The organism is Nocardiopsis sp. NPDC007018 (assembly GCF_040635075.1).
In the GTDB taxonomy this organism is placed as follows: Bacteria; Actinomycetota; Actinomycetes; order Streptosporangiales; family Streptosporangiaceae; genus Nocardiopsis.
Window position 1 is genome coordinate 57,672 of record NZ_JBEYHA010000016.1, and the last position, 56,880, is coordinate 114,551.

The 56,880-nt window shown below is 70.0% G+C and carries 54 protein-coding genes and 1 pseudogene (2 of these 55 running past the window's edge); 34 read left to right on the forward strand and 21 right to left on the reverse strand.

The features are described from left to right. The 11 genes and pseudogenes from ABZ635_RS11540 to ABZ635_RS11590 form a co-directional block, all read left to right on the forward strand. A protein-coding gene (locus ABZ635_RS11540) for a PQQ-binding-like beta-propeller repeat protein (RefSeq protein WP_357762634.1) crosses the window boundary here: on the forward strand, positions 1-854 show its 3' portion. It extends 568 nt beyond the left edge of the window; 854 of the gene's 1,422 nt are visible here — the last part of the coding sequence; the start codon falls outside the window, past its left edge; its stop codon occupies positions 852-854. 122 nt (positions 855-976) lie between these two features. After that, on the forward strand, positions 977-3,025 hold the full coding sequence (locus tag ABZ635_RS11545; RefSeq protein ID WP_357762637.1) for a serine/threonine-protein kinase: 2,049 nt from the start codon (positions 977-979) through the stop codon (positions 3,023-3,025). 7 nt (positions 3,026-3,032) lie between these two features. Continuing rightward, positions 3,033-5,378 (forward strand): serine/threonine-protein kinase, encoded by a 2,346-nt coding sequence (locus ABZ635_RS11550; protein ID WP_357762640.1) that lies wholly within the window; start codon positions 3,033-3,035, stop codon positions 5,376-5,378. A gap of 44 nt (positions 5,379-5,422) precedes the next feature. Then, positions 5,423-7,735, forward strand: coding sequence for a protein kinase family protein (locus ABZ635_RS11555; RefSeq protein WP_357762643.1), 2,313 nt, complete (start codon positions 5,423-5,425; stop codon positions 7,733-7,735). Positions 7,736-8,069: 334 nt separating this feature from the next. Next, on the forward strand, positions 8,070-8,909 hold the full coding sequence (locus ABZ635_RS11560) for a helix-turn-helix transcriptional regulator (protein WP_357762646.1): 840 nt from the start codon (positions 8,070-8,072) through the stop codon (positions 8,907-8,909). Between the two features lie 131 nt (positions 8,910-9,040). Next, positions 9,041-9,160 (forward strand): putative RiPP precursor, encoded by a 120-nt coding sequence (locus ABZ635_RS11565; RefSeq protein WP_357762649.1) that lies wholly within the window; start codon positions 9,041-9,043, stop codon positions 9,158-9,160. Positions 9,161-9,181: 21 nt separating this feature from the next. Beyond that, a pseudogene (locus tag ABZ635_RS11570) lies at positions 9,182-9,385 on the forward strand (lasso peptide biosynthesis B2 protein); the annotation flags it as partial. 22 nt (positions 9,386-9,407) lie between these two features. After that, positions 9,408-10,439 (forward strand): methyltransferase domain-containing protein, encoded by a 1,032-nt coding sequence (locus ABZ635_RS11575; protein ID WP_357762651.1) that lies wholly within the window; start codon positions 9,408-9,410, stop codon positions 10,437-10,439. Positions 10,440-10,593: 154 nt separating this feature from the next. Beyond that, entirely contained in the window at positions 10,594-11,067 is a 474-nt protein-coding gene (locus ABZ635_RS11580) for a spore germination protein GerW family protein (RefSeq protein WP_357762654.1), read from the forward strand. A 99-nt stretch (positions 11,068-11,166) separates the two neighbouring features. Continuing rightward, a complete protein-coding gene (locus ABZ635_RS11585; RefSeq protein ID WP_357762656.1) occupies positions 11,167-12,099 on the forward strand; it encodes an AEC family transporter in 933 nt (310 codons plus the stop codon). Between the two features lie 283 nt (positions 12,100-12,382). Next, on the forward strand, positions 12,383-14,356 hold the full coding sequence (locus tag ABZ635_RS11590; RefSeq protein WP_357762659.1) for a serine hydrolase domain-containing protein: 1,974 nt from the start codon (positions 12,383-12,385) through the stop codon (positions 14,354-14,356). Between the two features lie 288 nt (positions 14,357-14,644). On the opposite strand, the gene ABZ635_RS11595 is transcribed toward ABZ635_RS11590, so the two are convergent. Genes ABZ635_RS11595 through pdhA form a run of 3 tightly spaced genes read right to left on the reverse strand, consistent with a single transcriptional unit; the run spans position 14,645 to position 18,218 of the window. After that, positions 14,645-16,099 (reverse strand): dihydrolipoamide acetyltransferase family protein, encoded by a 1,455-nt coding sequence (locus ABZ635_RS11595; RefSeq protein WP_357762662.1) that lies wholly within the window; start codon positions 16,097-16,099, stop codon positions 14,645-14,647. 19 nt (positions 16,100-16,118) lie between these two features. Continuing rightward, the gene (locus tag ABZ635_RS11600; protein ID WP_357762665.1) at positions 16,119-17,099 is read right to left on the reverse strand and encodes an alpha-ketoacid dehydrogenase subunit beta; all 981 of its coding nucleotides are present in this window, start codon (positions 17,097-17,099) and stop codon (positions 16,119-16,121) included. A 3-nt stretch (positions 17,100-17,102) separates the two neighbouring features. Next, on the reverse strand, positions 17,103-18,218 hold the full coding sequence (gene pdhA, locus ABZ635_RS11605; protein WP_357762668.1) for a pyruvate dehydrogenase (acetyl-transferring) E1 component subunit alpha: 1,116 nt from the start codon (positions 18,216-18,218) through the stop codon (positions 17,103-17,105). Positions 18,219-18,751: 533 nt separating this feature from the next. Here pdhA and ABZ635_RS11610 point away from each other — a divergent pair. From ABZ635_RS11610 to ABZ635_RS11625, 4 genes are all read left to right on the forward strand, one after another. Continuing rightward, positions 18,752-20,266, forward strand: coding sequence for a class I SAM-dependent DNA methyltransferase (locus ABZ635_RS11610; protein WP_357762671.1), 1,515 nt, complete (start codon positions 18,752-18,754; stop codon positions 20,264-20,266). Continuing rightward, positions 20,263-21,510 (forward strand): restriction endonuclease subunit S, encoded by a 1,248-nt coding sequence (locus ABZ635_RS11615; protein WP_357762674.1) that lies wholly within the window; start codon positions 20,263-20,265, stop codon positions 21,508-21,510. Before ABZ635_RS11610 ends, ABZ635_RS11615 begins: the two co-directional genes overlap by 4 nt. A 117-nt stretch (positions 21,511-21,627) precedes the next feature. Further along, positions 21,628-25,107: a DEAD/DEAH box helicase family protein gene (locus ABZ635_RS11620; RefSeq protein ID WP_357762677.1), complete on the forward strand. Its 3,480-nt coding sequence runs from the start codon at positions 21,628-21,630 to the stop codon at positions 25,105-25,107. Between the two features lie 212 nt (positions 25,108-25,319). Next, a complete protein-coding gene (locus tag ABZ635_RS11625) occupies positions 25,320-26,549 on the forward strand; it encodes a type II CAAX endopeptidase family protein (RefSeq protein ID WP_357762680.1) in 1,230 nt (409 codons plus the stop codon). Positions 26,550-26,916: 367 nt separating this feature from the next. Here ABZ635_RS11625 and ABZ635_RS11630 read toward each other — a convergent pair whose 3' ends face one another. Then, complete coding sequence (locus ABZ635_RS11630; RefSeq protein WP_357762683.1) at positions 26,917-27,543, reverse strand: sigma-70 family RNA polymerase sigma factor; 627 nt, start codon at positions 27,541-27,543, stop codon at positions 26,917-26,919. A gap of 277 nt (positions 27,544-27,820) precedes the next feature. Here ABZ635_RS11630 and purS point away from each other — a divergent pair, with 277 nt between their 5' ends. From purS to purL, 5 genes are all read left to right on the forward strand, one after another. Continuing rightward, positions 27,821-28,063, forward strand: coding sequence for a phosphoribosylformylglycinamidine synthase subunit PurS (gene purS, locus ABZ635_RS11635; RefSeq protein WP_357762686.1), 243 nt, complete (start codon positions 27,821-27,823; stop codon positions 28,061-28,063). A 373-nt stretch (positions 28,064-28,436) separates the two neighbouring features. Next, a complete protein-coding gene (locus ABZ635_RS11640) occupies positions 28,437-28,916 on the forward strand; it encodes an ATP-binding protein (protein ID WP_357762689.1) in 480 nt (159 codons plus the stop codon). 309 nt (positions 28,917-29,225) lie between these two features. Then, positions 29,226-29,915, forward strand: coding sequence for a phosphoribosylformylglycinamidine synthase subunit PurQ (gene purQ, locus ABZ635_RS11645; RefSeq protein ID WP_357762692.1), 690 nt, complete (start codon positions 29,226-29,228; stop codon positions 29,913-29,915). 42 nt (positions 29,916-29,957) lie between these two features. Continuing rightward, the gene (locus tag ABZ635_RS11650; RefSeq protein WP_357762695.1) at positions 29,958-30,488 is read left to right on the forward strand and encodes a hypothetical protein; all 531 of its coding nucleotides are present in this window, start codon (positions 29,958-29,960) and stop codon (positions 30,486-30,488) included. Positions 30,489-30,570: 82 nt separating this feature from the next. Continuing rightward, a complete protein-coding gene (gene purL, locus ABZ635_RS11655; RefSeq protein WP_357762698.1) occupies positions 30,571-32,865 on the forward strand; it encodes a phosphoribosylformylglycinamidine synthase subunit PurL in 2,295 nt (764 codons plus the stop codon). A gap of 181 nt (positions 32,866-33,046) precedes the next feature. Here the strand turns inward: purL and ABZ635_RS11660 are convergent, their stop codons facing one another. From ABZ635_RS11660 to ABZ635_RS11680, 5 genes are all read right to left on the reverse strand, one after another. After that, positions 33,047-33,367, reverse strand: coding sequence for a helix-turn-helix transcriptional regulator (locus tag ABZ635_RS11660; protein ID WP_357762701.1), 321 nt, complete (start codon positions 33,365-33,367; stop codon positions 33,047-33,049). Then, positions 33,360-33,515 (reverse strand): hypothetical protein, encoded by a 156-nt coding sequence (locus ABZ635_RS11665; RefSeq protein WP_357762834.1) that lies wholly within the window; start codon positions 33,513-33,515, stop codon positions 33,360-33,362. The genes ABZ635_RS11660 and ABZ635_RS11665 overlap by 8 nt, the downstream gene beginning before the upstream one ends. A 236-nt stretch (positions 33,516-33,751) precedes the next feature. Beyond that, a complete protein-coding gene (locus tag ABZ635_RS11670) occupies positions 33,752-33,946 on the reverse strand; it encodes a DUF397 domain-containing protein (protein ID WP_357762704.1) in 195 nt (64 codons plus the stop codon). 216 nt (positions 33,947-34,162) lie between these two features. Continuing rightward, complete coding sequence (locus tag ABZ635_RS11675; RefSeq protein ID WP_357762707.1) at positions 34,163-34,345, reverse strand: DUF397 domain-containing protein; 183 nt, start codon at positions 34,343-34,345, stop codon at positions 34,163-34,165. After that, entirely contained in the window at positions 34,329-35,207 is an 879-nt protein-coding gene (locus ABZ635_RS11680; protein WP_357762710.1) for a helix-turn-helix transcriptional regulator, read from the reverse strand. Before ABZ635_RS11680 ends, ABZ635_RS11675 begins: the two co-directional genes overlap by 17 nt. A gap of 506 nt (positions 35,208-35,713) precedes the next feature. Between ABZ635_RS11680 and ABZ635_RS11685 the strand changes: the two genes are divergently transcribed. The 8 genes from ABZ635_RS11685 to ABZ635_RS11720 all read left to right on the forward strand — a co-directional run bounded on the left by ABZ635_RS11685 (position 35,714) and on the right by ABZ635_RS11720 (position 39,890). Next, positions 35,714-35,965 carry a hypothetical protein gene (locus ABZ635_RS11685; RefSeq protein WP_357762713.1) on the forward strand — a complete coding sequence of 84 codons (252 nt, stop codon included), beginning with the start codon at positions 35,714-35,716 and terminating at the stop codon, positions 35,963-35,965. Positions 35,966-36,018: 53 nt separating this feature from the next. Continuing rightward, complete coding sequence (locus ABZ635_RS11690; RefSeq protein ID WP_357762716.1) at positions 36,019-36,597, forward strand: ATP-binding protein; 579 nt, start codon at positions 36,019-36,021, stop codon at positions 36,595-36,597. After that, on the forward strand, positions 36,597-36,917 hold the full coding sequence (locus tag ABZ635_RS11695; RefSeq protein WP_357762719.1) for a hypothetical protein: 321 nt from the start codon (positions 36,597-36,599) through the stop codon (positions 36,915-36,917). The genes ABZ635_RS11690 and ABZ635_RS11695 overlap by 1 nt, the downstream gene beginning before the upstream one ends. A 100-nt stretch (positions 36,918-37,017) precedes the next feature. Then, positions 37,018-37,560 carry an ATP-binding protein gene (locus ABZ635_RS11700; protein ID WP_357762721.1) on the forward strand — a complete coding sequence of 181 codons (543 nt, stop codon included), beginning with the start codon at positions 37,018-37,020 and terminating at the stop codon, positions 37,558-37,560. A gap of 152 nt (positions 37,561-37,712) precedes the next feature. Continuing rightward, positions 37,713-38,063, forward strand: coding sequence for a hypothetical protein (locus ABZ635_RS11705; RefSeq protein WP_357762724.1), 351 nt, complete (start codon positions 37,713-37,715; stop codon positions 38,061-38,063). Between the two features lie 862 nt (positions 38,064-38,925). Further along, entirely contained in the window at positions 38,926-39,234 is a 309-nt protein-coding gene (locus ABZ635_RS11710; RefSeq protein WP_357762727.1) for a type II toxin-antitoxin system prevent-host-death family antitoxin, read from the forward strand. Positions 39,235-39,361: 127 nt separating this feature from the next. Further along, positions 39,362-39,499 carry a type II toxin-antitoxin system RelE/ParE family toxin gene (locus tag ABZ635_RS11715; RefSeq protein WP_357762837.1) on the forward strand — a complete coding sequence of 46 codons (138 nt, stop codon included), beginning with the start codon at positions 39,362-39,364 and terminating at the stop codon, positions 39,497-39,499. Positions 39,500-39,641: 142 nt separating this feature from the next. After that, positions 39,642-39,890, forward strand: coding sequence for a hypothetical protein (locus tag ABZ635_RS11720; protein ID WP_357762730.1), 249 nt, complete (start codon positions 39,642-39,644; stop codon positions 39,888-39,890). A gap of 133 nt (positions 39,891-40,023) precedes the next feature. Here the strand turns inward: ABZ635_RS11720 and ABZ635_RS11725 are convergent, their stop codons facing one another. The 8 genes from ABZ635_RS11725 to ABZ635_RS11760 form a co-directional block, all read right to left on the reverse strand. After that, a complete protein-coding gene (locus ABZ635_RS11725) occupies positions 40,024-40,425 on the reverse strand; it encodes a hypothetical protein (RefSeq protein WP_357762733.1) in 402 nt (133 codons plus the stop codon). Then, the gene (locus ABZ635_RS11730; RefSeq protein WP_357762736.1) at positions 40,422-40,739 is read right to left on the reverse strand and encodes a hypothetical protein; all 318 of its coding nucleotides are present in this window, start codon (positions 40,737-40,739) and stop codon (positions 40,422-40,424) included. The genes ABZ635_RS11725 and ABZ635_RS11730 overlap by 4 nt, the downstream gene beginning before the upstream one ends. A gap of 146 nt (positions 40,740-40,885) precedes the next feature. Continuing rightward, positions 40,886-41,857 (reverse strand): glycine betaine ABC transporter substrate-binding protein, encoded by a 972-nt coding sequence (locus ABZ635_RS11735; RefSeq protein WP_357762739.1) that lies wholly within the window; start codon positions 41,855-41,857, stop codon positions 40,886-40,888. Further along, the gene (locus ABZ635_RS11740) at positions 41,850-43,817 is read right to left on the reverse strand and encodes an ABC transporter permease subunit (RefSeq protein WP_357762742.1); all 1,968 of its coding nucleotides are present in this window, start codon (positions 43,815-43,817) and stop codon (positions 41,850-41,852) included. Before ABZ635_RS11740 ends, ABZ635_RS11735 begins: the two co-directional genes overlap by 8 nt. Before the next feature lies 1 nt (position 43,818). Then, positions 43,819-44,985, reverse strand: a complete 1,167-nt coding sequence (locus tag ABZ635_RS11745; protein ID WP_357762745.1) for a glycine betaine/L-proline ABC transporter ATP-binding protein — start codon at positions 44,983-44,985, stop codon at positions 43,819-43,821. Beyond that, on the reverse strand, positions 44,982-46,559 hold the full coding sequence (locus ABZ635_RS11750; protein ID WP_357762748.1) for a GMC oxidoreductase: 1,578 nt from the start codon (positions 46,557-46,559) through the stop codon (positions 44,982-44,984). Before ABZ635_RS11750 ends, ABZ635_RS11745 begins: the two co-directional genes overlap by 4 nt. Positions 46,560-46,840: 281 nt before the next feature. After that, on the reverse strand, positions 46,841-48,367 hold the full coding sequence (locus ABZ635_RS11755; RefSeq protein WP_357762751.1) for an aldehyde dehydrogenase family protein: 1,527 nt from the start codon (positions 48,365-48,367) through the stop codon (positions 46,841-46,843). A 485-nt stretch (positions 48,368-48,852) separates the two neighbouring features. Further along, positions 48,853-49,800, reverse strand: a complete 948-nt coding sequence (locus tag ABZ635_RS11760) for an alpha/beta fold hydrolase (protein ID WP_357762754.1) — start codon at positions 49,798-49,800, stop codon at positions 48,853-48,855. Positions 49,801-49,980: 180 nt separating this feature from the next. On the opposite strand from ABZ635_RS11760, the gene ABZ635_RS11765 reads away from it, so the two are divergent. From ABZ635_RS11765 to ABZ635_RS11785, 5 genes are all read left to right on the forward strand, one after another. Further along, a complete protein-coding gene (locus tag ABZ635_RS11765) occupies positions 49,981-51,120 on the forward strand; it encodes a histidine kinase (protein WP_357762756.1) in 1,140 nt (379 codons plus the stop codon). Continuing rightward, a complete protein-coding gene (locus ABZ635_RS11770) occupies positions 51,117-51,770 on the forward strand; it encodes a response regulator transcription factor (protein ID WP_357762759.1) in 654 nt (217 codons plus the stop codon). The genes ABZ635_RS11765 and ABZ635_RS11770 overlap by 4 nt, the downstream gene beginning before the upstream one ends. Before the next feature lie 117 nt (positions 51,771-51,887). Continuing rightward, positions 51,888-52,553, forward strand: a complete 666-nt coding sequence (locus tag ABZ635_RS11775; protein WP_357762762.1) for a class II aldolase/adducin family protein — start codon at positions 51,888-51,890, stop codon at positions 52,551-52,553. Between the two features lie 164 nt (positions 52,554-52,717). Then, positions 52,718-53,323 carry a hypothetical protein gene (locus tag ABZ635_RS11780; RefSeq protein ID WP_357762765.1) on the forward strand — a complete coding sequence of 202 codons (606 nt, stop codon included), beginning with the start codon at positions 52,718-52,720 and terminating at the stop codon, positions 53,321-53,323. Positions 53,324-53,413: 90 nt separating this feature from the next. Then, entirely contained in the window at positions 53,414-54,019 is a 606-nt protein-coding gene (locus ABZ635_RS11785) for a hypothetical protein (protein ID WP_357762768.1), read from the forward strand. A gap of 58 nt (positions 54,020-54,077) precedes the next feature. Here ABZ635_RS11785 and ABZ635_RS11790 read toward each other — a convergent pair whose 3' ends face one another. From ABZ635_RS11790 to ABZ635_RS11800, 3 genes are read right to left on the reverse strand one after another with little or no spacing between them, the layout of a single operon-like run. Continuing rightward, positions 54,078-54,635 carry a hypothetical protein gene (locus tag ABZ635_RS11790; protein WP_357762771.1) on the reverse strand — a complete coding sequence of 186 codons (558 nt, stop codon included), beginning with the start codon at positions 54,633-54,635 and terminating at the stop codon, positions 54,078-54,080. A gap of 35 nt (positions 54,636-54,670) precedes the next feature. Beyond that, positions 54,671-55,207 carry a hypothetical protein gene (locus tag ABZ635_RS11795; RefSeq protein ID WP_357762775.1) on the reverse strand — a complete coding sequence of 179 codons (537 nt, stop codon included), beginning with the start codon at positions 55,205-55,207 and terminating at the stop codon, positions 54,671-54,673. A 26-nt stretch (positions 55,208-55,233) separates the two neighbouring features. Further along, positions 55,234-55,428, reverse strand: a complete 195-nt coding sequence (locus ABZ635_RS11800; protein ID WP_357762840.1) for a helix-turn-helix transcriptional regulator — start codon at positions 55,426-55,428, stop codon at positions 55,234-55,236. 312 nt (positions 55,429-55,740) lie between these two features. On the opposite strand from ABZ635_RS11800, the gene ABZ635_RS11805 reads away from it, so the two are divergent. Further along, complete coding sequence (locus ABZ635_RS11805) at positions 55,741-56,151, forward strand: VOC family protein (protein ID WP_357762778.1); 411 nt, start codon at positions 55,741-55,743, stop codon at positions 56,149-56,151. A 15-nt stretch (positions 56,152-56,166) separates the two neighbouring features. On the opposite strand, the gene ABZ635_RS11810 is transcribed toward ABZ635_RS11805, so the two are convergent. Next, a protein-coding gene (locus ABZ635_RS11810; protein ID WP_357762781.1) for an alpha/beta fold hydrolase crosses the window boundary here: on the reverse strand, positions 56,167-56,880 show its 3' portion. 54 nt of this gene lie beyond the right edge of the window; only the last 714 of its 768 coding nucleotides appear in the window; the start codon falls outside the window, past its right edge; the stop codon is at positions 56,167-56,169.

Sequence of the window (56,880 nt, forward strand, 5' to 3'; positions counted from 1 at the left end):
TCGGCGACCACGGACGCTTCACCGCCGACGCCGACCACCGGGCCCGCGTCTCCATGACCCCTTGGGGAGAAGGCCGACAGGGGTGGGAGTCGACGATTCCCGCGTGCGAGGAGGGCGAACTGGGAGAGGTCTCCCAAGGAGTCCTCACGGGGGACCAGGTGGTGGTCGAGTTCTCCTGCCCCTTCCGGGAACCGGTCGCGGTGGGCCTGGACCAGACCGACGGAGGGGAACTCTGGCGCCTCGCCCAGGGCACGGACTACAGCCCCGACCCGGACGTCTTCCCCGTACCCAGCCCCTCCGCCGAGGCCGACTTCGGAGTGGTGGGAGATCTTCTCGTCCTCCAGAACATCGCCGAGGAACGGGGGACGGTCGTCATCGACACCGCCTCCGGCCGGGTCCTGGGCGACGACATCCCCAGTACCGTCGAGCATCCGCTCCTCCGGGTCCTGCCCGACGGCTACCTGACCGTCCGAGAGGGAGCCGAAGGGGATTCGGGGGGCCGGGCCCTGACCTACGAGCTGCGGGACTTCGACGGAAGCGTGCGGCACAGGGTCGTGACCAGTACGGAGGTCGCGCGCGGGAGCCTCAACAACTTCCTGGTCCTGGAGAACGCGCTGTTGAAGATCCGCATGGTGGACACCGGTGAGGACCAGGACATGGCCGTCCTCGGCTGGGACACCGACGAGCATCCGCGCGTTCCCCTCCCCGTCGACGTGGACACGACCGGCATACCGAGCATCGCGCGCGCCGACCGCGAGGTGGGGCCCTCCACCTTCCGCGCGGTGCCGGGTGCCGTCGTCCTCCGGGAGTTCCCCGGGGGAGGGAACCCCCACCGCGTCGTCGGACTGCGGTGAGGCCGTCCCGTCGTCGGCTGGCCCCCGTCCCTCCCTCCCCCGGGCGCTGAGAGGAACCTCCGCCAAGCAGGGCACACTGGTAACCGGCCCCGCCCACGCCGCCCCGGAGGAGCTGACCGCCCTTGCGCCCGCTGTCACCCGACGATCCCCGCCTCATCGGCCCGCACCGGGTGCTGGCCCGGGTCGGCTCGGGCGGGATGGGTCAGGTCTACCTGGCCCGCACCCCGGAAGGTCGGCTGGCCGCGCTGAAGGTGGTCCGGGAGGAGCTCGCCGGGGACCCCGAGTTCCGGGCCCGTTTCGCCCGAGAGGTCCGCACCGCACAGCGGGTACGCGGACCGTTCACCCCGGCGGTCGTGGACGCCGACCCCGACGCCGCCGCGCCGTGGATGGCCACCGAGTACGTTCCCGGCCCCACGCTCAGGGAAGCGGTCCGCCGGGACGGCCCGCTGCCCGAGGGCTCCCTGCGGGTCCTCACCCTGGGCCTGGCCACCGCCGTCCGGGCGGTCCACGACGCCGGTCTGATGCACCGCGACCTCAAACCGGGCAACGTGCTGCTGTCGCCGCGCGGCCCACAGGTGATCGACTTCGGTATCGCCCGCGCTGTCGAGGGCACCGTGCTCACCCGTGCCGGGCAGACCTTCGGCACCCCCTCCTACACCTCCCCAGAACAGGTGACGGGCGGCGAGGCCACCCCGGCCAGCGACGTGTTCTCCCTCGCCGGGGTGGTGGTCTTCGCCGCCACGGGCCGGCCCCCGTTCGGCACCGGCCGACCGGCCGACGTCCTGCGCCGCGTGGTGGGCGGCGACCCCGTCCTCGACGGCGTACCGGAAGACCTGCGCCCGCTCCTGGCCCGGTGCCTGACCAAGGACCCCGCCGGGCGCCCCCGCGCCGAGGCCGTCGCGCGCGAGCTCGCCTCGGTCCCCGCCCCCACCGCCGAGCACGGCTGGCTGCCCGCCCCGGTGCACCGGTCCGTCGCCGCCCACGAGGAGGAGGCCGACCAGGTCGTCCGGGACTCCGTGGCCCACTCGGAGCACCCGTCCACCGCACCGCGTCGGCGCCGACGCGCCCCGCTGTTCGCCGGAGCGGTCGCGGCCGCCCTCGTCCTGGCCGCCGGGGCGGGCCTGGCCGCGGCCTCCCCCTGGTCCACCGGCGGGGAGGCCGGTCACGACGACGGGAACGAGCGGCGCTCCGCTCCGGTCCCGGGGAACCCCGACACCTCCGGGACGGCGGACGATCCGGCCGAGGAGTGGGACGGTGAGACCGGGTTCGGCTCCTTTGTCAACGCCATGGCCTTCACCCCGGACGGCTCCGGCGTGTACGTGCACACCACGGACGCGATGACGCTCTGGGACTGGGAGAGCGGCCGGTTCCGGCACCGCTTCGACCCCCAACCGTCCTCCTTCGACGTCGCCGACGACGGCACCGTGGTCGGCACCTACGCGGACACCACGACGGTCTTCGGCCCCGACCACGGCGTCCTCGCTCTGTTCGATCCCGGCGGCGGGGCTCCGGAACCCGAGGAGTACGGCGCGGTCTCCGTGAGCCCGGACGGCTCCCTCGTCGCCATGGTGGCCTCCCACCCCGACGCGCCCCGCCTGTACGTCTGGGACTGGGAGGAGGACGAGGTCGTGTTCACCACCGCGCAGGAGGGCCCGGTGTCCGGCACGCACTTCACGCCGGACGGCCGGTACCTGCTGGTCAGGCACCAGTACGACCAACCCCTGGTGACGATGTACGAGGTGGCGTCGCTGGGCGGGGACCCCAGGGTGCTGGGCGGGCTCGGTGAGCTGGGGGCCGACTGGGGTCCGCACGCCTTCTCCCCCACCGAACCGATCGTGGCCGTGCGGCTGCCGGACGACGACATCGCCCTGTACGACTACGAGTCGGGCGAGACCGTGCGCACGATCGGGACCGAACGCGGCTACCGGGCGACGGCCTTCTCCTCGGACGGGCGCACCCTCTACTCCTCCGGTCTGCGGCTCACCGCGTCGGGCCCGTCGGGGGGCCGTGTCTGGGACGTGGCCACCGGGGAGGAACAGGTCACCGGCGACACCCTGCTGGTCGAGATCCTCGCCGTGCACCCCCGCGACGAGGTGATCGCGACCTTCGCGGGAGACACCCTGCTGCTCCTGGCCCCCGACACCCTCGACGTCGTCAACGAGATCGGCTGAGGCCACCGTGTACACACCCGCATCGGGAGCCCCCGACCGCTTCGGCCCCTACCGGATCGTCTCCCCCCTGGGATCGGGCGGCATGGGTCACGTGTACCTCGCCCTGGACACCGACGACCGGCCCGTGGCCGTCAAGGTGGTGCGGCCGGAGTTCGTGTTCGAGCCCGAGTACCGTGCGCGCTTCGCCCACGAGGTCCGCAGGTCACGGCAGCTCGGCGGGGTGCGTGAGGCTGACGGGGCGCGCGCGAACGGCGGGGCGCAGGAGAGCGACGGGGCGATCGGGGAGCGCGCGAACAGCGGGGCCCTGGACGGCGGGGTCGTGGGCGGCGGGGCGCGCGCGAACGGCGGGGCACGAGAGGCGACCGGGGCCCTGGACGGCGGGGGCGGCTTCCCCCGGGTCCTGGACGCCGACACCCGCGCGCCCGCGCCGTGGTCGGCCACCGAGTTCGTGCCCGGCCCCTCCCTCCGCGAGGTGGTGCGCCGGTCGGGGGCCCTGCCCGAACCCGCCGTGCGACGCCTGGGCAGGGGGATCGCACAGGCCCTCGTCGGACTGCACTCGGCCGGGGTGGTCCACCGCGACCTGAAGCCGGGCAACGTGCTGATCACCGCCGACGGCGCGCGGGTGATCGATCTCGGGATCTCCGGCGCCGTGGCGGCGGCACCCACCGAGAACACCGCCGACGACCCCACCGGCAGTTCCACCAGGAGGACCGGAGCGGTTGGCGGCCCCACGCGGATCGACACCCCCGCGGACGTCGAGGCTACGGGGTTCGCCGGGACCCCCGGTTACGCGGCCCCCGAGACCGCCCGCGGGGAACCGTCCGGACCCGCCGCCGACGTGTTCTCCCTCGGCGCCGTCCTGGTCTTCGCCCTCACCGGGCACGGGCCCTTCGGTGACGGGCACCCGTCCGCGGTGCTCTACCGGGTCGAGCACCGGGGCCCCGACCTGGACGGTGTTCCTCCCTCGCTGATCCGGCAGGTCTCCGCCTGCCTGGACAAGGACCCGGATCGCAGACCCACCGCGCGGGATCTCCTGCGCGCCCTGGGCGACCCGGTTCCGGCCGCCCCCTCGGACGCGTGGCTTCCCCCGGGCGCCGTCGACGTGCTGGACGGGTTCACGCGGCACCACGAGGCCGCCGTGCGCCACTACCTGTCGTCCCACCCCCGCGCCCGCGCGGCCCACCGGGACCGCTCCGGGCCGCGCACCCGCACCCTTCTCGGTGTCTGCGCCGCAGCGTTCGTGCTGCTGGCGGGAACGGGGTTGTGGGCCGTCAGCGACCCCCTCGACAGCGCGGGTCCGGGCCCCCTCACGGCGGAGCGCAGGAACCCGGAGCAGGACGGAGGGAACCCCGACCCGCCGCAGGACTGCGCCCCCACCCTCCACCTGGCCCCCGAGTACACGCGGGCGGCGGCCGACGCACCGGCGGTCCCCTCCGACGCCGCCTCGGTCCGTTTCTCCAGTGACGGGTCGGTACTGGCCGTCCACCTCCAGAACAACGTCGTCCACCTGTGGGACTGGCGGGAGCGGACCGCGCTCGCCGCCGTCGAACTGGACGGCGACGTCCCCTTCCGGGAGATCGAGTTCAGCCCCGACGACTGCTACCTGGCGCACGGCTCGCGCGACGGCGCCCAGGTGTACTCGCTGCGGACCGGAGAGCGCACCGTGCACCTGGCGGGGCGCGACATCCGCTCCGTGGCCTTCTCTCCGGACGGAACGACCCTGGCCATGGCCGACCGCACCACCCGCGACGACAACGGCGGGATCTACACGGCGGACCTGGCCTCCGGGGAGGTCACGCGGTACGAGACCGAGAGCCCGCGCGGCCACGGTGTCGCGTACTCGCCCTCGGGGGCCCGCCTCGCCGCCCAGGACGGGAAGGGCGACCTCCGGGTCTGGGACACCACCAGCGGCGAGGAACTCCGCATGGCCCGGAACCTGCCGTTCCCCCGGTTCCGGGCGCTGGACTTCCTGGACGAGGACGTGGTGTTCACCCTGCACGCGCTGGGTCCGCTCGTGGTCGACGTGGGCGAGGACGAGGGCGGGCTCTACTACGAGCCCGACGAACCGCCTCCCGGCGACACCGCCAAGGTCGCGGTCAACCCCGTGCACCGACTCGCGTACGCCCTCTACATGTCCGACGTCGACGACGAGGGCGGCGCGACCCTGGGGCACCGGGTGCTCGACCTCGACACCGCCGAGGACGTCACGCCGGAGGTGGAGGAGGGAAGCGTCGGCTTCGCGCTCCTGGACGTGCACCCGGACGGGGACGTCATCGCCACCCTCCCGCCGCAGGTGGACGAGGTCCAGATCCGGGACGCGGTCACCCTCGAACTCCTCGACACCTTCACATGAACCCGCACCCGCACCGACACCTACCAGCGAGACGAACGGAGACCATGCTTCCCCTGCGTCCCCACGACCCGCCCGGTGCGGGCCCCCACCGGTTCCTGGCCCGGCTGGGCGAGGACGCCCACACCCGCTCCTACCTGGCTGCGGCACTCGGCGACCCAGCGCACGGCGAGCCCGTCCGGCTCGGACGGCCCGCCCTCCGGATCAGCGTCCTGCGGGCGTCCCGGGCCACCGACCCCGCCGCCCGCGCCGCCTTCGTCCATCGGGTGGAGGCCGCCACCGGGCTGGGAGGTCCGTACGTGGCCGTGGTGCGGGACGCCGACCTGCGCTCCCCCGTACCGTGGGTCGCCGTCGAGCGGCCGCTCGGACCGGACCTCGCGTCCCTGGTGGGTGCGCACGGCCCGCTACCGGTGGCGGCGCTGTCCGCCTTCGCCTCGGCCACGGCCCGTGCGCTGGCCTCGCTGCACGCGGCCGGTCACGCGCACGGTTCCCTCACACCTGCGGGGGTGCTGCTGGCCGGTGACCGGGCCCTGATCGCCGATCCCGGGCTCCTCCCGCCTGGCGAAACGGGCGACGTGGAGACGGAGGCCGAGGGGGAAACGACGCGGCGGGCGTCGCGGGGAGCGGAGCCACCCGGGGCGGCGACTCGCGGCTCCTCGGAAGGGGGCACCGCAGCGAGAAGCGCGGCGGAACGGCGTACGGCGGGGCGAAGCGTGTTCGAACCGGCCGAGGGCGGCGGCACCCCGGCGGGTGACGTCTTCTCCTGGGCCGCCGTGCTGTGCTTCGCGGCCAGCGGGACCGAGGGGCCGGGCGGTCTCGACGGCGTTCCGCCGCAACTGCGCGGCGTGGTGGACGTCTGCCTGCGAGAGGACCCGTCGCTGCGGCCGAGCGCGGTCGACCTCGTCGACATGCTCGGCGGCGGCACGGACCCGGTGGCGCCCTGGCCGCCGGAGCTGGCCGAGGCGATCCGGGCCGAGTCCGGCCCCCTGCGCACGGCCCTGTCGGCCGGGTCCACTCCCCCGGCTGCGGCTTCCGGTTCCACTCCCCCGGCTCCGGTCCGCGTACCTTCCGCTACCTCGGACGCGCTCTCCGGGTCGCCCCCGGCTCCGGCTCCGCAGACTGCTCCCGCGGCTCCTCCCGCCCAGAGGAGGTTCCTCGCGCTGACGGCGGGCGCCCTGGCCCTGACGGCGGTCGCGGCGGCGGGGGGCGCCGGAGCGCTGCGGATGTACGGCCCGCCCTGGCCGCCCGGTTCGACGACCGCCGACGAGGGGGCGCCCGCGCGGACGCCGGGGCTGATCACGGACGCCTCCTGCCTGGACGGTTCCGGGTTCCCCGAACCCGTGGATCTGCCCGACGACCTCGACGTCAGTGAGGCCGTGTTCTCTCCCGACGGCGACGTGCTGGCCCTGGCCGGGGACGGCCACGGGCTGAGCCTGTGGGACTGGCGGACGGGCGAGCCGCTCGCCACCCCCGTCCCCGACCGCGAGCTGGTGCGGGACGTGGCCTTCGCGCCGGTCGGGTGCGCCCTGTCGGTGACCTGGGCGGAGGACGTCGACGGGGCCCGGGAGGAGGAACGGCCGCCGCACCGGGTGGCCAGCACCATCGACGTCCCCAGTGGTGAGGTGCTGGACCACCTCGGGGCCCAACCCGCACCGCGCCCGGACGGGAGCCGACGGCGTACGTCCGTGTCGGCCAACGCGTTCAGCCCGGACGGGCGGTGGCTGGCGCTCGCCTCCTGGACGGGGTACGCGGTCGACCGGGACGACTCCATCGGGGTGGTGGACCTGGAGACCGGGGAGCTGGTGCGGACCTTCAACGACCGGGACAGCACGAGCGACCTCGGTTTCCTCGACGATGACCGGCTCGCGAGTTCCTCGGGTGACACGGTCTTCGTCTGGGACCCGGAGAGCGGTGAACGCGTCGGAGCGGTTCGCAACGTCTCCGTCAGCACCATGGCGACGCTTCCGGGACGGAACCAGGTGCTCTTCGTCCGCGACGACGAGGTGGTGTGGCACGACCTGGGGAACGGAACCGACCTGGGGGCGTTCCGGCTGGACGAGTTCGCGGAACGGCCGTTCGCCGCGCAGGTCAGGGCCCTGACTCCCGATCCGGAACGCGGGTGGGTGCATGTCAGCTGGTACTACTCCACGACGGAGGAGGACCCGGCCGACCGCACCACGATCCACCGCGCCCACCTGTGGGACGTGGAGACCGGCGAGGACCTCCTCACGGGGGACGAGGAGAGCCCCGTGCTCAGGGGGGCGGCCTTCCACCCGGAGGTGATCGCGGGGATCGACGCCGACGGGAACGTGGGGATCATCGACCCCGACACCCTGGAGGTCGTGCGCACCCTCGGGTGAGACCGGGGTTCGGGGGAGACGCTGGACGGCCTGGCCTGGAGCGATGGCGCGCGGTAGGAGGAGCGGTGAGGAGCGGAGGGGTGTGGGTGGCGCCGAGAAGTGCGGGACGGCGGACACAGGGGGCGAGTGGTGGGTTCGGGTAGATGCCCGATTCTCCACACCGCACGAAGACGTCATCCCATGGCCGACAGACGCGCAGATCAGCAAAACTGCTGCCCGCACCTCCAGACGTGCCTGACCCGGAGCACTACCGAGCCCAGCGTGACCTGGCCATGGAACAGGTCGTACCCTTCAACGAGTATTGGAGAGCGCATCCGCAGTATCACCGGGGCTGATGGACACACCTGCATCGTTCGAACGTGACCGCGCGGAGCTGGCCGAAGAGATTCGGCGGCTTCGCGCGGAATCCGGCATGTCCGGGGTGCTCGTCGCCGAGAGGCTCGGGTGGAGCCAGTCCAAGGTCTCCAAGCTCGAGACCGGCAAAGTCACCCCCTCCCTGGAAGACGTGTTACTTCTCCTGGATCTCTATCGTGTGCCCCAGGAGCTGCGGGGAGAGTTGGAGACCCGGGCCGGTGATCTCAACGATCGTTATCGCTCCCTGCGGATGCTGCGTAAGCGAGGGCTTCACCGGGCCCAGGAGGACGTCGGCAGGAAAGCCCGTCGTACGACGCATACCCGGGTCTTCCAGCCCACGATGATTCCAGGACTACTACAGACCGCCGAATACGCGCGTGCGGTCTTCAGTCAGCCGCTGTCCATGGCGGGAACCGATGTCGCACGCGCGGTGAGCGCCCGGTTGGATCGTCAAGCGGTTCTCTTCGACAGCGAACGGCGCTTCGATTTCGTGGTCACCGAGGCGGCCCTGCGGTGGAGCATGGGCGGCTCGGCGACGATGGCCGCCCAGGCGGACCGGTTGGCCAACATCGCGACGCTGACGAACGTGCGGCTCGGCGTGTTGCCGTGGAACGTACCCGTACCGCAAGTCCCCATCAACGCCTTCACCATCCGTGACGAGTACGAGGTGTCCGTGGAGAGCTTCACCACGCACCGGTCGATCACGGAGCCGCGGGACATCGACTTCCACCTGAGGATCTTCCAGCTGTTCGCCGATGCCGCGATCTACGACGACGAGGCGCGCACCTTCCTCGCGGACCTGGTCCGCGAGCACGCCTGACGTTCGTCACCTGAATCCCGCCCCGCCGGTCACGAGAGGACATTTCACTATTCCTTGACCGATGTTGTTTCCGGGAATAGTCTGGCCATGCTCGAAGGCAGACCGTCCTCTCAGACTCTCAGGGAGTGAACATGCAGGAAGAAGAGGCGTACGAGCTCCCGGTGCTGATCGACCTCGACGATGCTCGTGAGGTCATCCTCGGCAACGGGGCGCAGGACACGGCGGACCTCAACACCTCCCGCTACTACTGACCGACACCGTGCCGCGCCGCGCGCTGGTTCCCCGGACGTGCGGCCTGCCTGGAGAACTCCCTCGCGGCCGCGCTCGCCGCGCTGCTGACACGGCGCTCCGTGGACTGGTGCATCGGGGCCCGTCTGATGCCCTACACGGCTCATGCCTGGATCGAGGTGGAAGGGGCTCGCGTCGGTGAGCCCTCCGAGCCCGATCGCCCCTACCTGCTGCTGCAACGGACATGACCACCACTGGTGAAGGGAAACGATGGACAAGACGAACGTGACCGCCGCGCTCGCGGCCGTCGACGAGGACCTCTACACGCTTCGGCCGGACGGGAACCTCGTCACGCAGAGCACCGCTGCCTCGGCCATCGCCGAGCTGTTGGAACGCCTGGAGGTGCGGGCCGGAATGCGAGTGCTGGAGATCGGTACCGGCTCGGGCTTCTCCAGCGCGCTGCTGAGCCACCTCGTGGGACCGGCGGGTTCGGTGGTGTCGGTGGACGTGGTTGCGGAGCTCACCACCAGGGCGCGTGATCTGCACGCATCCCAAGGGCGAACCAACGTCGCGGTCATCACTGGCGACGGCGCACTGGGGGCTCCGGGCTCGGGAGATTTCGATCGGGTCGTGGCCTGGACGACACCGAGCCTCCTTCCCCGGGCCTGGGTGGAGCAAGCGGCGCCGAACGCCGTGATCGTCACTCCCGTCGAACTGGCGCCGAGTGTGCGCAGTGCCGCGATCCTGCGCGCTCGTGTGGACCCCGAACTCGGTCCCGAAGGTGTGGAGCTCTTCGCGGGACGCTATGTGGAGATGCACGACGTGGAGCTGGAGCAGTGGTTGGTCCCACCGCGTGGAGTGGACGCCCTGGTGCGCTCCGAAGACGGCCTGGACCTGTGGATCTCCGCGCCCTGGGCGGGCCGGGACGGCGGAGCCGCACGTGGCCTGCTCAAGGCGTTGGCCGACGAGGGCACTGCGCGGACCGGTGTGTTGGAAACGGGGGAGTCGGCCGTGGATCTGACCGCCTACCTCTACGCCCGCCGCCCCGAGGAGATCAGCGTGGTGGGCCTGGGCGGCCCGCTCTGGGGCGTGGGGTACGCGGACCGCGATGGTGCGGCGGTGTTCACGGCCGCGAACACGGGCAGCGCCCTGCACGGCGGAGCTTCCGGTTCGCTGGAACGTCTGAGTACGTGGGTCGAGGACTGGCGCCGAGAGGGTCGCCCCGGCTACCCCGACCTGAGCCCGGTGCTCACTCGCGAGGATGACGGGTGGCGTGTGCGCGCCGAACTCGCTGGAGGCTGAGGGCACCCGGCACCCCCACTCCCCCGGATATCCCGGGCACCGCTCCCCGCGCGTTCTGGGGCTGACGGACACACCCAGGGGTCGTTCCTCATCGCGTTCTCCGAGAACCCCCTATAGCGTGAAATCCCGCGACCCCACTGAAGGGACACCTCGGATGCCCAGGAACAGGGACCGGCGAGGCACCATGGCCGCACTCACCTCTCTCCTCGACAACACCCGCGCGGTCGCCGGTTCGGCGTCCGCCTTCGGCACCCCGGTCACCTCCGGTGGCACCACGGTGGTCCCGGTCGCCCGGGTCAGCACCCTCAGCACCATGGGCGGGGGCACCGGCAGGCTCCCCTTCCTCGGCGGCGGCGACGGTGCGGGCGGCGCCGGTTACACCCGGGTCCGCCCGTCGGGCTTCCTCGTGGTCAGCACCGACTCCGCGCACTACCGCCCCATCCGCCAGCCCGCCGCGGCCCTGGCGATCCCGCTCGCCCTGATCACCGCGGCCGCCGTCACCCGCATCGTCTCCGTCTCCGTGAAGGAGGCGCGGCGCCGAAGGATGGTCGCCGCCCTCGACCCCCGCCAGGGGTGCTCGCAGGACGACCACGAGGGCTGCCGCGAACAGGACTCCGCCGAGGCCTGACCGGTCACTTTCCGTGGTGTGACGTGGACCGTTTCGCTTCGGCGCCCACTCCGTTAGCCTCTGCGGGTCACGGCCGCACGGTTGTTCGGAGGGCGTTCCTTGTCCGGGGTCATCGTCGGTTTCGGGGTCATCGCCAGCATCGTCGTCATCGGTTACATGCTGGGCCGCATACCCCTACTCGGACCGGGGGCCCGGGAGGTCCTCAGCAAGCTGGCGTTCTTCGTCGCCAGCCCCGCCCTGCTGTTCACCATCCTGGCCCGCACCGACCTGTCCATCCTGGTCTCCGGCCCGGTCCTGGTGAGCGTGCTGGCCGTGGTCATCACCGCCCTCCTCTTCCTGGTGGTGGGCGTCGTCCGGCGCTGGGGCGTGGGCCGCACCACCGTGGGCGTGCTCGGCTCCTCGTACGTGAACGCGGGCAACCTCGGCATCCCGATCTCCGTGTACGTCCTCGGGGACGCCTCGCTGGTCGCCCCGATCCTGCTCTTCCAGCTCCTCGTGCTCGCCCCGGTCTCGCTCACCGTCCTGGACCTGGCCAACGGCACCGTTCGGGGCTTCTGGCCAGTCCTGCGCCGCTCGCTCGGCACCCCCGTGCGCAATCCGGTGGTGATCGCCTCGATCGCCGGTGTCGCGCTGTCCGCCTCCGGCTGGACCCCGCCCGCTCCGCTGATGGAACCGTTCGACCTGATCGGCGGCATGGCCGTCCCGGCGATGCTCCTGGCGTTCGGGATCTCCCTGCACGGCAGTTCCCTGCCCGGCCGCGCGGGTCCGGACCAGGTGCCGGTGCTGCTGGCGGTGGCCCTGAAGTCGGTGGGTCTGCCGGTGATCGCCTGGGCGCTGGGCTCCCTGGTGTTCGGGCTGGAGGGCGCCGCCCTGTTCTCGGTGGTGGTCCTGGCCGCCCTGCCCACGGCGCAGAACGTGTTCAACTACGCCACCCTGTACCGCACCGGTGAGACCCTCACCCGTGAGGTGATCCTGCTGACCACGTTCCTCACGGTCCCGGTGCTGTTCGCCATCACGTTCCTGCTGGGCTGACCGGGGCCCGTCCCGGGCCCGCACCCGGGTGCCCCGGCGGGACACACGCGCGGGGCACCCTCGCATCGCGCATCGCCGACACCGACCCGTCATCGGCCACGTCATCGGGCGGGCGCCGACCCGGCACCCGGTCGGCACGGCGTCGGAGTTCCGCGGATCGGGGTTCCACCACCGGGCGCACTACAGCTGGCCGTACCCGAAGACGGTCGAGGACGCCAGTGCCCGGAAGGGGCCGGATTCCTAGCGTTGGTGGTGACACCGAACAGCCCGCTTGGAGCCCACCGTGCCCGCATCCTCCCTCCGCCTCCTCACCGCGCCGATCGGCCTCGCCCTCGCCGCCGGACTGGCCCTGGCCCCCGCCGCGGCGAGCGCCGCGCCAGCGGAGCCTCCACCTCCCTCTCCCGGACCCACCGAACGGACGGCCCGCGCGTTCGTCGAGGAACGCGTCCCGGAACTGCTGGAACGGCACGGAGCGCCCGGCGTGGTGGTCTCGGTCGTCGGTGACGGGCGCACCCTGGCCACCGCCGCGCACGGCACGGCCGACCTCGCCGCCGGAACCCCCATGGACGCCGGGGCGTACGGCCTGCCCACCGCGTCGGTCTCCAAGTCGTTCACGGCCATGGCCGTCCTCCAGCTCGCCGAACGCGGCGAGGTGGACCTCGACGAGGACGTCAACACCTACCTGCCCGACGACATGCGTCTCCCCGAGGCGTACGAGGACCAGCCCGTCACCCTCCACCACCTGCTCACCCACAGCCCCGGGTTCGAGGAGGTCACCGAGATGGACGACCCCGAGGACCCCGCCGGTCAGCGCGACCTGGAGGAGTTCCTGCGCGAGACCGTCCCCGAACGCGTCTTCCCGCCCGGCCGGTACGCCGCCTATTCCAACTACGGCACCGCCCTGGCCGGATACGTGGTGCAGGAGGTCAGCGGTGAGCCCTTCGAGGAGTACGTACGGCGCCACGTGTTCACGCCGCTGGGCATGGACGGCTCCCGCTTCCAGCAGCTCCACGAGGAGACCGGTCTGGTCACCTCGCACCGGGCGGACGGCACCGTCGCCCCCTACCCGCACATCCCGCTGGTGCCCGCCGGGGCCGCGGTGACCACCGAGGACGACATGGGGAGGTTCATGCTGGCACTGCTCGGAGGCGGCGAGCTGGACGGCGAGCGCGTGCTCGGCACCGAGTGGGCCGAGGCCATGCTCGACCGCCGGTTCGAGGTCCACCCGGGCGCCAACGCCATGGGATACGGCACCTACGAGTTCCGGAGCGACGCTCCCCGGGTCGTCGGCCACGGCGGTGACCTCGACGGTTACCACTCCGGCTACCTGGTCGTGCCGGAGATCGGCGCCGGGGTGTTCGTGTCGGTCAACGGAGACGACTCCGGGCCCGACGCCGGAGCCAACCCGCTCCTGGACCTGCGCTTCGCGGTGCTGAACGCGTTCACCGACACGTTCGCCGCGCCCGAGGCTGGCTCGGACGCAGCCGAAGGTGCCGGCGGCGCGGGTGGCGGCGCCGACGACGCCGGTTCGACGGACGCGGCGGACACCGCGAACACGCAGACGGGCGACCTCGGCGCCTACTCGGGCGACTACGTCACCAACCGCCGCTCCACCTCCGGCATCGGCCAGATCATCACCCTCTTCGACAACGTCACCGTGCGGGACGCGGGGGACGGCTCCCTGCGCGTGCGGGGCGGCATCGTCCCCGAGGAGCGCTGGCTCCCCGAGGGCGACGGCGTGTTCACGGCCCCGGAGAGCGGTGAACGGCTCGCGTTCGTCATGGAGGACGACCGCGCCGTGGCGCTGTACCTGGACGCCAACCCCACCAGCGGCTACGACCGGGTGCCCGCCTGGGGCAGCCCCGGCGCGCACCTGGCCACCGTCGTCGTGTCCCTGCTGATCCTGCTGAGCGGCACGGTGCGGCTGCGCCGACCGCGCGGCGCCGCGCACGTCGCCGCCGCCGTCTTCGCCGGTCTCACCGCACTGGCCTGCCTGGCCGGGGTCGGCCTGGTCGTCTACGCGCTCCTGGACCCGAACCGGCTCCAGGAGTGGGTGCTCGGCGGGTCCGTGATCCTGAGCCTGCCGCTGGGGGCGGCCGTTCCGCTGACCCTGGCCACCGCCGGGTTCGCCGTGACCGCCTGGCTGCGGGACTGGTGGGGCCCGGTGCGCCGGGCGCACTACTCGCTGCTGCCGGTCGCCGGTGCGGCCGTCATCGCGGTGGGAACCCAGTACGGTCTGGTCTGGCCCTTCTCCTAGACCGCCCTTCCCCGCCGGGTTCCGGCCGCCGACCCCTGGTGAGCTGGGATGTCCCCGAGTCCCGACCGGGCGGCGGCGCCGCACGCGAAAAAGCGGGGGGTCAAGGGTTGGTCACACCCCCGGAACGGGAACACCAACGAGTAGGGCCCGCCCCCACCCCCTTGGGGGCGGGCCCGCCACACACGACGCGGCGCCGCCGCACACGAGGGCGCGCGGTGACGCACGAGGGCCGGTGCGGTCGGGACCTCCCCCGACCGCACCGGCCCTCACCGTGTCAGCCCGGCTCGGCTACCCCCAGGCCAGAGCGGTCAGCTCCGGGTCCTCCAGGGCGGTGCCGATGTCCCGCAGCACCTTGGAGCCCAGCTCGCCGTCGACCAGGCGGTGGTCGAACGAGAGCGACAGGGTCGTCACCTTGCGGATCTTCAGCTTGCCCTTGTGTACCCACGGCATGTCGCGGATCTGCCCGAAGGCGAGGATCGCCGCCTCACCGGGGTTGATGATCGGCGTACCTGCGTCCACGCCGAACACACCGACGTTGGTGATGGTGATGGTGCCGCCGGACATGTCGGCCGGGCTGGTCTTGCCCGACCGCGCGGTGTCGGTCAGCGCCTTCAGGGACGCCGCCAGCTCCGGCAGGGTCTGCGCGTCGGCGTCCTTGATGTTGGGCACCACCAGACCGCGCTCGGTGGCCGCCGCGATCCCCAGGTTCACGTAGTCCTTGACCACGATCTCCTGCGCTTCCTCGTCCCACGAGGCGTTCACCTCGGGGTGGCGGCGCACCGCCATGAGCAGGGCCTTGGCCACCAACAGCAGCGGCGACACCCGCACGTCCGCGAAGTCGCGGCGCTCGCGCAGGCGGGCCACCGCCTTCATCGTCCTCGTGACGTCGACCTGGAGGAACTCGGTGACGTGCGGCGCGGTGAACGCGCTGTTCACCATGGCGGCGGCCGTGTGCTTGCGCACGCCCTTGATCGGGACGCGGCGCTCGCGGGCGGCACGGTCCGTCGCCGGAGGCGTCTGCGGGGCGGTGTGCGTCGCGGCGGGCTCCGCAGGAGCCGTCGCGGCGGTGCCCCCGGCGGCGGCGCGCACGTCCTCCCGGGTGACGATCCCGCCCTTGCCGGTGGGCGCGACCGCGCCCAGATCGACCCCGAGGTCCTTGGCCAGCTTGCGGACCGGGGGCTTGGCCAGCGGCCGCCCCGTCACGGGGGCGGGCGCCGCCGCGGCCGGAGCGGGCTCGGGAGCGGCGTCGGAGGACCGGGGCACCGGCGGTGACACCGGACCGGACGGGGTCGGGCGGCGGCGGGCGCGGCGCTGCGTGGCGGCGGCCTTCTCGCCGTAGCCCACGAGGGGCTTCTCCCGGACCTCGGTCTCCTCGGCACCGGCCGCACCGTTCCCGGCACCGTCAGCTCCGGCACCGGTGTCGGCGGTGCCGGTGTCGGTGGTGCCGGTGTCGGTGGCACCAGATCCGCCGGTGCCGTCGTCCACGGTGATGATCACCGAACCGACCTCGACCGTCTCGCCCTCGGCCGCCAGCAGCTCCCGCACCGTCCCGGAGAACGGGCACGGCAGCTCCACGACGGCCTTGGCGGTCTCGATCTCACAGATCATCTGACCGTCGGCGACGGTGTCACCGGGCTTGACGTACCAGGTGAGGAGCTCGGCCTCGACCAGGCCCTCACCAACGTCGGGCAGTTTGAACGCGTGCACGCCGTCGACCGCGGGCGTGCTCTTCTGAATCGCCATGTCTTGCGGTATCCCCGATCTAGTACGCGAACGCCCGGTCGACGCCGTCCAGGACCCGGTCCAGGTCCGGCAGGTAGTGCTCCTCCAGCCGGGACTGCGGGTAGGGGGTGTCGAACGCGGCCACACGGATGACCGGCGACTCCAGGTGGTAGAAGCACTCCTCGGTGACCCGAGCGGCGATCTCCGCGCCGGGACCGCCGGTGAGCGTGGCCTCGTGCGCCACGACCAGACGACCCGTGCGCCTCACCGACGCGGTGATGGTCGCGTAGTCGACCGGCGCGAGCGAGCGCACGTCGATGACCTCGATGGAGTGGTCGGTGTCGGCCTCGGCCGCCTGGAGGGCGGTCTTGACCATCGGGCCGTAGGCCAGCAGCGTGCAGTCCGTGCCGGGGCGGGCGACGCGCGCGGCGCCCATCGGGGTGGCCTCGGCGATGGAGGCCTCGGTGTCGACCTCGGCCTTCTCATAGTAGCGCCGCTTGGGCTCCAGGAAGATCACCGGGTCGTCCGAGCGGATGGCCTGCTGGATCATCCAGTAGGCGTCCTCCGGGTTGGCGACGCTCACCACGCGCAGACCGGCCGTGTGCTGGAAGTACGCCTCGGGGGACTCGCTGTGGTGCTCCACGGCGCCGATGCCGCCGCCGTAAGGGATGCGCATGACCACGGGGACGCTGAGGGTGCCCGCCGAACGCCGGCGCATCTTGGCGAGCTGGGTGAAGGTCTGGTTGGCGGCCGGGAAGAAGAAGCCGTCGAACTGGATCTCCACCACCGGGCGGTAGCCGCGCAGGGCCATGCCGATCGCGGTGCCGACGATGCCGGACTCCGCGAGGGGGGTGTCGATGACGCGGTCGGCCCCGAAGTCCTTGTGCAGACCGTCGGTGACCCGGAAGACGCCGCCGAGACGGCCGACGTCCTCGCCCATGACCAGGACCTTCGGGTCGTGCTCCATGGCGGCGCGCAGGCCCGCGTTGATGGCCTTGCCGATCGTGAGGTTGGTGCCCATGGCCTAACGGCCCCCTTCCGCGCCAGCGCCCTCGAAGGAGGACAGGTAGTCGGCGAACTCGGACCGCTGCTGATCGATGAGGACGTGGGGGTCGGCGTAGACCTCGTGGAAGATGTCCAGCGGCTCGGGGTCGGCCATGGAGCGGCACTGGGTGCGCACCGTCTCGCCGACCCGGTCGGACTCCTCGTCCACGGCGGTGAAGAACGCCTCGTCCGCGAGCTCGTTGAGCTCCAGGTACCGGCGCACGCGCAGGATCGGGTCCTTGGCCTTCCACGCGTCGAGCTCGGCCGTGTCCCGGTAGCGGGTGGGGTCGTCGTTCGTGGTGTGGGCGCCCATCCGGTAGGTGAACGCCTCGACCAGCGTGGGACCCTGGCCGGTGCGCGCGTTGTCGAGGGCGGCGCGGGTGACCGCGAGGCACGCCAGGACGTCGTTGCCGTCCACGCGCACGCCCGGGAAGCCGAAGCCCGCCGCGCGCCGGTAGATCGGCACACGGGACTGCCGCTCCAGCGGCTCGGAGATGGCCCACTGGTTGTTCTGGCAGAAGAAGACCACGGGGGCGTTGTTCACCGACGCGAAGTTGAACGCCTCGTTGGTGTCGCCCTGGCTGGTGGCCCCGTCGCCGAAGTAGGAGATGACGGCGCTGCCGTCCTCGCCGACCGCGCCGTCGCGCTGGACGCCCATGGCGTAGCCGGTCGCGTGCAACGCCTGGCTGCCGATGACGATCGTGTAGAGGTGGAAGCCGTGCTCGTGCGGGTCCCAGCCCCCGTTGGTGACCCCGCGGAACATGCCGAGGAGTTCCTTGGGCTCGATACCGCGGCACCAGGCGACGCCGTGCTCGCGGTAGGAGGGGAAGGCCATGTCGCCGTCGCGGAGCGCGCGGCCGGAGCCGATCTGCGCCGCCTCCTGGCCCAGCAGCGAGGCCCACAGGCCCAGCTCGCCCTGGCGCTGGAGGGAGACGGCCTCACTGTCGACCCGACGGACCAGGACCAGGTCCCGGTAGAGCGCGCGGATCTCCTCCGCGCTGATGTCCAGGGGGTAGTCGGGGTGCTCGGTCAGCTCCCCTTCCGGTGTCAGGAGCTGAATGAGCTCCGGTTCCTCGTGCGCGGCGATGTGCGACACGTCGCTCCTCGGGTTCTCGGGGCCGACTTCGCGTGGGTGAACGCTGGTCGGCCGAATCACGGTCCGTCCACCCGGGGTGTTGGGCGGGTGCGGACAGCCCTCCCCATATCGTGACAGAACTCACTATGGAGAGCGCAAGCCCCCAGCGGCACCTTTTCCCCTGCCCGACCATGATCCCGGACCCTGACGACAGCGCAAGTACCAGGGCTTCCTAGCTTTTACAAGGTCTTCCAACTACTTTGTGGCAACGTGTCCGCGACAGGACCGCCCGCCCGCGCGGACGCGAACGAGCCTCAAGGGACCTGACGGGCGCCGGACGAGGCGGGTGCGGACGGGCGGGGTCGCCAGGGGCTACGGGGAGAAGGCTCCGGTGGCACTCTCCGGGGCGGGCCGCCGCGGCACGACCTGGACACAGCGGCACGAGGCCACGAAGGGAGATGCCTGGTCGGTGAACATCTCTCGGGTGCCAGATCGGCCATACAGCTTCGGCGTCTTGCCTGGTCGCGTCACAGCGCTCCACTACGCTGATCGGCGTGATTACAGGCGAGCTGAAGAGCAAGATCGATCGCCTCTGGGACGCGTTCTGGTCCGGAGGGATCTCCAACCCCCTCGAAGTGATCGAGCAGATCACCTACCTCATGTTCCTCCGCAGGCTGGAAGACATCCAGAAGGCCAAGGAGAAGAAGAGCCAACGCACGGGTAAGCCCGTCGAGAACACCCTCTACACGGCTAACGACCAACCCCTGCGCTGGTCCGAGCTCAAGGAGCTCGCACCGGACACCCTCTACGAGATGATGGACAAGGGAGTCTTCCCCTGGCTGCGTCGGCTCGGCGGCGACGACTCCACCTACGCGCACCACATGCGCGACGCCCGGTTCACCATCCCCAACGCGAACCTGCTCACCAAGGCCTTCGACATGATCGACGGCCTGCCGCTCGGCGACGGCGACGTACAGGGCGACCTGTACGAGTACATGCTGAGCAAGATCGCGACCGCCGGGCACAATGGGCAGTTCCGTACTCCCCGGCACATCATCGAGCTCATCGTGGCGATGATGAACCCCGGCCCGCAGGACGAGATCTGCGACCCGGCCTGTGGCACGGCGGGCTTCCTGGTCGCCGCTTCCGAACACATGCGCGCCGAACACAGCGACGCCCTGCTGGAAGCCGCCAACCAGAGGCACTTCCACAACAGCATGTTCCACGGCTTCGACTTCGACAGCACCATGCTGCGCATCGCCAGCATGAACATGCTGATGCACGGGGTGGAGCAGCCGGACATCCGGTACCGCGACTCGCTCGCCGAAAGCGTCGCGGAGGAGGCTGAACGTTACTCCCTCATTCTCGCGAATCCGCCGTTCGCCGGAAGCCTGGACTACGAGAGCACCGCCAAGGACCTCCAGCAGATCATCAAGACGAAGAAGACGGAACTACTCTTCCTCCCGCTCTTCCTGCGTCTGTTGAAGCCTGGTGGTCGCGCCGCCGTCATCGTGCCGGAAGGCGTGCTGTTCGGCAGCAGCAAGGCGCACAAGGCTATTCGTCAGATTCTCGTGGAAGACCAGAAGCTGGACGCCGTAGTGAAGCTCCCCAGCGGAGTCTTCAAGCCTTACGCAGGCGTGTCTACGGCCATTCTCTTCTTTACCAAAACCAACTCCGGCGGCACGGACAACGTCTGGTTCTACGACGTGACCGCAGATGGTTACAGCCTCGATGACAAGCGGACTCCGCTTCTGCCCGATGAGAAGCTTGGTTCGCAGCGCAGCGGCCTGAACTCAACGGAGCACGAGAAGAACAACCTGCCTGACGTTCTTGTCCGGTGGTCACGTCGCGACGGCAGTGAACAAAATCGGGCTCGCACAGAACAGAGCTTCTGTGTCCCAAAGTCAGACATCTCCTCTCAAGACTACGACCTGAGCCTCAACCGGCATAAGGAAGTCCTCTACGAAGAGGCCGAATACCGGACACCACTAGAGATCATCGATGAAATCGAAACCCTGGACTCCGACATCAAAAAGGGCATCTCGGGAATAAAGGATATGCTGCGTTGAGCGGAATCGAAGTTCTCCAGCTCGGCGACGTTGCCGAGTTCATCAGAGGCGTTACATTCAAACCCGAGGATGTTATCGAAAGCTCCGAAGACACCGTCTGGTGCATGAGGACAAAGAATGTGCAGAAAACCCTGGACACCTCTAGCATCTGGTCTATCGATAGAAAACATATAAAGCGCGATGATCAGTACCTACGCGAAGGCGACATCCTGGTATCTAGCGCGAATAGCTGGAACCTGATCGGCAAATGCAGCTGGGTGCCCAGACTCAGCCAACCTTCCACCTTTGGCGGATTCATCTCCAACCTGCGCGCAGATCGCCGAAATATAGACCCAAGGTACCTATATCACTGGTTTTCCAGCCCGAAAACACAGTTCACCGTCCGCAGCCTTGGTCGACAAACAACCAATATTTCCAATCTCGACATCAAGCGCTGCCTAAAAATGCCAGTCCCAGTCCCAAACCTTGAAACCCAAGAAAGGATAACCGACCTACTCGACAAGCTGAAGGATGTTCGGAATAAGCGCCGCAGGTCAATCGACCTGCTCGACGAGCTAGTGCAGTCCGCATTTCTCCAGACATTCGGCGACCCCGGCGCCAAAGATAGCCCCTGGCCTCGCAAACAATTCGGAGAAATCACCACCGAACTGCGCTACGGGACTTCAAGCAAATCAACAATGAGCGGCTTTCCGACGCTCCGAATTCCGAACGTCGTTTCTGGGACGCTTGATCTCACAGAAATCAAAACAGTTCCCGCCACTGACGCCGAATTTGATCGCCTGCGCCTACAGGACGGTGACCTACTCTTCGTCCGAAGCAACGGGAACCCAGAATACGTGGGCCGGTGCGCACTATTCAACAAGAAATCGATCGAATCGACAGAATACGACTCCAAAGACTTCATTTACGCCTCGTACCTCATCCGGGCGAGGCCAGACCAGTCACTGACAAATCCCGTCTACTTGCGCGAATTCATGCTCAGCCAACATGGACGCACGACACTTCGACTGAAGTGCAAGACCTCCGCGGGTCAGTACAACATAAATGGAAAAAACCTGAGCTCCATCTCCGTTCCCATTCCACCTTTGGCGCTACAAAATCAATTCGCGGAAAGGATTTCTCAAATCTCTTTCCAGAGAGCCCAGCACCAGGCCCACCTCGCACATCTGGACGAACTCTTCGCCTCGGTCCAGCAGCGGGCGTTTGACGGCACCCTGTGGGATGATCGGGACATAACCCCCTAGCTACACAGCGCAACGCCCGCCCCCCAACTATGCCCCACCCCCACCGACAACTTCATAACCCCGCTGCCGCCCCGTCCCGTACCCCATCCCCATCCCTCCCTCCGGGAAAGGTGCCTGGTGAGCAACTTCGACTTCCTCAGAGCCGAGTGGCCCGACCTCCACAACGAGGCGATCCGCGCTGAACGCCTCGCGGTCGCGGACCCACGCGTGTCCTGCTTCTACGCGCGCCGCACACTCGAACTGGCCGTCAATTGGCTCTACGAGGCCGATGACACCCTGCGGATCCCCTACCAGAGCGACCTCGCCGCGCGGATCGCCGAACCCACCATGGTCAACCTGGTCGGTCCGGCGATCCGCACGAAGATGGACCTCATCCGGCGTCAGGGCAACTCCGCCGTGCACCGCCCAGGGCCGGTCTCTCACCAGGACTCCACTCGCACCGCCGTTGAGCTCTTCCACGTCCTGTACTGGCTGGCCCGCAACTACACGCGCGGCACCGTTAGTCCGCCGGCCTCCGGGCTGTCCTTCCAGCGTGACGTCATCCCCACCCCGGTACCCGCCGAGGTCCGCCGCAAGAAGCAGGCCGAAGTCCAGAAGATGGCCGAGGACTTCGCCCGTCAACAAGACGAACTGGCCAAGGCCCAGCGCCGCAACAAGGACCTGGACGCCGAGGTCCTGCGTCTGCGCGCGGAGGTTAAGGAAGCCAAGGCAGTCAACGCCGCCGTCGACGACCAGCACGACTACAACGAGGCCGACACCCGAACGCACATCATCGACCTACTTCTTCGAGAAGCTGGTTGGGCTCTCACCAACCCCGAGGACCGTGAGTACCCGCTCACCGGTCTGCCGACCTCCACCGGGGAGGGCAGGGCCGACTACGTGCTGTGGGACGACAACGGCAGGCCCTTGGCCGTGGTCGAAGCCAAGCGCACCACCAAGGACGCACGGGACGGCCAGCAGCAGGCCAAGGTCTACGCCGACGCCCTCGAAGCCCGGTTCGGGCAGAGACCGGTCATCTTCTGTACCAGCGGCTACCGCACCTTCGTCTGGGACGACCACTTCGGTTACCCGCCGCGCGAAGTTCAGGGTTTCTACACCAAGGACGAGCTACGCACGCTCATCATGCGTAGGGCGGGCCGCCAGGCCCTGGCCGGTGTCGAGATCAACGCCGACATCGCGGGACGCCATTACCAAGCACGCGCCATCCGCCGGATCGCGGAGACCTTCGCCGATGACAAGCAGCGCCAAGCACTGCTAGTGATGGCCACCGGCGCGGGCAAGACCCGAACGGTCATCGCCCTCGTGGACCTGCTCAACCGAGCCGGGTGGATCAAGCGCGTCCTGTTTCTCGCTGACCGCACGGCCCTGGTCAACCAAGCTCTCGGGGCGTTCAAGCAGCACCTGCCCAGCACCCCGGTTGTCAATCTGGTGGAGGAGAAGAACACCGACGCGCGGGTGTACGTCTCCACCTATCCGACGATGATGGGGCTGATCAACGACGCCTCCAACGAGGTGCGCAAGTTCGGACCCGGGTATTTCGACCTGGTCGTCGTCGACGAGGCCCACCGGTCCGTCTACCAGAAGTACGGTGCGATCTTCGAGTACTTCGACGCGCTCCTGGTCGGGCTGACCGCCACTCCCAAAGACGAGATCGACCGCAACACCTACCGGCTGTTCAACCTTGAGGACGGCGTCCCCACCGACGTCTACAGCCTGGACGAGGCTATCCAGGAGAAGTATCTGGTGGGGCCCACCACCATCGACGTGCCATTGAAGTTTCCCCGAGAGGGGATCAAGTACGACGAGCTGTCCGAGGAGGACCAGGAGGCCTGGGACCTCACTGAATGGGATGACGACGAGGGCGCTCCCGACCAGATCGCCGCGGACGAGGTCAACAAGTACCTGTTCAACAAGGACACCATCGACAAGACACTCCAGACAGTCATGACCTACGGTGCGAAGGTCGATGGCGGTGACCGGCTCGGCAAGACGATCGTCTTCGCCCGCAACACCAAGCACGCCCACTTCATCGTGGAGCGCTTCAACGCCCTGTACCCCGACCTCGGCGGTGACTTCGCACAGGTCATCACGCACAACACCAGCTACGCGCAGGCCGCTTTGGACAAGTTCTCCCGCCGTGACTCGCCTCCCCACATCGCGGTGTCGGTGGACATGCTCGACACCGGGGTGGACATCCCCGAAGTCGTCAATCTGGTGTTCGCCAAACTGGTGCGGTCCAAGACCAAGTTCTGGCAGATGATCGGACGCGGAACCAGGCTCTCACCGGACCTGTTCGGCCCCGACGATCACAAATCGGGCTTCCTCGTCTTCGATATGGGCCGCAATGTGGAGTTCTTCAATCAGAACCTGCCCACCGCCGAGGCGCGAACCCAGCCCTCACTGCGGGAGAGGCTCTTCCGCAAGCGTGTGGAGCTGCTGCACGGACTGGATCGCAGTGGACTGGAAGCTCCTGGGACCGGGCGAACCGCTCCCGCTGCCGCCGGCTCCGTTTCAGAGGAACCCGCCGACGAAGCGTCCCTGCGCCACTCCTTGGCAGAACGCCTCCAATCGGAGGTGGCGGGCATGAACCACCGCAACGTCGAGGTCCGACGTCAACTGGAACGGGTGGAGGCCTACCAAGACCCGACGGCGTGGCAGCCGATCACCGTCGACAGGCGTGACGAACTCATCGAGACGCTCGCCCCACTGCCAACCGAGTTCAAGGAGAACGAGAACAGCCAGGAGGCCAAGCGTTTCGATCTGCTCGCGCTACGTCTGCAACTGGGTGTTCTCGAAGCAGATCCCAACTTCGACAAGCTACGCAATCAGGTCCGGGACATCGCCGAGGCTTTGCTCGATCCCACGACGATCAACAACCCCGTGGTGGCCAAGCACCGTGAACTCCTCGCCGATCTGACCACCGACGCCTGGTGGGAGGACGTCACCCTGCCAATGCTGGAGTCCATGCGGCGACGTGTGCGCGGCTTGGTGCGCCTCATCCCGAAGACACGACGCGGGATCGTCTACTCCGATTTCGAGGACGAGCTTGGGGAGCTCACCGAGACCGAGCTCCAGGGCCTGGACATCGGCGGCGGCTGGACCCGGTTCGAGCTCAAGGTCCGCACCTACGTGCACAGCCACGGCGACGACCTGTCCGTGCAAAAGCTCCTGCGCAACAAACAACTCACCAGCGCCGACATCGACCACTTCATCCAAGTGTTCCTGGGCCACGGTTACGGAACCGAGGGGGACATTGAGCGAGCTGAGGAGGAGCACGGTGGCCTCGGCCTATTCCTTCGCTCCCTCACCGGGCTGGAGCGCGACGCGGCCGCAGCCGCCTTCGACAAGTTCCAGGCCGGGCGCACGTTCACCTCAACGGAACTGCGCCTCCTGGACCTCATCATCGACTATGTCGCCAAGAACGGTTTCCTGAACGTCGGAGACCTCTACGAACCACCGTTCACGAGTATCTCGCCGACCGGCCCCGAAGCGGTGTTCGGTGACGCCGGAGTCGACGCGATCGAGGAGATTCTCAACCGGATCAGGACGACCGCCATCCCGCCGGGGGAAACCTCATCGCGGTCCGCCACCGGGTGACACTTCTCGTGACTGAGGGCCCGACCAGAGCGGGCGGGCCCTCCCCCGCGCACCCCAAGGCGGCTCCGGGGCACTCGTCACGCCGGGGGAACACCGGACCGGACGCCCGCCCCCCGATGACACCTGTCATACGGCGGACTATGTGTTTCGCAGTGAAAACGCGTGATGCGCGCGACTGCCGCGCGGACGTCCGCCGGACCTAGATTCGAACCATGCACCGCGACGACGACCACGCACCAGCGCACCCCGCCCACGCACATCCGGCCCCCTCCGCCCCCGGCCCGTTCACCGCCGCGTCCCCGGGGGCGGTCCCCCACGGGACGGCCCCGCCTCCGGGCGCCCCCGCACCGCGCCGACGCGGTCCGCGCCCGGTTCCCCCGGGACGCGAGTACCACCAGGTGCTCGCCACGGACCGGCGGCAGGTGTGGCGCGGGATCGCCGCGCTCGCGCTCCTCATGGGCGGGATGCTGGTCTTCACCTTCGGTTTCGCGTTCGTCGGGCTGTTCGTCGACCTCATGCTGGGCCGCGACACCATCATGCTCGGCGGCGACGAGTACACGCCCGTGCTGCACGCCAGCACCCTGGGCGGCCTCGTCCTGCTCCTGCCGTGGAGCATGCTCATCCAGCGGTGGCTGTACGGGGTGCGCGGCGCCTCACTGCACTCCGTGCTGTCGGCCTTCCGCATGGAGGTCTTCGGCCGCGCGCTCCTGGTGATCCTGCCGATCTGGACGGTCTACATGGCCGTGTTCACCGCGCTCGCCCCGATGCCGGAGGCGGACTGGCCGTTCCGGGACCTCGTCGCGATCTTCGCCCTCACGGTGCTGCTGGCGCCGCTCCAGTCGGCGGGCGAGGAGTACGGGTTCCGGGGTCTGGCGTTCCGAGTGGCCGCGAGCTGGGGCCGGGGGCCGCGCACCGCGCTGGTGCTGGGCGCGGTCGTGTCGAGCCTGCTGTTCATGACGGCGCACCTGGCGCTCGACCCGTGGCTCAACGTCTACTACTTCACGATGGGCGTCACCCTGAGCCTGATCACCTGGCGCACGGGCGGCCTGGAGGTCGCGGTGGTCATCCACGCGGTGAACAACACGATCGCCTTCCTGCTCAGCGTCGTCCTGCGCAGCGACTTCGCGGAGGGCTTCGACCGGTCGGCGGGCGCCGGATCGGTCGCCATGCTGGTGCCGTGCGTGCTGCTCGTCGCCATCACGGCGGTGGTGTGGTTCCGCACCCGGGGGACCGGGCCCGCGCTCACACCGGCGGAGTACGGCGGGTCGACCTCGGGTGCGAAAGCAGGTGCGGAGGCGGGCCACGGTACGCCGGGGGACGGCGTTCAGGCAGCGGGCGCGGGAGGCGGGGCGCCGGGCTCGGGCGCCTGGGGACCGGGCGGACCGGCTCCGTCGGGGAGCGCGGACGGCCGCGGCGGGCGTCTGCCGGACCACGATTCCTGAGTCCGAGAAAGTCCCGTCCGTTCGCGAAGACGGAGAATGCGCCGGCGCCTCCCCAGGGGGTTTCCGGCGCGTTTTCCGTGGCGTCGGCGCGCGTGGGCCGAACTCGGGCCGCGGGCCGCGCGGGCCCGTCCATTCCCTCGCGCCACGGGCCGTTGGGGCACGGCGCTTCGGTGCCATTCCACGCGGTTTTCCGGTGCGTTCGCGGTTGTTCTCCGGGAGCGTACCGTCGCTTCTCCGGGAGCCTATCCGCACCCTTTTCCAGAGCCGTCTCCGATGTCGCGGAGCGCGCTCCGGGCTCCGGCGCGGGGCGTTTCGGCGCACCGGTTCCGGCCACGGTCGCGGCCGGTCGGTCGCGGGCTCCGGCCGGTTACTCGGACGCGGCGGGAGCGGGTACGCGCATTCCGCGCTCACGGCCGTAGTCGGCGAGCATCTCGCGGAGCTGGCGGCGCGCCCGGTGCAGCCGGGACATCACGGTGCCCAAAGGCGTGCCCATGCGTGCGGCGACCTCCTTGTAGGCGTAGCCCTCGATGTCCACGAGGTAGATGACCTCCTGGAACTCCTCCGGAAGGCGGGCCAGGGCCTGCTTGATGTCGGAGTCGGGCAGGTGGTCCAGGACCTCGGTCTCGGCCGAGCGCATTCCGGACGAGGTGTGCGCCTCGGCCGCGGCCAGCTGCCAGTCCTTGATCTCGTCCGTGGTCTCCTGGCGCGGTTCCCGCTGCTTCTTGCGATAGCTGTTGATAAAGGTGTTGGTCAGGATGCGGTAAAGCCAGGCTCGCAGATTGGTTCCGGCACGGAACTGGTGAAAATTCGCGAAGGCCTTGGCGAAGGTCTCCTGGACCAGGTCCTCGGCGTCGGCCGGATTGCGGGTCATCCGCAGGGCCGTCGGGTACAGCTGGTCGGCGAACGGTGTCACCTCGGTGGCGAAGTCCAGTGTCTGCGCCTCGTCACGGGCCCCACCGGTCGTGGAGATCTGATCCTTTTCGAGAGTCGTCAAGATTCCCCCTCGGGACGACCGAACGATCACTTCCACCCTGTAAGACGCCGCCACACGCTCCCAATGATGACATCAATTGTGGTGATACGGGTCACGGGAGCCTCCAATCCGTCCCCCGCCCCGGCAAGGGCGGGGCAAAGGCCCCGCGTGGCACCTGGCCAGGACGCGCGCCCGCCTCCGGGTGTCATACGCTGGCGACGCCCGCCAGGCGCGTCCGAACGAGGCGCCCGACAGAACGGCGGACCAGTGGCATACCCATTTTTCCTGTGGAGGACCTGTGGCCCGCGTCGTGGTTGACGTCATGCTCAAGCCCGAGATCCTGGACCCGCAGGGCCAGGCCATCGCCGGTGCCTGCCCCCGCCTCGGATTCGAGGGGATCGGACAGGTCCGCCAGGGCAAGCGCTTCGAGGTCGAGGTCGAGGGCGAGGTGGACGAGGCCAAGCTCGCCGACGTCCGGCGCCTGGCCGAGACCCTGCTCGCCAACACCGTGATCGAGGACTTCGAGGTCCGTCCCGCCTGATCCCGACCCCCGGAACCGGCGCCGGGTCGTGCTCGCGCCCGTCGGGTCGTGCTCACACCGGGCTGGCCGGAAGCGGCCCCAGCGTCACCGCGGGCCACCGGATCACCCGGGTGACCGCACCCACCGGCACCACCGGGGAGCACCGGACCGCCCGAGACACCCATGGGTCACCCGCGTTCACCTGCGGGAACGTCACCCGGGCCGAAATCGGTCGGTACCCACCGCTCCCTGGGTTCCATGAGTGTCGGAAGTGTCCTGAATGTTCGGTCGCGTCCCCTTGGGGGCGCGGCCGTTCGTTTTACCCGGAGCGGCTCCGGGAAGGGTTCCTGACGTGCCGAGCCGATCACCGACACGGAGCACGAGAGGTGCACGGATGGACACCGCTTTCTCGATCTCCCTCCCCAGGCAGGCGTACACGGTCGCCGTCGTACGCGACGTCCTCGGCGCGCTGCTCCGCCGATCGGGCCTGTGCGCCGAGTGCGTCGACGACCTGCTCCTGGCCGCCTCCGAGGCCTGTTCCAACGCCGTCGAACACGGGGAGACCTCCCCCGACTACGAGGTGGGGGTCGACCTCGCCTCGCACTGGTGCGAGCTGCGCGTCTCACAGACGGGGCGGGCGCCCGACACCGAGGCGCTCGTGCGCAGGTTCACCTCGGAACACACGCCCCTCCCGGGTCTGACGTCGGAATCGGGCAGGGGCATCTCACTGATGCGGTACCTCATGGACGAGGTGGGGCTGGACATCGAACCCCACACCACCGTGACGCTGCGTAAACGGGTGACCACCTGCGACCCGGCCCACCGGACGGACGCGGAGCGGGGAAGCTCCTCGCCGCGGTTCGTGCTGCTGTAGGGCACGGCCGCCGGAGCGCGGACCGCCCCGCCTCCGTGCCGCAGGTCGCCAGTGACGTACGCCTCGCGACCTGTCGAGTCGCACACCCGCACCCCTCCCGTACGGGCCTTCCTTGGGAGGATCACACAGTCGCCACCCCCTCGAAGGGGGTGAGGGTCGTACCCGAGCACAGGTGAGCGGGTACGCTGCGGGAGTAGGGCGCGCTTTCCGTGGAATCCTCCGCGCTCGCGTCGCCAGGCTGCCTTCCGGTCCCGGCGACGGGCCGTCCGCCGACTCCTCCCCGTCGAACAACCAACTCGGAGTGTGCTCATGACAGCCCGTGTGGGCGTCGTCACCTTCCCAGGCTCCCTTGACGACAAGGACGCCGCTCGCGCGGTCTCCCTGGCGGGTGCCGAACCCGTCGCGCTCTGGCACGCGGACAGCGACCTCAAGGGGGTCGACGCGGTGGTCCTGCCCGGCGGCTTCTCCTACGGGGACTACCTCCGCTGCGGCGCCATCGCCCGGTTCGCCCCGCTGATGTCCGAACTGGTCCCGGCCGCGCGTTCGGGCGCACTGCCGGTCCTGGGCATCTGCAACGGCTTCCAGATCCTGTGCGAGAGCCACCTGCTCCCCGGTGCCCTCACCCGCAACTCCTCGCTGCGGTTCGTCAACCGCGACCAGGTCCTGCGGATGGAGAACACCCGGACCGCGTGGACCAACGGCTACGACGAGGGCCAGGAAATCCTGGTCGTCCTCAAGAGCGGCGAGGGCAGTTACGTCGCCGACGAGGAGACCCTCGACCAGCTGGAGTCCGAGGGCCGGGTCATCGCCCGCTACGTCGGGGACAACCCCAACGGCTCGCGGCGCGACATCGCGGGCGTCACCAACGAGCACGGCAACGTGGTCGGGCTGATGCCGCACCCCGAGCACGCCGTGGAGGCGCTCACCGGACCCTCCACCGAGGGACTGGGCTTCTTCACCTCCATCCTCGGTCACCTGGCCGCTCCGGCCCGGGCCTGACCCGCACCGAACCGACGCACCCGACAGGGGGACATCCTCGCGATGATGGCGCTGCTGCGCTCGCGGAAGCTGCTGTACGTACTGGTGGGCCTGGTCGTGGTCGGCCTCGTGGTCTCCGGGGCCATCGGCCTCTTCCAGTCGTTCAACTCGCCCCCCGTCGTCTCCCCCGGTAACGGCCAGGGGGCGCAGGGGCAGCCCGGCCCCGGGCAGCAGGGCGCCCAGCCCCCTCCGGACGTCGACGCGCTCGGCAGTCCGCCCCCCGGGTTCACCTACGTCGACGAGGACGAGGCGCAGTGCGCCCAGGGGCAGTGCTTCCGCCTCGTCACGATCGGCGGTGAGGACGGCGAGGAGCTCGACGGAGACCCCCGGGAGGCCGTCCGGGCCGTGTACGAGCACCTGACCGACCACGGCTGGAACCCGGTGCTCCCGCCGGGGACCGAGTCCTCCGACGACGTCCCGCTCGTGGACACCGTCCTCACCGACGAGACGACCCTGGTGGCCGACTCCACCGCCGACGACTCCGACGCCGTGCCGGTGCTCATGCTCGGCAACGCGAGCCCGTCCGCAGACTGACCCGGTGCCGGGCGGCGGACACAGCCAAGGCTCGGCCTCCACCCTCTCCGCGCAATCCGCGACACCCGAACGGAACCACCGCATGTCTGAAGCACCCGGCCTCGACACCGTCGCCACGGCGACCGACAGCCCGGACACACCCCAGCCGTACGCCGAACTGGGCATGGCCAAGGACGAGTACGAGCGGGTCCGCGAGATCCTGGGCCGCCGACCCACCTCCGCCGAGCTGGCCATCTACTCGGTGATGTGGAGCGAGCACTGCTCCTACAAGTCGTCCAAGGTGCACCTGCGGCAGTTCGGGGAGAAGGCCCCCGAGAACGACGCTCTGCTGGTCGGCATGGGCGAGAACGCGGGTGTGGTGGACGTCGGCGACGGACGGGCGGTCACGTTCAAGATCGAGTCGCACAACCACCCCTCCTACGTCGAGCCGCACCAGGGGGCGGCCACGGGTGTGGGCGGCATCGTCCGCGACATCCTCACCATGGGCGCCCGTCCGGTCGCCGTGATGGACGCGCTGCGCTTCGGCCCCGCCGACGCCGACGACACCAAGCGCGTGCTGCCCGGAGTGGTCTCGGGCATCTCGTTCTACGGCAACTGCCTGGGTCTGCCCAACATCGGCGGCGAGATCGGCTTCGGCGCCGGGTACATCGGCAACCCGCTGGTCAACGCCCTGTGCGTGGGTGTGATGAAGCACGAGGACATCAAGCTGGCTCAGGCCCCCGGCCCCGGCAACAAGGTGGTCCTGTTCGGTTCCACCACCGGCCCCGACGGGATCGGCGGCGCCTCGGTGCTGGCCAGCGCCACCTTCGACGACGAGTCGCACGCCAAGCGGCCCAGCGTGCAGGTCGGCGACCCGTTCATGGAAAAGCTGCTCATCGAGTGCAGCCTGGAGCTGTACGCCCAGGACATGGTGGTGGGCATCCAGGACCTCGGCGCGGCGGGCGTCTCCTGCGCCACCACCGAGCTGGCCGCGGGCGGCACCGGCGGCATGAACATCCAGCTGGACCGGGTCCCGCTGCGCGACCACCGGCTCACTCCCGAGGAGATCCTCATGAGTGAGTCGCAGGAGCGCATGATGGCGATCGTCGAGCCCGCCAAGATGGACGACTTCCTCGCGGTCTGCGACAAGTGGGGCATCGTCGCCACCGAGATCGGCGAGGTCACCGACGTCACTGCCGAGGAGGCCGAGCGCGGCGGACGCCTGGTGATGACCTGGCACGGCGAGACCGTGGTGGACATGCCGCCCCGGACCGCCTCCGACGAGGGCCCGGTCTACCAGCGCCCCTACGCCCGCCCCGACAGCCAGGACGCCCTCCAGGCCGACGACGCCGCGAAGCTGCCCCGCCCCGAGGGCGACGCCGAACTGCGCGAGCAGCTCCTGAGGGTCCTGGGCGCCCCCGGCGTGTGCGACCCCACCTGGGTCACCCAGCAGTACGACAGCTACGTGCGCGGCGACACGGTCGTGTCCACCCCGCACGACTCCGGCATGATCCGGATCGCCGACGACTCCGACCGGGGTGTGGCGCTGGCCACCGACGGCAACGGCCGGTTCACCCGCCTGGACCCGTACACGGGTACCCAGCTGGCGTACGCCGAGGCGTTCCGCAACGTCGCGGCCACCGGCGCGCGGCCGCTCGCCGTCACCAACTGCCTCAACTTCGGTTCGCCGGAGGACTCCGGGGTCATGTGGCAGTTCGCGGAGACCACCCGCGGGCTGGCCGACGCCTGCCAACAGCTCGGCACCCCGGTGACCGGCGGCAACGTCAGCTTCTACAACCAGACCGGCGACGTCGCGATCAACCCGACCCCGGTGATCGGTGTGCTCGGCGTGATCGACGACGTCAACACCCGCCTGCGCTCGGGCTTCGACACCGACGGCTCCCGCGTGTTCCTGCTGGGCGAGACCCGCGCCGAGTTCGGCGGCTCCGCCTGGGCCGACACCGTCCACGGGCACCTGGGCGGACTGCCGCCCCAGGTCGACCTGCCCGCCGAGGCCTCCCTCGCCGAGGTGCTGGCCTCCTCCGCCGAGCGGGGCCTCGCCGTGGCGGCGCACGACCTGTCGGACGGCGGCCTGGCCGTCGCCCTGGCCGAGGCGGCCCTGCGCGGGCGCCGGGGCCTGCGGGTGGAGGTGGACGGCGACGCCTTCACGTCGCTGTTCAGCGAGTCCGCCGCCCGCGCGATCGTCGCGGTGCGGCCCGGCCAGGAGGAGGCCTTCGTGGCCCTGGCCGACCAGCACGGCGTGCCCGTCGCCCAGATCGGCACGGTCGGCGGCGACAGCCTGTCGGTGAGCCACCCGGGCGGCGTGCTGGAGATCGGCCTGGACGAGCTGCGGTCCACCTACGAGCGGACGCTGCCCGCCCTGATGGACGGCGTGTAGTCGACGACGCGTGTGAGGAGGCGCCCCGCCGGGGGCGCCTCCTTTCGTTTCCGGGGGCTCCGCACACCAGCCTCTGCCCATTCTCGTGCGGGGCACCGCTGTGGCCGGTCGGAGGCGGGAACGCCCGACGGAGCTCCCGTGGGCGTCCACCTTCGCGTTCTCCGGGCGACCGGACCACGGCTCAGCCGACCTTGAGCTGCTCGTCCCCGAAGTCCGCGATGATCATCAGCGTTCCGCCGAGAGCCGAGACGTAGCGGTCGAGGACGTCGCGCGTGGAGACGTCGCCGGACTCGATCTGCGAGACCCTGGCGACCGACACCCCCATCCGTTCGGCCACCTGGGACTGGCTCATCCCCCGGTGCTTGCGCATCTCCACCAGGCGCCAGGCCTGCGCCCGGTCCCGCAGGCGGGCCACACCCTCCTCGAAGGCCTCGTCCCCGCCCGCCCCGGCCACCGCCCGTTCCAGGTGCCCGCTGTCCCGCCAGCTCAGATAGTCACCCATCAGTCGGCCTCCCCTCACGTTCCTTCAGATACTTCCCGTAGAGGCGCTCCGCCTCGGGAACAGCCACGCGATACCACCTTCTCCAGTGTCCGGACTTGTCACCGGCCACGAGGAGGATCGCCGACCGCCAGGGATCGAAGGCGAACAGAACGCGTACCTAGCTACCAGCGGCCGAACCCGGTCGTAGCTCCTTGAGGTTGGCCATGATCGATCCGGCGACCGTGTCCACCAGGGGGCGTCCCTCCGCTGGCCCGTTCCGTTCCAGCACTGCGGTGTCCCTCCATGGTCGTGTGTAACGAAGCGCAGTCAGTTCGGGGTGGACTCGCACCGGATGTTCCACTGCGAGCACTCAGGTGCGACAGGCGCCCACCACGTCCTTGAGTCTTACTGGTCGGCGCGGATGGCGCCGAGGGCGGCGGCCCACTCCGGACCGGCGAACCCCAGCGCGCCGAGGTCCCGGTTCTGGGTGTCACGAACGGCGGCGGCACCGTTGGGGAGGTCGGCGACCTCCACGCAGTTCTGGGACGCACTGCTGTAGCTGGACTTGCGGAAGGTGAGTTCGGTGGTGTGGGGATGCATGGGTGGGACCTCCGCAGGGGGTGGGGGCACAGGCTGACGCATACAGAGTCCTTCCCGAAAACGGGACCAGTGCTTAGAGGAAAACGTCCCCAGGAGCCGAAGGTGACGCTTCGCGAGGAGCGCTGTGCTCGTACGCCGGAGGACGCTCTGTAACAGAGCGTTCAGGTGCCACAGGCCCCCCGGTCAGAGCGGAGGGCCTGTTTGCTTCCCAGAGGTCTACTGGTCGGCGCGGATGGCGCCGAGGACAGCGGACCACTCGGGCCCGGCGAACCCCAACGTGCCGAGATCCCGGTTCTGGGTGTCACGGACCAGGTGCTCACCGGGTAGGTCGGCGACCTCCACGCAGTTCTGCGACTGGTTGCTGTAGCTGGACTTGCGGAACTCAGGTGTGAAGTTCATTTGATGTGGTGCTTTCTTCTCTGATGCGCTCGATGACCGTCGCGCTCTCGACGGTACTTGCAGCCGCCCCCTGGATGTGCGCGAAGGTCGCCGTGTACCGCTCGACGTCCTGGGGGTCCTCCTCGAACTGCCCGCCGCTCATCGAGTCCGTATACACAATGGTGGGGTCGAGTGGTTCCGGGAACTCCAAAACCGTGAACGGCGCCCCGATCCCGCTGTACGCCCCTGCTGTGTACGGGATCGTCTGAATGTGAATGTTGGCGTTCTGGCCGATCCGAGCCAGGTAGTCAAGCTGATCCGCCATCACCTCCCACCCTCCGATGGGGCGACGAAGGGCAGCTTCGTCGATCACAGCCCACAGAGTCGGCGGGTCGTCGTGGCGATGCAGGATCTCCCGTCGCCTCATCCTGGCCTCGACTTGCCGGTCGATGTTCTCCACCGTGGTCAAGGGGCCGCCTCGAAAGATCGCTTCCGTGTACTGCGGTGTCTGGAGTAGCCCAGGGATGGTCAGTGACTCGTAGGTGCGGATCACCGACGCTTCCGCCTCGAAATCAGGTAGCGCGCCGTGACCGAAAATATCCCTATACCGCCACCACCAGCCTTTTTCACCCGCGTCGCGGGCGAGCTGGCGCAGCGCCTCCGCTTCGTCGTGGGGGACCTTGTAGAGATCGACCAGGCGGGCCAGGTGGCCAGCTTGGACCTTCTGAGTCTCAGCCGTCTCGATCTTCCCGAGGGTCGTCCGGGGGATCTTCGACTGGTCGGACGCCTCGGCCACGGTAAGCCCGGACGCCTCCCGCATGCGTCTGAGCTGCATTCCTAGTCGGCGGCGCCTGACTGTGGGGCTGTACGTAGGGGAACGCATGCGGCCATCCTAGACCGATATTTTTCAGGGAATCCCTAATTTTCTCTTGAGTGGGCGGGTCGACCCAGGCATCATGGACTTCACCTGAGTTGTTCGATTCTTATCGACAGATTAAGGGCATCCCTTATGTTGCACTCTGCGCTGGAATCATCCCCATTGGTGCTGTTCGAGCTGGCTGGGAGGCGTCGCGCTCACCGGGCGCGGCCCTACGCGGCCCCGGCCCCATACCGCCGCCAGCTCCGCCCCGCGCTCCCCGCGCTGAGCGCTCCGGCGCACGGGCCCGACCTCGGCCCGGTTGCTGTGGCCCGGCACTACGTGCTCGACGAACTCAACTGCGCTCGCCAGCGACGCGCGGCGGTTGCGCGCGTCGACCAGTCCCGGGGATGCGGCGTCCTGCTGGAACTCGGGGCCTCGCGGGGGCGGGCCCCGAGTTCCAGCGAGTCGCCTCCGCCTCTGCCGAGGCGCCGCCCCACGGGGGCGGCCGCGCGGGCCCGGGGGGCGGCGGCGTGAGGGTCTGCGACATCAGGGAAGCCCCAAGCCTCTCCGCGCTCCGGGATCTGGCGGCCCGGCACCACCGGCCCGTGCACTACCTCGGTCCCACCCTCGACGCCCGCCCCGTCTACTCCGTGATGCACGCCGGTGTGGAGTGGGTCGCGGTCGGCCCCGTACCGGCTCCGCGCCACCCCGCAGACCGCCCCGACCTCGACGTGCTCTTGGCCGTCCTGGCCGGGTTGCGACGCCTGGAGGTGACCTCGTGAGGCCCGCTCCGCCGTTCTCGCCCGAGTTGGCTCGCCGTGAGGTGGTGGCTCCGGTGGCGAGTTTCATCAAGCCCTTTCACTCGCACTACTTCTCCCGCACCGTCGGACCCCCCTACCGCAAGCGCCAGTACTCCTTCGCCGGACTCCCCGGCCTGATGCCTCTGGTCCGGGCGTTCCTGGACACCAGCGCAGCGGAGCGGTGTGAGGAGTTCCAGTTCCTGTTCACCCTCCTGGGCAGCGAGTTGGCGAACAACGCGATCGCCCACTCACGGTCGAGCGAGCGGGGCAGTACGTACACGTTGACGGTGGATCGGGGTGCTAAGGGGATGACGTTGATCTGCCGTGACCAGGGCAGCCGTCTGCCTCAGGAGAAGGGCAACTTCACCGCCGCCACGTTTGAGGAGATCGAGGCGGGCACTGCGACGGGTCGGGGGTTGGCGCTGATCGATGCTCTTGCGGACCGGTGGGGTGACAACGGGGACCCGAAGTTCCGGCAGGTGTGGTTCTTCCTGGCCTACGACCTGACCACGAACCCGTGGAGTCACATCGACATCGACGACCTCAAGGACCCCGAGGGCTCCGGAAGCGCCGGGAACACCGAGAACTTCCTCAAGAACGAGGTGGAGTGCTGATGTTGGACATCGACACCAGGGACCTGCTCTCCTGCGCAGGAGACGCCCTCACCGCACCCGCACACTTGACTCCCGCGCAGGTGGACGTGTGGCACAACCACACCCTGCGCAACCGCATGCCTCTCGTGCTGGAGGCGTTGCGAATCGCCGGAGACGAAGGCGACGCCGAACGGGCCATGGCGCTCATTGACCAGGCTGTGCACGACTATCCCGCACCCACCCGGATTCCCGGCAACAGGCCGGTCCCGGGGTCCCGGCTGCTCTCCCACCGCCACCGCGCGGACCACAACGACGCCCCGGAACCCCCGACCGCCGCCTGAAGCCTGACCAAGGCGTTCACGAAAAAGCTCTGGCGGGTGCGCAAACACCCCCAGAGCAGGCCGACAACACCAACCCCGTTGAAGAGAAGAGATTGCCGACATGGCCATTGTGCCGCACACCCGCGCCCTTAACCACACGGTCGCCCCGCCCGAGCCCGCGTTGCGGTGGGAGTGCCGGGTCTATCCCGGGAAGCTCTCCCACACCAGCCGGGTCCGCACCGACCTGGACACTGACCTCAACCGCATGACTGGGATTCCGGGCGAGGTGCGGGAGGAGATGGTGCTGTGCGCCAGCGAGATGTTCGCCAACGCCTGCGAGCACTCCCGCTCCGGCCAAGACCCCGAAGGCAGGGTGGTCCGGACGCTGGAAGCACCGGTCCCGGGCCTGGTGAGGGTGTCCATCATCGACGACGGCACCAGGACGGACACCATCGTCGACTCCCTCCCGAGGGTTCCGCGCAGGCGCACCCGCAAGGACTGGGAGCAGGCCGAACGCGGCCGTGGCCTGCTCATGGTCGGCCACCTCGCCACCCGGTGGGGGTTCCGGCCGGTGCTCGACTTCCCCTTCTGCGAAGGGCTGGGCACCGTCATCTGGGCCGAGTTCACCCTCCCGACCTTGGCCACCGCTGGGGGCACCCGATGACGGAGCAGGTCAGCGCTCAGGTGCGGTCGGTTCTGACCGCACCGCGAGGCCACCGCTTCACCCGACCGGCCGGGCGTCCGCTCCGGGCCCTCCCGATTCCGCCGAAGGAACCCCAGACACAGGCACCCCGAGCAGAGGCGCCTCGATCGGAGATGCCCTGGGAGGAGACCCACGAGGAACGCCAGGAACGCCTGCTGCGCCAGATGCACGGCAACCCCCGAGTGGCCTACATGCTCCAACATGGCCCGGTGCCGCACTGGGTCAAGGTCGCCCGTCAACACCGCGAACAGAAGGCCCGCGAAGCCCGACAGGCCGCCGCTCACGCTCGGGCTGAACCCGAGACAGAACCACAGCCCGCCGCACGCACCCGGGGCCGCCACCGGGCACCCCGCCGCTGGTGGGGTTGGCCCGCCACCGCGCTCGGAGCCGTTCTCCTCCTCGGACAGACCGCCATGGAAACCCTCGGAGCGAGCCTGGCCCCCGACATCGGCATCCCGATCTAACCCGACAACCACAAGCGGGGCCCGGTATGCGCCGGGCCCCACGCACGTTCTGGGACGGGTCCATGCGCTGTGTGTAGCGTCCGTCGTCGCAGTTGAGGTCCGCGACCAGCTGTCGGTGGGGCGGCCGAACGCTGACCAGTGGTGAAATCGGCACGCTGGGAAGGTCGGTCCTGATGTACGGTCCCAAGGAGTCCCGGTCCGTCCGAAGCAAGACATCCAACCGACGCAGATTCGGGAAACGCTGAGCCCTATGGAGATTGCTGTCCGTATGTTTCCAGTGTCCGTATTCCGAGAAGTTGGAAAAACGGCCACTTGCCGCTGGTAAGTTACCAGGTCGAAGAGTCTACTCCCCGCGCACGCGGGGATGGACCCTGCCACTCCTGGCCGCACTCGTGGCAGATCAGCTGCTCCCCGCGCACGCGGGGATGGACCTCCAGTCGATGAGCCCGGTGATGATCCCGCCCCCGGACCCGCGAGCGGCAATCCTGCTCCCCGCGCACGCGGGGATGGACCCTCCACGTCCTCCGGCTGGGTTTCGTGCCAGAGGCTGCTCCCCGCGCACGCGGGGATGGACCCTCCACGTCCTCCGGCTGGGTTTCGTGCCAGAGGCTGCTCCCCGCGCACGCGGGGATGGACCCAGCTCAACAAAGCAGGACATACACGGGCCAGCGGGCGCTCGTGTACGCGTTCGGAGTGGGGTGACGGTAGCGGGTGCGTCACTGACACACCAGCGTTGTCCTGGCCTCGTGAGGGATGCACGGGCGTGTGGGTGTCGGCCCCTGGGCCGCCGCACTGGATTGAGCATTCGCGCCAAGAACACCAACTACGCCATGTTGGCGTTCAAATGGGCACGATGGGAGCCATGGGTACTGATACCAGCGATGCGCACGAGCTGTCCGTGACCGAGGCCCGCAATCACTTCTCCGATCGGGTCAACCGCGCTGTCTACGGCGGGGAGGTCACCTTCGTCACCCGTGGCCGTCGCCACCAGCGAGCCGCAGCGATCGTCCCGGCCGACATGGTCGAGCACTACGAGGAGCTGTTGGACGAACGCGACGCTCCCATCGCCGCCGAACGTCTGGCCGACATCGATGCCGGGCGGTCCACGACCGTGCCCTTCGACGAGGTCATGCGCCGGATCGGTCTGAGCGCGGACGAGCTGGGCCAGTGAGCGAGTTCTACACCGTTTCCTTCTCTGAACAGGCGACAAGCGGCTCGGCAAGCTCGACAAGCCGGTGCGGTTGTGAATCGCCCGCAAGATTCACGAGCTGGCGGCCGATCCTCGCCCGGCCGGGAGCATCCCGCCCAAGGGCGGGAGTGATTCCTGGCGGGTCCGAGTGGGTGACTACCGGATCGTGTACGCGATCCGTGACGGTGAGCTGCTCGTGCTCGTGTTGAGCGTGGCGCACCGCCGCGAGGCCCACCGCGACCTCTGACCGTCTCGACCTCTGACCGTCTCGACCTCGAGGGCGTTGGGGTGTCGGGAGACTTGACCACTGGCGAACCGCCTTTCGCGTACCCCGGACCGTAGGACGCCGGGGGGCGGGGTAGGACTGTTCACAGGGAGGTGTCTACGACATGGAACGTGCCAGACGCGGCAGGTTGAAGGGGGCGCTGGGCACCCACGACCGCCCGGCGAGCGCACTGGGGTTCCGCCTGGTCCTGGCGGTGTTCGGCGCCGTGGTCATGCTGTTGGGAACGATCGCGGCCATCGTGATAACCCACCTGGCCTGGCTGGTGGTCGTCCTGGGGGTCGGGTTCGTCGCGACGTGCGTGAACGTCTACTGGGTGAGCCGCCGCCTCCACTACGAGCGCCCCGTCCGGTGAGCGACCGCGCCGAGCGGTGAGACCTTCGGGGCCGGTCCCGGCGTCGACGGTGTCCGCGGCTGACGTCGTTGGCCGGGGGTCGACCCGCGACCCCCGACACACGGTGGGGGCGGGCCCTTCCGGACCCCCCTACTCAGACCGTCACCAAGGGCACGTCCCCCTGGACGGAATCCACCAGCTTCGCGAGGTCCACCGGGTCCGACGTGACCACCGCGGCACCCGCTTCCATCGCCACGAGGGCCACCATGGCGTCCACGACGTCGGTGGTCCCGGACATGCCCAGGAGCTTGCCGATCCTGCGTGCCATGCGCTCGTCGAGTTCGACGGTCTCGGTCACCTTGACCACGCGGGCGATCGCGGCCTGACGGGCTCCTCCACGCCAGATCTGGGCCAGCACGGCGGACGGGAGCAGGGGTTGGCGGCCAGCCTGGTTCTCCCTGCGGCACAGGGACCACACCACCCCTCGGGGGTTGGCCTCGGCCTCACGGAGCGCGCCCGCGTCCAGGACGAACCCCTGGGGCCGCAGTACCTTCACTGGTCACTCGCTTCGTCGAGGTGGTCGAGGCGGGCCAACGCGGCCTGGTTCGCCCGTGCCCTGTCCATGGGGATCGGGCGACCGACACCGGTCCGTTCGGTGACCCGCTCAGCCTCAGCCTCGGCCTCGGCCGTAGGTTCCCCGTGTTCGGCGAAGTGCTCTTCGAGGGCTATCGACCCCTCCTCCAGGTCCGCTGCTCTGCGCGCGGCCCTGTTCAGCCATCTGGAGAGCGGCACCCCCTCCCGGGCGGCCGCGCGCCGGGCGCGCTCCAGGGTCTCGGTCTCCAGGGAAACGGACAGCTTCTCAGCGGACATGCGACCAGAGTACGCGAAAGGTAGCACCCTGGTAGCACCATTCGCGCGAAGGGTCACCCCCGGCCTCCGCTCACGTGCCAGTCACCGCGACCCCGGACACACAGTGGGGCGGGCCCTTCCGGACCCGCCCCCACCACACCGCGCCGCTACCGGTTCTCGTGACCCTCCGGGAGCCACGGCTCCCAGACGTCACGGTTCTCGTCGACCCAGATCTCCGCGGCCTCGGGCGGCGAGATCCCCTGGTCGGCGATCATCTGCGCGACCTCGTTCTGCTGGGAGTTGGTCCACTTCCAGTTGTCCAGGAAGCGGTACGCGTAGTCGTCCTCCTCCACGAAACCGGCCCGGAAGATCTTGTTCAGGTCGTAGACCGGGTAGTCGCAGGGCACGTCGTCCAGGTTGGCGTCACAGCCCTCGTGGTAGTCGGGGAAGTCGACCTTGACCAGGTCGACCTCCTCCTGGAACCACTGCGGATCGTAGAAGTAGAAGAGCACCGGCTCCTCGTTGGCGTAGCGGCGCCGCACCTCGGTGATCTGCGCGGCCTCCGAACCGGCGTAGACGATCTCCAGGTCCAGGCCGAAGGCGTTGATCATGCCCTGGTCCTGGCTGACGAACCCCGGAGCACCCGCGAGGAACTCGCCCCTGTCGCCGGTCTGGGCGGTCCGGAACAGGTCGGTGTTGGCCTTGAGCCCCTCCAGGGTGGTGATCTCGGGAACCTCCTCCGCCAGGTAGGCGGGGACGTACCAGCCGATGACCCCCTCGTTGCCGTTGGGGCCGCCGTCCACGGCGGTGCCGTTACCGTCCGGCCCGTAGAGCTCGAACAGGTCCTCGTGGCCCCAGTTCTCCACGATGACGTCCATGACGCCCTGGTCGAGCGCCTGCCAGGAGGGCTGTTCGTCCACGCGCACGAGCTGGACCTCGTAGCCCATCTCCTCACGCAGGATGTTCGCCAGCACCTCGGCGCTGGCCTCGTAGCCCACCCACCCGTTCACCGCGATGCGCACGGTGTTGGGGTCGCGGGCGATCTGGTCGGTGCGCACCGCGCAGGAGCTCACCATCACCAGGGCCAGCCCGGCGGCGAGCAGCCGGAGCAGGGCGCCCCTCGTCGTCAACCTAGGCACGGGGTGCCCTCCTTCCCTGCGTCACCCGGTCCAGGAACAGACCCAGGAACACGATCGCCAGACCCGAGGCCAGACCCAGCCCGAGCTCGTTCTGCGCCAGTCCGAGCACCACGTCGTTGCCGAGCGCTCCGGCGCCCACCAGCGCGCCCATGACCACCATCGAGAGCACCAGGATGATGCCCTGGTTGACCGCCAGCAGCAGGGAGCCCCGCGCCATGGGCAGCTCCACCTTGGTGAGCAGCTGCCACTTGGTGGACCCCTGCGACACCGCGGCCTCCAGCGTGCCGTCCGGGACACCCCGGATACCGTCGTTGACGAGCCTGATCACGGGTGGCAGGGCGAAGATCACCGCGGCGGCGAGGGCGGGGACGGGCCCCAGGCCGAGCAGTGCCACCGCGGGGATCAGGTACACGAAGGGCGGCAGGGTCTGCATGAAGTCGAGCACCGGCCGCAGCAGCGCCGCGAACACGTCACCGCGCGACATCAGCACGCCGACGACCACGCCCAGTGCGATGGTGACGACCGTGGCCACCAGCACCTGGGACAGGGTGACCATCGCGTTGTCCCACACCCCGAGCAGGCCGATGGCGAGGAACGACAACGCGGAGACCACAGCGACCCGCCACCCCGCGAAGATCAGGCCGAGCGCGGCGGCCACCAGCACCACCAACCACCAGGGCGAACCGGTGAGCAGGGTGTTCAGAGGCCCGAGGACCCAGATCTGTGTCCAGGAGCCCAGGGCGGCGGCGGCCGGGCCGATCGCCGACTCGATGGCCCGGTCCACGGCGTTGACCGGGATGTCGACGCGGACCGACAGGTCGCGCGGCCAGCCGCCCAGGCCGAAGAGGCGGCCCACGGCGGCCGCGCCGACCGCCAGGGCGAGCATCCCGCCCAGGAGCGGCATCCGGTACCGCTCCGGAACCCGGGGCGTGTGCGCTCCGTGGCCGACGGCGCCGGTGACCCGGTCCATCGCGATCGCGAGCATGACGATCGCCAGGCCCGCCTGGAACGCCTGGCCGACGTTGATCTTGGTCAGGGCCTGGTAGATGGCGTCGCCGAGACCGCCCGCGCCGATCACCGAGGCGATCACGACCATCGACACGGCCAGCATGATGGTCTGGTTGACGCCGAGCAGGATCGTGCGCTTGGCCAGCGGAAGCTGCACCTTGGTGAGGATCTGCCACGGGGTGGAGCCCAGCGAGGTGGTCGCCTCGACGGCGCCCTTGTTCACCTCGCGGATGCCCAGCGCGGTGATGCGCACGACCGGCGGGAGGGCGTAGACGGCCGTCACGACGGCGGCCGACGCGTTACCGATGCCGAACAGCAGCACGAACGGCAGCAGGTACGCGAAGGCCGGCATGATCTGCATGAAGTCCAGCACCGGGCGGACGGCCCGGTAGAACCCGGCGCTGCGCCCGGCGAGGACGCCGAGCGGGATGCCGAACAGCAGGGCGATGAACACCGAGGTGATGATGAGCGACAGGGTCGTCATCGACTCGTTCCACAGCCCCGTGAGCGCGAACACGCCGAACGTGGCCAGGACCAGCAGCGCCACCCGCCACCCGGCGACCCGCCAGGAGGCGACGACGCCGATGACGGTCACGCCGAGCCAGGTGAGCCCGTTCAGGAGCTGGTTGATCAGCACCACGGCCGATCCGAGCCCCACGGATATGTAGTTGAAGAAGTAGAGGAACAGCGGGCTGTCGTTGCGGTTGGCGACGATCCACGCGTAGACCCCGTCGAGCCACGCCATGAACGCGTCGCCGATCCCGGTCGGGAAAGCCCCGGCCCAGGCCGGGTGGCCCAGCGCCCGGTTCACCCAGTAGCCCGCGACCAGCACCGCGACCGCGACCAGCGCCTGGAACCACGTGCTGCGTACGAGGCCTCCGGTGTCTCCCGGGTCTGCCGGTCCTCCCGCGCCGGTGCCCGTGGCCCCGGCGGTTTCGGTCACCGCGGCCATGTCACCCACCGTCCCCGGTCGGCTTCGGGGAGGCGTGGTCGGTGGCCTCGTCGGAGATCTCCTCCACCGTCTCCTCCTCGATCGCCGCCACCTGGTCGGCGTCGTCCAGCTGGTCCTCGGCGATGGCGCGAAGCACGTCGTCGCGGCCCACGTAGCCGAGGAGCGTGTCGCCCTCCACGACCCGGACCGGGGCGGTGCTGGCGGCGAGCATGGGCAGGACCTCGGCCAGGACGGTGCCGGGTTCGGTGGTGGGGCCGTCGGTGCGCTCGTCGGGGTAGGCGTCGCGGACCAGCCACCGGGCGGTGAGCACGGTGGTGCGGGCGACGTCGGAGGTGAAGTCGGCGACGTAGGCGTTGGCCGGGCGGCCCACGACCTCCTCCGGGGTGCCCACCTGGACGAGTTCGCCGTCACGCATGATGGCGATGCGGTCGCCCAGCTTGAGCGCCTCCTGGAGGTCGTGGGTGATGAACACGGCGGTCTTGTTCAGTTCGCGCTGGAGCCGTACGACCTCGTTCTGCATGTCGCGGCGGATCAACGGGTCGAGCGCGCTGAAGGGCTCGTCGAACAGCAGGACCTGCGGGTCGACGGCCAGGGCGCGGGCCAGTCCGACGCGCTGCTGCATGCCGCCGGAGAGTTCGCCGGGGCGGGACCTCTCGTAGCCGGAGAGCCCGACCATGTCGATCATCTCCATGGCCCGCTCGTAGCGTTCGGCGCGCGGCATCCCGCGCACCTCCAGCCCGTAGGCGACGTTGTCGATGATCCTCCGGTTGGGCAGGAGCCCGAAGTGCTGGAAGACCATGGCCATCTTGTGCCTGCGCAGCTCGCGCAGCCGCTGTTCGGTGGCGTTCTCGATGTCCTCGCCGTCGAGCAGGACGGACCCGGCGGTGGGTTCGATCAGGCGGGTCAGGCAGCGGATCAGGGTGGACTTGCCGGACCCGGACAGGCCCATGACCACGAAGATCTCACCGGGGCGGACGTCGAAGCTGACGTCGCGCACCGCCACGGTGCAGCCGGTGCGCTCCTTGATGAGGTCGCGGTCGGCCCGTTCGAGGTCGGTGCCCACGATGGAGTCGGCGTTCTTCCCGAACACCTTCCACAGGTTGCGGACGGAGAAGGTGACGTCGGTGGGGCCGGTCGCGGGGGCCGTTTCGGCGGCCGGGGCGCTCATCGGGCCTCCCCCTCGGCGGCGGCCCGATCCTCTCGGATGAGGTCGGCGGCGCGCTCGCCCAGGGCGAGCACCATCACCATCGGGTTGGGGGTGGGCAGGGTCGGGAAGACCGAGGCGTCGGCGATCCGCAGACCGCGCAGGCCGCGCACCCGCAGGCGGGGGTCGACGACGGCGGTGTCGTCGTCGGCGGCGCCCATCTTGCAGGTGCCCGCCGGGTGGTAGACGGTGTGCGCGGCGCGGCGCCCGTACTCGGACAGCTCCTCGTCGGTCCGGACCTGCGGGCCGGGGGCGACCTCGCGCTTGATCCAGGAGCGGAACGGCTCGGTGGCGGCGACGTCGCGGGCGATCTTCAGCCCGTCCACGATGGTGCGCTCGTCGTACCCGTCGGGGTCGGTGAAGTACCGGAAGTCGAGGGCGGGCTGGGCGGCCGGGTCGCTGCTGGTGAGGTAGAGCTTGCCGCGCGAGCGCGAACGCGGGATGTTCGGGGTCATGCAGACCGCGTAGCCGTCCTCGGGCGAGTCGTAGCCGAGCCGCTTCGTGTTGTCGTCGAAGGGGATCTGGTAGATGTGGAACATCAGGTCCGGGCGGGGGTCGTCGCCGTCCTCGCGCCGCACGAACAGGGCCGCGTCGGAGTCCATCACGGTGTTCTCGGGGACCCTCCTGGTGGTCTCCCACATGATGATCGACTCGGGGTGGTCCTGGAGGTTCTCGCCCACGCCGGGCAGGTGGTGGCTGCTCTCGATGCCGATCGCGGCCAGCTCCTCGGCGTCGCCCACACCCGACAGCATGAGCAGGCGGGGGCTGTCGACGGCCCCGGCGGCCACGATGACCTCCTGACGGGCGCGGACGGTGATCCGCTCGCCGTCCTTGGTGGTGGCGCTGACCCCGGTGGCGCGGTCGCCGTCGAACAGCACGCGGCCGACCCAGGTCTCCAGGAGCACGGTGAGGTTGGTCCGCACGTCCATGATCGGGTGCAGGTAGGCCACGGAGGCCGAGGAGCGGTAACCCGTGTAGGGGTCGTAGGCGATGGACAGGAACCCGGCGCCCCCGGAGAATCCGTCACCGTGGGAGGTCAGGGCGTTGAAGTCCTCGATGACCGGGACGTCGGCCGCCTCGGAGGCGGAGGACACCCAGTCCTTGACCATCGCGTTCCGGTCCTTCTCCGCGATGGGGATGATGTTGCACTTGATGCGGTCGGCGTAGGACTGCACGGTGGCGTTGTCCCAGCCCTCGGCACCGGCCGCCACCCAGTCGTCGAGGTCCTCGGCGAACGGCCGGAAGCTGATCAGCGTGTTGTGCGAGGAACAGCCGCCGAGGACCCGCGCGCGTGAGTGCAGGATGTGCGAGTTGCCCCGGGGTTGTTCGGTGGTGGTGTACCCGTAGTCGAGGTCGCTGTCGAGGACGCTCAGCCAGTCGCGGAGCCGGAGCACGTGCTCCAGGTCGCGGTCGTCCGGCCCGCCCTCGATGACGCAGACGGTGGTGCCGGGGTCCTCGGTGAGGCGGTTGGCGATCACCGACCCCGCGGTGCCTCCGCCGACGATGACGTAGTCGTAGGTGGTTTCGTTCGTGGACACGGGCCGAATCCTCTCGTTCGTGTTGCTCAGGGGGATGCCGGGGGGAAACCGACCCGCGTGCACTCGGTGGGCATGTGCGTCGGGGTGCCGCGACGGTCGCGGCACGGGTTCGGGAGGGCACCCGTCGGCGCGGAGGACGGAACCGCGCCGACGGGTGGCCTGGGGTCTTCCGGGCGCCCCCGCCGCCCGGACTCCGGAGGCCGGTGGTCAGGTGGTCCGCGTCCCCGTCGTGCTGAGGTCGGCGGGCCCCGGACCGGGTTCCGGTGGTCTGGTGGTCCGGGTTAGCCGAACCAGCGCTGCGGCTGGGGCGACAGGTTCCGGTAGACGTGCTTGGCCTCGCGGTACTCGTCCAGTCCGGCCAGGCCGAGCTCGCGGCCGACGCCGCTGCGGCCGAACCCGCCCCACTCGGCGCCCGGGAAGTAGGGGCCGTAGTCGTTGATCCACACCGTGCCGTGGCGCAGGGCGGCGGCCACGCGCTCGCCCCGGGCGGTGTCGTTGGTCCACACGCCGCCGGAGAGTCCGTAGTCGGTGTCGTTGCCCAGCTCGATCGCCTGCGCCTCGGTCTCGAAGCGCTCGACGGTGACGACGGGGCCGAACACCTCGGTCTGGACGATGTCCATGGTGCGGTCGCAGTCCACGAACACGGTGGGCCGGTAGAAGTAACCGTCCCGGAGCCCGTCCTCGTCGGGGCGCCTGCCGCCCGCGATGATCCGGGCGCCCTCCTCGACACCGCGCGCCACGGCCTTCTCCACCTTGGCGCGGTGCTCGGCGGAGACCAGCGGCCCGCAGCGGACGCCCTCGTCCTGGCCCCGGCCGATGCGGACGGCCTCGGCTCGGCGGGCGAGTTCGGCGGTGAAGGCGTCGTGGATGTCGTTGTGCACGATGAGGCGCGCACCGGCCGAGCACACCTGGCCGGAGTGGAAGAACGCGGCACTGAGCGCGTAGTCCACGGCCGTGTCCAGGTCCACGTCGGGGAAGATGATGTTGGGGTTCTTCCCGCCCAGCTCCAAGGCGATCTTCTTGACCGTCTCGGAGGCGGCCGCCATGATCCGGCGCCCGGTCACCAGGCCCCCGGTGAAGGAGACCAGGTCGACGTCGGGGTGCTCGGACAGCGGTGCGCCCGCGTCGGGCCCGCTGCCCAGGACCAGGTTGACCACACCGGCGGGAACCCCCGCCTCGGTGGTGAGCTCCACCAGTTTGGCGGTGGTCACGGGGGTGACCTCGCTGGGCTTGACCACCATGGTGTTGCCCGCCGCGATGGCCGGGGCCATCTTCCAGGCCAGCTGGAGGAGCGGGTAGTTCCAGGGTGTGATCATGCCGCAGACGCCCACGGGCTCATAGACGATCCGGCTGTGGACGCCCTCGGGGGCGGACACCAGGCGGCCGGCGTCCTTGTCGGCCAGTCCCGCGTAGTAACGGAAGACGTTGGTGACGTCGTCGACGTCGATCCCGCCCTCCTCGATCGTCTTGCCGGTGTCCAGCGACTCCATGACCGCGATCTCCTCGCGGTCGCGCTGGAGCAGGTCGGCGATCCGTTCGAGGACGCGCCCGCGCTCCTCGGCGGTGGTGCCGCGCCAGTCCCCCTGGTCGAACGCGCGCCGCGCCGCCGCGATGGCGTCCTCGGTGTCGGCCCTGCCGCCCTCGCTGACGATGGTCAGAACGGAGGCGTCGGCCGGGTCGAGGATCTCCCGGACGCGTCCGTTGCGCGCCGCCCGCCACTCGCCGTCGATGTACAGGCTGGTGGCGGTGGCCGCTCCCGGTTCGGACAGGTAGGGCACGGTCGGCAGGGTTACACGGGTCTGGTTCACGGACCCCTTCTGCCCAGGTTCGCTCGTCACAAACAGCCTCGTCTCGTAGGTCATATACGCCACAACATTCCCATAACCCCCGCTGAACAGGAGAAACGGTGCGCCCGTGGGCATATCGGCCGTGGCTCATATCACCAGACCACGTGGACAGACCTACGCCCCGGTCCGCTCCACGAAGCGGCGGACACACCGCGCTGGGAAAGACCGGGACGAGTCTTTGACGTGCGTTTGTGTGGAACTCCGGTGGTTCGTCGGTGCCCGTACGCGGCACCCGGACGCATGCCGTGCAGGACCGCCGGTCCCGAGAGCCGGGAGGCCGTGGCCGCCGAACTCAACAGCCGCCCTCAACAGCCGCACGCACAACGCTCGGCTGGGAAACCCCAGCCGAGCGCCTCGCCAAGCCACCGGACCCGGCCAGCCCACCAGCGGTGTCGCAACGACCCCTCGAACTCGCCCGGTGACGGGGCCCCTTCGAACCCGGAAGGTCAGGCGGCGGCCTCGTCCACGACCCGGCGGACGGCGTCGACGGCGACGTCGGGCTCGTCGACGTGGATGTAGTGGCCGCTCCCCTCGGCGGTGCTGAGCCGACTGCGGTCGGAGAGCGCCAGCCACTTCTCCTGACCCTCGGACCACACCCGCTCCAGGTCGTCCCCGTACTCGGCGATCTCACCGAGGTAGGGAACCCCGTGCTGGACGACCTCCACCGGGACGTCACCCGCCGAGCGGACCTCCGGGTCGCTGTCGATCACGATGGCCTCCGGGTTCTCCCCTTCGAAGATCGCCATGTTCTGAGCGCGCACCTCGGCTCCCTCGCCCGTGGCCGACTCCGGGATCACGTCGCTGATGTCGTCGATCATCGTCGGCGACGTGGCGTCGAGCAGCACCAGCCCGCTCACCCGGTCCTGGTGGTCCGGGGCGTAGCGCGCGGCGATCAGGCCGCCCAGCGAGTGCCCCACCAGAACCACCGGGCCGTCACCGGCGACGTCCTCCAGGACGACGGTCAGCGTCCGGCCCGCGTCGTCGATGCTCTGCCGCCCCTCCGGCTGGTCGCTCTCGCCCTCGCCGAGCCGGTCGTAGGAGCAGACCCGCTCGTCCTCGGCCAGGGTCTCCTGGAGCCCCTCCAGCGTGTCGAGGCCGTCCCCCATCCCCGCCATCAGCACCACCACCGGCCGACCGTCCGACGGCGTCCCGGAGCAGGAGACGTGCACGGAGGCGCCGTCGACGTCGAGCGTCTTCGTCCCGGTGAACAGCTGTCCCTCGGTCAGCACCTCCCTGGCGGCGTCCTCCAGATCCGACTGCACCTCCTCGGCGGCCGATCCCAGCTCCGACCCCACCTCGGAGAACACACCGCAGCCGACCAGACCCGGGAACACCGCCGCGCAGCACAGGGCGGTCAGGGCGGTGGTCCGGGCGGAACGGACGGTGCGGAACATGGGGCGCCTCCAGGCAGCGGGTCCGGCCGAGCGGTGGGCGGCCGGGAGGGGTCTTCGTGACACCGGAAACGCTACGGAACCCGGGGCCGGGAGTCGTCACCGCCGAGTGGACACCCGCCCGTAGCTCGCATGGGGGACAAAGGGAGCGGAGCCGTCCCTCCACGCCACTACACTGCGTCCGTGCCCTGGTACCGACGCCTCCCCCCGCTGTGGCGGCGGCTCGACGTCACCGTCCGAGACCTCCCCCTCGCCCTCGTCCTGCTGGCCGCCTCCTGCGTACCGTCCCTGCACGGGTACGGGACCCAGGTCGGCGGGGTCGCGGACCGCCCCATGGACGCGCTGGGGGTCGTCGCGCTCCTCCTCCAGTGCCTGCCGCTGGCCGGGCGACGGCGGTGGCCCGCGCTGACTCTGGCCCTGGTCGCGGTCGGCTTCGCCCTCGACCAGCTGAGCGGCTACCACCTGATCGCCGGGACCGCGATGCCCCTCGCCCTGATGAGCGCGGGCGTGCACCTGGAGCGCCACCGGCGCGCCACCCTGCTGGTCGGCAGCATCGCGTTCGTCGCCCTGGCCCTGGCACTGACCCGGCTGGGCGAGGGGGAGACCCCCGCGGAGTGGGTGGTCTTCTACCTCGCGCACGGTCTCGCCTGGGGCATCGGATCATGGGTGCGCTCCACCCGTGTCGCCGAGGCCGAACGCCGCCGCCGGCTGGCGGCCGACACCCTCGCCGCCGAACGAGCCCGCATCGCCCGCGAACTCCACGACGTCGTCACCCACCACGTCACGGCGATGGTCGTGCAGACCGAGGCCGCCCGCTACCTCACCGCCGCCCCCGAGCACCTCGACCGCACCCTGGGGACCGTCAGCGAGACCGGCCGCCAGGCCATCACCGACCTCCGGCAGCTCCTCGACGTGCTCGACCCCGCCAACCCCGCACCCGAGAACGACGAGGCGATGCTCGACGTCGTGGAGCGCACCCGCCGGGCCGGTCAGCCGGTGCGCTTCAGCGAGGAGGGCGTGCCCGCCCAGACGCGCGGCGGCGCCGAACTCGTCGCGCAGCGGGTCGTGCGGGAGGCGCTGACCAACGCCCTCAAGTACGCGCACGGGAGCCCCACCACCGTGGACGTCCGGCACCGACCCGAGGAGATCACCGTGAACGTCAACACCGAGCGCCCCGGCCCCCGGGGCGTCTCGCCCGGCGGAAGCGGGCGCGGGCTCACGGGCCTGCGCGAACGCGTCGAGGTGCTGGGCGGCGACTTCACCGCCGGTCCCCGAGGCGACGGCGGTTTCACCGTGCACGCCCGTATCCCCTCCGCGCGATGAGCGTCCGGGTGCTGGTCTGCGACGACCAGGTGCTGATCCGCACCGGGCTGGTGACGATCATCGGAGCGCAGCCCGACATGGAGGTCGTCGGCGAGTGCGGCGACGGGCGGACCGCCGTGGAGATGGCGCGGGACCTGCGGCCCGACGTCGTCGTGATGGACGTGCGGATGCCCGAGCTCGACGGGATCGAGGCCACCCGGCTGTTGGCGGGCGAAGGGGTGGAGCGTCCGGTGAAGGTGCTGGTGGTCACCACGTTCAGCCTCGACGAGTACGTGTACGAGGCGCTGCGGGCGGGCGCCAGCGGGTTCCTGCTCAAGGACGCGCCGCCCGACCAGCTGCTGAACGGTATCCGGACCGTCGCCACCGGCGCGGCCCTGCTGGACCCCGAGGTCACCCGTCAGCTGGTGGGCCGGTTCGCCGCCCGCATCCGGCCCTCACACGGTGCCGGTGCGGAACTCCCCCTCACCCCGCGGGAACGGGAGGTGCTGGGGCTGATCGCGGACGGGTTGTCCAACAGCGAGATCGCCGCGAGCCTGTTCATCAGCCAGGAGACCGTGAAGACCTTCGTCTCGCGCATCCTGACCAAACTCGACCTGCGCGACCGCGTACAGGCGGTGGTGTTCGCCTACCGGCACGGGCTGGTCGCCTAGATCGTTGACGGGGGGAAGACACCCGCGACGTTCTGACGTACATTAGGTGTACCTAAGTCGATTGGTCCGACTCCTCCCCCGAGGGACCGCTGCCCGCGCCACCCCACCGAGGATCGCATGCTGCTGGAACAGGAACGCCGGGACGTCTGTCTGACCGCCCGCGCCATCGCCCACCACCCGGGTTCCGCCCCCGGTGAGGCCGGGACCGTCAGCGTCCGCAGCGGCGACCTGGTGGTCGTCACCCCGCACGGCGTCCCCCTGGAACAGCTCCAGCCACTCGACTGCCCGGTGATGTCGCTGGACGACCGGATGCTGGAGGGACGGCGCGACCCCGCCGCCGAGACCACGCTCCACCTGGCCGTGCACCGACGCGCCGCCGAACACGGTCGTGACGGGCTGGCGGTGGTCAACGCGTTCACCACCGACACCGTGGCGGTGTCGGCGGTCCTCGCCGAGCTGCCCCCGATCCACCACCGCGCCGCCGGTCTGGGCGGTGCGATCAGCGTGACCCCGTACACCCCATACGGCACCGGCGAACTCGCCGACCAGGCGGTGAAGGCCCTCAAGGGGCGTGAGGCCGCCCTGCTCGCCCACCACGGCGGACTGGCCCTGGGTGAGGGCCTGGAACAGGCCCTGGAGCACCTCTGGTTGCTCGACTGGCTGTGCGCCGCCTACCTGCGGGCCCGCCAGATCGGCGAGCCCCGCGTACTGGGCGAGGACGAGCTCGCCGAGGCCCGTCGGCGGGACTCCTACGGCTGGGCCGGACCCGACCCCTTCCTGTAGACCTCCGCCGGGTGGCTCCTCGCATCACCGAGGTCCCGGACCTCCGGAAGAACCATGGCGCCGTCGACGGCGTCTGACCCGGCGAGGTACCGCGACCGGTCGCTTCCCCCACCGCGTCGACGGACCCGTGGAAGCACACCCCCCGGTAAGCGAAGGAGCCCCCGATGCAGGTCAAACACGCCATGTCCGACGAATCCCTCCTGAGCGAACTCAGAGACCTCAAGCAATTGGACTGGGGCAGCGTCTGGGAAGGCCCGCCCACCGCCGTCGACCCACGCTTCGAGGACTGGTGCGCCCAGCGTGAATGGACACCCCTCACCGTCGAGCGGAACCTCCACGTCACCACCCGGAGCGGAAACAAGGCCACGCTCTCCTCCAACGGACACTGGTACCCCGTCATGTCCCTGGACTTCTTCACCTCCCTCGTCAAGACCAAGACCGAGGTCCCCGAGGAGAAGGAAGAAGTCGTCCAGAGGGGAGTGGACGGCTGGCGGCACTACACCGACCTGATCTCGCAGGTCTGGGGAACCCCCACATGGTCCGGGGCCGCCGGTGACAGCGACTACCCGAAAGCCCCCATCGACTCCATGAGGTGGACACCCGAATCCTCCAGAGGCAACCCCTACAGGCTGAGCTTCTGGGGGCCCGGCACCGACCCCCACGGACCGGTCGTAGGGCTCACCCTCGGCATCACCCTCGACACCTGGGAACCCGCGCACGGGGCCGCGGCGAACGTGTCGATGTCCTTCTTGCCTCCACTGCGGGACTGATCCTGACCCGGCGAGTACCGCGACCGGCCCCTTCCCCCACCGCGTCGACGAACCCGTGGAAGCCCCCCCGCAACCCAAGGAGACGCCCTGATGCAGGTCAAACACGCCATGTCCGACGAATCCCTCCTGAGCGAACTCAGAGACCTCAAGCAGTTGGACTGGGGCAGCGTCTGGGAAGGCCCGCCCACCGTCATCGACCCAGGCTTCGAGGAGTGGTGCGCCCAGCGCGGGTGGACACCCCTCACCTACGAACGCACCCTCGACGTGACCACCCGGAGCGGCAACACGGCCACACTCTCCTCCAACGGACACTGGTCCCCCGTCATGTCCTTGGACTTCTTCACCTCCCTCGTGAAGGCCGAGACCGAGGTCCCCGAGGAGAAGGAGGAGATCATTCAGAGGGGAGTGGACGGTTGGAGGCGCTACACCGACCTGATCTCGCGCGTCTGGGGAACCCCCACGTGGTCCGGGGCCGCCGGTGACAGCGACTTCCCGGAAGCCCCCGTGGACAGCTCCCTCTGGACACCCGAATCCTCCCGAGGCAACCCCTACAGATTGAGCTTCTGGGGGCCCGGCACCGACCCCCACGGACCGGTCGTGGTGCTCGACCTCGGCATCACCCTCGATACCTGGAGCCCCGACTACGGGGCCGCCATGAACGTGTCGATGTCCTTCTCACCACCGCTGCGGGACTGACCCGTCGCGACCGGCCCGGAGCACCTCCGCTCCACGGAAGGAACCCCGGACCCACGGCTCAGGCTGTGGACTCGTCGTCAAGCGGCTCGTCGGGCTGGGTCCAGGCGAGGTAGCAGGCGGGGAACGAGCGGTGCACCACCAGCACCAGCCAGACGACCGGGAGCAGCAGGCCGATCGGCACCGTCAGATCCGTCCAGGGGTTCGTTCCCGCGAGCTGGGCGGCCCCGGCCCCGGCCACCACCAGGATCAACAGGGCCGACGTCACCGAGTGCCCGAGGTCCCGGGCGGCGTCGATCTCCGCGCGCTGGCGCTCGTCCACCACCTCCGCGTAGCCGTGGAGCGTCCGTGATCCGGCCTCGATCCGGTGGAACGCCCCGGTCTGCGCGATCAGGAGGACGACCACCGCGAGGCTGGAGGCCGTCACCGCCAGCGCGCTCTGGGACAGTGCCAGGGACGTCAGGGCGGCGGTGCTCGCCAGGGCCAGCGCGATCGACAGGTACGTCCTACGGACCCGGGCGCCACGGTCGGCCCAGAGGGCGCGGGTCACCGGGTCCTCGAACTGGTCGAGCAGCCGCTGGCGCCGGGCGCGCGCCCTCTCCTCGGTACGTGCGTTCATCACTGCGCTCCTTCTCAGAGGGTGGGACCACGTGCTCACGCCGACTGGGGATCGGCGTCGTCAAGCGGCTCGTCGGGCTGGGTCCAGGCGAGCCAGAGCGCCGGGGCCGCGGTGTGGGCCATCACCAGCAGCCAGAGCAGCGGAACGGCGAGCCAGCTCGGGAAGACCACGCTCTCCGGGCTGAAGGTCGTGACGAGCGCTACCGCGACGAAACTGGTGCCCAGGAGGATGCCCGTGAGGCGGTGACCGGCGCGCCGCGCGTCCTCCCGCTCCTCGCGCTGGCGCTCGTCCAGGAGCCGGGACGGCAGGACCATCCGGGTGATCAGGTTCAGCCGGGACGTCAGCCAGATCAGCACGCCGACCAGGCCCAGGCCGACCGCCATCAGGAGGTACTGGGGGTCGCCGTCACCGGAGAGGTCGGCGGTGACGAAAGCGACGGCGACGGCCAGGACCAGCAGGACCAGCGGCACGACGAGGAGGCGTCGGCGGGCCCGGGAGGCCCGGGCCCTGACCATGGCGGGCTTCTCGCTGGCCGCCAGCAGCGCCCGGTCGCGAGGGGTGTGGGGGGTCATGCGGAACTCCTGTTCTCGGGCGGGGCCTACTGGCCGATGCGGGGGAAGGGCTCCGTGGAGAAGACGACCTCCACCGGGACCTCGAAGTGCCGGGCGATGCGCAGGGCCAGGTGGAGGCTGGGGCTGTACTCGCCCCGCTCCAGGTAGCCGACGGTCTGGTAGTGGACCCCGAGGGCCTCGGCCAGCTGGCGCCGGGAGACACCGCGCTCGGCCCGCAGCATCGCGATCCGGTTGTGGATGGTCTCGGCGCCCGCCTCCTTCCGACTCGTCACAGCACTCCCTCTCTTCATCCGTGCTCTGTTGCTTTTGATAGTACATGTACTACATAAGAGAGCAAGGCCGATACCGCCGCCGAGCGCACGGTGACCGGGCGCGGCGCAGGCATCGCCTCCGGTCGACGCGGGTCGATGGGGATCGCGACACGGGGTGACCGCATCCGGCCATGCGGCATCCGGGTACGGATACTCAGGAATACGTCATGCTCGGACCCGAGAATGGTGCCGACTACCCAGCCCGCACGGCAGGAGGCCCCCATGCGCTGTAGCTACATCAGGCTCCTCGTGAACGACTACGAGGCGTGCTTCCGCTTCTACTCCGACGTCCTCGAACTCCCCGTCCTGTGGGGAGACGAGAAGAGCCGCTACGCCGAGTTCGACGTGCGCTCCGGCACGCGGCTGGCTCTCAACCAGCGCGAGGTGATGGCGGAGGCGCTGGAGACCGACGGCGCCGACCCGGACCTCCCCCACCAGGACCGGCTCGCGGTGATCTTCGAGGTGGACGACGTCGACGCCACGTCCAAGGGGCTGGTGGCGAACGGCGCCCGCCAGGTCATGGAGCCCCGCGACTGGACGGCCTGGGGCATCCGCGCCGCGCACTTCCGCGACCCGGACGGCTACCTCCTGGAGGTCAACAGCCCGCTGATCGTCCTCCCCGACGGGGTCTGACCAGGTCGGCCCGGGTCAGGGGGCCACGTGCTCCCGGAGCAGTTCGTTGACCCGCTCGGCGCGCTCCACTCCGAGCAGGTGCGCGGCCCCGGTGACCACCTCGAAGCGCGCCCCGGCGATCCCGTCGGCCAACCGTCGCCCGTGGCCGGGCGGGAGCACGGGGTCGTGCGCGGCGGAGACGACCATGGTGGGCACCCGCACGCTGGCGACGAGGTTGCGCTGGTCCATCCCGGTGAGGGCCTCGCAGATCGAGGCGAAGGCGCCGGGGTCGACACCGCGCAGGTCGTCGGCGAACCGGGCCGCGACCTCCGGGTGGTCCCGCGTCAGGTCCGGGGTGAACCAGGGCAGCAGGACCTCGTCGACCACCGCGCCCATCCCGTCCTCCCGCGCCCGGGAGGCGACGTGGTCCCAGCAGTGGGTGCTCGGAGTGCGCGACGTCCCGGCCAGCAGGGCGAGCCGCTCCAGGGTGCGCGGCGAGTTCGCGGCGATCCACAGCAGCAGGGAACCGCCGAGGCCCGCGCCGACCGCCGAGACGCGTGTGAACCCCCGGTCCTCCAGGACCCCGAGGACGTCCAGCGCCAGGTCCTGGACCGTGTAGGGCCCCACCGGGGCCGGGGAGAGACCGTGTCCGCGGTGGTTGACGCGCAGGACCTGGCGGTCCCGGGTCAGCGCGGGCATCTGGGGGTCCCACACCGACATCGTCGTCCCGAACGGCGGCACGAGCAGCAC

Excerpts from the sequence above, each read along its gene's own strand:
- ABZ635_RS11555 (WP_357762643.1), top strand. The coding sequence starts at position 5,423 with ATGCTTCCCCTGCGTCCCCACGACCCGCCCGGTGCGGGCCCCCACCGG.
- ABZ635_RS11560 (WP_357762646.1), top strand. The coding sequence starts at position 8,070 with ATGGACACACCTGCATCGTTCGAACGTGACCGCGCGGAGCTGGCCGAA.
- ABZ635_RS11565 (WP_357762649.1), top strand. The coding sequence starts at position 9,041 with ATGCAGGAAGAAGAGGCGTACGAGCTCCCGGTGCTGATCGACCTCGAC.
- ABZ635_RS11575 (WP_357762651.1), top strand. The coding sequence starts at position 9,408 with ATGGACAAGACGAACGTGACCGCCGCGCTCGCGGCCGTCGACGAGGAC.
- ABZ635_RS11580 (WP_357762654.1), top strand. The coding sequence starts at position 10,594 with ATGCCCAGGAACAGGGACCGGCGAGGCACCATGGCCGCACTCACCTCT.
- ABZ635_RS11595 (WP_357762662.1), bottom strand. The coding sequence starts at position 16,099 with ATGGCGATTCAGAAGAGCACGCCCGCGGTCGACGGCGTGCACGCGTTC.
- ABZ635_RS11600 (WP_357762665.1), bottom strand. The coding sequence starts at position 17,099 with ATGGGCACCAACCTCACGATCGGCAAGGCCATCAACGCGGGCCTGCGC.
- ABZ635_RS11625 (WP_357762680.1), top strand. The coding sequence starts at position 25,320 with ATGCACCGCGACGACGACCACGCACCAGCGCACCCCGCCCACGCACAT.
- ABZ635_RS11640 (WP_357762689.1), top strand. The coding sequence starts at position 28,437 with ATGGACACCGCTTTCTCGATCTCCCTCCCCAGGCAGGCGTACACGGTC.
- purQ (WP_357762692.1), top strand. The coding sequence starts at position 29,226 with ATGACAGCCCGTGTGGGCGTCGTCACCTTCCCAGGCTCCCTTGACGAC.
- ABZ635_RS11650 (WP_357762695.1), top strand. The coding sequence starts at position 29,958 with ATGATGGCGCTGCTGCGCTCGCGGAAGCTGCTGTACGTACTGGTGGGC.
- purL (WP_357762698.1), top strand. The coding sequence starts at position 30,571 with ATGTCTGAAGCACCCGGCCTCGACACCGTCGCCACGGCGACCGACAGC.
- ABZ635_RS11660 (WP_357762701.1), bottom strand. The coding sequence starts at position 33,367 with ATGGGTGACTATCTGAGCTGGCGGGACAGCGGGCACCTGGAACGGGCG.
- ABZ635_RS11670 (WP_357762704.1), bottom strand. The coding sequence starts at position 33,946 with ATGCATCCCCACACCACCGAACTCACCTTCCGCAAGTCCAGCTACAGC.
- ABZ635_RS11675 (WP_357762707.1), bottom strand. The coding sequence starts at position 34,345 with ATGAACTTCACACCTGAGTTCCGCAAGTCCAGCTACAGCAACCAGTCG.
- ABZ635_RS11680 (WP_357762710.1), bottom strand. The coding sequence starts at position 35,207 with ATGCGTTCCCCTACGTACAGCCCCACAGTCAGGCGCCGCCGACTAGGA.
- ABZ635_RS11695 (WP_357762719.1), top strand. The coding sequence starts at position 36,597 with ATGTTGGACATCGACACCAGGGACCTGCTCTCCTGCGCAGGAGACGCC.
- ABZ635_RS11700 (WP_357762721.1), top strand. The coding sequence starts at position 37,018 with ATGGCCATTGTGCCGCACACCCGCGCCCTTAACCACACGGTCGCCCCG.
- ABZ635_RS11705 (WP_357762724.1), top strand. The coding sequence starts at position 37,713 with ATGCCCTGGGAGGAGACCCACGAGGAACGCCAGGAACGCCTGCTGCGC.
- ABZ635_RS11710 (WP_357762727.1), top strand. The coding sequence starts at position 38,926 with ATGGGTACTGATACCAGCGATGCGCACGAGCTGTCCGTGACCGAGGCC.
- ABZ635_RS11720 (WP_357762730.1), top strand. The coding sequence starts at position 39,642 with ATGGAACGTGCCAGACGCGGCAGGTTGAAGGGGGCGCTGGGCACCCAC.
- ABZ635_RS11730 (WP_357762736.1), bottom strand. The coding sequence starts at position 40,739 with ATGTCCGCTGAGAAGCTGTCCGTTTCCCTGGAGACCGAGACCCTGGAG.
- ABZ635_RS11740 (WP_357762742.1), bottom strand. The coding sequence starts at position 43,817 with ATGGCCGCGGTGACCGAAACCGCCGGGGCCACGGGCACCGGCGCGGGA.
- ABZ635_RS11745 (WP_357762745.1), bottom strand. The coding sequence starts at position 44,985 with ATGAGCGCCCCGGCCGCCGAAACGGCCCCCGCGACCGGCCCCACCGAC.
- ABZ635_RS11760 (WP_357762754.1), bottom strand. The coding sequence starts at position 49,800 with ATGTTCCGCACCGTCCGTTCCGCCCGGACCACCGCCCTGACCGCCCTG.
- ABZ635_RS11770 (WP_357762759.1), top strand. The coding sequence starts at position 51,117 with ATGAGCGTCCGGGTGCTGGTCTGCGACGACCAGGTGCTGATCCGCACC.
- ABZ635_RS11775 (WP_357762762.1), top strand. The coding sequence starts at position 51,888 with ATGCTGCTGGAACAGGAACGCCGGGACGTCTGTCTGACCGCCCGCGCC.
- ABZ635_RS11780 (WP_357762765.1), top strand. The coding sequence starts at position 52,718 with ATGCAGGTCAAACACGCCATGTCCGACGAATCCCTCCTGAGCGAACTC.
- ABZ635_RS11785 (WP_357762768.1), top strand. The coding sequence starts at position 53,414 with ATGCAGGTCAAACACGCCATGTCCGACGAATCCCTCCTGAGCGAACTC.
- ABZ635_RS11790 (WP_357762771.1), bottom strand. The coding sequence starts at position 54,635 with ATGAACGCACGTACCGAGGAGAGGGCGCGCGCCCGGCGCCAGCGGCTG.
- ABZ635_RS11795 (WP_357762775.1), bottom strand. The coding sequence starts at position 55,207 with ATGACCCCCCACACCCCTCGCGACCGGGCGCTGCTGGCGGCCAGCGAG.
- ABZ635_RS11800 (WP_357762840.1), bottom strand. The coding sequence starts at position 55,428 with ATGCTGCGGGCCGAGCGCGGTGTCTCCCGGCGCCAGCTGGCCGAGGCC.
- ABZ635_RS11805 (WP_357762778.1), top strand. The coding sequence starts at position 55,741 with ATGCGCTGTAGCTACATCAGGCTCCTCGTGAACGACTACGAGGCGTGC.